At 41.1% G+C, this 57,671-nt stretch carries 53 protein-coding genes (2 of these 53 cut by a window edge); 27 read left to right on the forward strand and 26 right to left on the reverse strand.

Going from position 1 to position 57,671, the window contains the following annotated elements; translation table 11 throughout:
- A protein-coding gene (locus AC1DO4_RS17065) for an amino acid permease (RefSeq protein WP_477417937.1) crosses the window boundary here: on the reverse strand, window positions 1-560 show its 5' end (the start). 1,372 nt of this gene lie to the left of the window's left edge; 560 of the gene's 1,932 nt are visible here — the first part of the coding sequence; its start codon is at window positions 558-560; its stop codon lies beyond the left edge, outside the window.
- Window positions 561-640: 80 nt separating this feature from the next.
- Between AC1DO4_RS17065 and AC1DO4_RS17070 the strand changes: the two genes are divergently transcribed.
- Window positions 641-1,306 carry a phosphatase PAP2 family protein gene (locus AC1DO4_RS17070; protein WP_477417940.1) on the forward strand — a complete coding sequence of 222 codons (666 nt, stop codon included), beginning with the start codon at window positions 641-643 and terminating at the stop codon, window positions 1,304-1,306.
- Here AC1DO4_RS17070 and AC1DO4_RS17075 read toward each other — a convergent pair whose 3' ends face one another.
- Complete coding sequence (locus tag AC1DO4_RS17075; protein ID WP_477417942.1) at window positions 1,307-1,972, reverse strand: hypothetical protein; 666 nt, start codon at window positions 1,970-1,972, stop codon at window positions 1,307-1,309.
- Between the two features lie 198 nt (window positions 1,973-2,170).
- On the opposite strand from AC1DO4_RS17075, the gene AC1DO4_RS17080 reads away from it, so the two are divergent.
- Both AC1DO4_RS17080 and AC1DO4_RS17085 read left to right on the forward strand, forming a co-directional pair.
- Window positions 2,171-2,527 (forward strand): hypothetical protein, encoded by a 357-nt coding sequence (locus AC1DO4_RS17080; RefSeq protein WP_477417944.1) that lies wholly within the window; start codon window positions 2,171-2,173, stop codon window positions 2,525-2,527.
- A gap of 45 nt (window positions 2,528-2,572) precedes the next feature.
- Window positions 2,573-2,857 (forward strand): DUF6958 family protein, encoded by a 285-nt coding sequence (locus tag AC1DO4_RS17085; protein ID WP_477417946.1) that lies wholly within the window; start codon window positions 2,573-2,575, stop codon window positions 2,855-2,857.
- Between the two features lie 46 nt (window positions 2,858-2,903).
- On the opposite strand, the gene AC1DO4_RS17090 is transcribed toward AC1DO4_RS17085, so the two are convergent.
- The 3 genes from AC1DO4_RS17090 to AC1DO4_RS17100 form a co-directional block, all read right to left on the reverse strand.
- The gene (locus AC1DO4_RS17090; RefSeq protein WP_477417948.1) at window positions 2,904-3,911 is read right to left on the reverse strand and encodes a c-type cytochrome; all 1,008 of its coding nucleotides are present in this window, start codon (window positions 3,909-3,911) and stop codon (window positions 2,904-2,906) included.
- 109 nt (window positions 3,912-4,020) lie between these two features.
- The gene (locus AC1DO4_RS17095) at window positions 4,021-4,719 is read right to left on the reverse strand and encodes a hypothetical protein (RefSeq protein ID WP_477417950.1); all 699 of its coding nucleotides are present in this window, start codon (window positions 4,717-4,719) and stop codon (window positions 4,021-4,023) included.
- A gap of 384 nt (window positions 4,720-5,103) precedes the next feature.
- A complete protein-coding gene (locus AC1DO4_RS17100) occupies window positions 5,104-5,916 on the reverse strand; it encodes a 3-keto-disaccharide hydrolase (protein ID WP_477417952.1) in 813 nt (270 codons plus the stop codon).
- Window positions 5,917-6,306: 390 nt separating this feature from the next.
- On the opposite strand from AC1DO4_RS17100, the gene AC1DO4_RS17105 reads away from it, so the two are divergent.
- On the forward strand, window positions 6,307-7,161 hold the full coding sequence (locus AC1DO4_RS17105) for a helix-turn-helix transcriptional regulator (protein WP_477417955.1): 855 nt from the start codon (window positions 6,307-6,309) through the stop codon (window positions 7,159-7,161).
- A gap of 61 nt (window positions 7,162-7,222) precedes the next feature.
- On the forward strand, window positions 7,223-7,804 hold the full coding sequence (locus AC1DO4_RS17110; RefSeq protein ID WP_477417957.1) for a cysteine hydrolase family protein: 582 nt from the start codon (window positions 7,223-7,225) through the stop codon (window positions 7,802-7,804).
- A gap of 450 nt (window positions 7,805-8,254) precedes the next feature.
- Here the strand turns inward: AC1DO4_RS17110 and AC1DO4_RS17115 are convergent, their stop codons facing one another.
- Window positions 8,255-8,542: a hypothetical protein gene (locus AC1DO4_RS17115; protein ID WP_477417959.1), complete on the reverse strand. Its 288-nt coding sequence runs from the start codon at window positions 8,540-8,542 to the stop codon at window positions 8,255-8,257.
- 491 nt (window positions 8,543-9,033) lie between these two features.
- Here AC1DO4_RS17115 and AC1DO4_RS17120 point away from each other — a divergent pair, with 491 nt between their 5' ends.
- From AC1DO4_RS17120 to AC1DO4_RS17140, 5 genes are all read left to right on the forward strand, one after another.
- Window positions 9,034-9,612, forward strand: coding sequence for a plasmid pRiA4b ORF-3 family protein (locus tag AC1DO4_RS17120; protein WP_477417961.1), 579 nt, complete (start codon window positions 9,034-9,036; stop codon window positions 9,610-9,612).
- Window positions 9,613-9,939: 327 nt separating this feature from the next.
- The gene (locus AC1DO4_RS17125; RefSeq protein ID WP_477417963.1) at window positions 9,940-10,311 is read left to right on the forward strand and encodes a hypothetical protein; all 372 of its coding nucleotides are present in this window, start codon (window positions 9,940-9,942) and stop codon (window positions 10,309-10,311) included.
- A gap of 166 nt (window positions 10,312-10,477) precedes the next feature.
- The gene (locus tag AC1DO4_RS17130; RefSeq protein ID WP_477417964.1) at window positions 10,478-12,817 is read left to right on the forward strand and encodes a TonB-dependent receptor; all 2,340 of its coding nucleotides are present in this window, start codon (window positions 10,478-10,480) and stop codon (window positions 12,815-12,817) included.
- Window positions 12,818-12,820: 3 nt separating this feature from the next.
- On the forward strand, window positions 12,821-14,263 hold the full coding sequence (locus AC1DO4_RS17135) for a PepSY domain-containing protein (RefSeq protein WP_477417966.1): 1,443 nt from the start codon (window positions 12,821-12,823) through the stop codon (window positions 14,261-14,263).
- 2 nt (window positions 14,264-14,265) lie between these two features.
- Window positions 14,266-14,475 carry a heavy metal-binding domain-containing protein gene (locus tag AC1DO4_RS17140; RefSeq protein WP_477417968.1) on the forward strand — a complete coding sequence of 70 codons (210 nt, stop codon included), beginning with the start codon at window positions 14,266-14,268 and terminating at the stop codon, window positions 14,473-14,475.
- A 464-nt stretch (window positions 14,476-14,939) separates the two neighbouring features.
- On the opposite strand, the gene AC1DO4_RS17145 is transcribed toward AC1DO4_RS17140, so the two are convergent.
- From AC1DO4_RS17145 to AC1DO4_RS17155, 3 genes are all read right to left on the reverse strand, one after another.
- On the reverse strand, window positions 14,940-15,482 hold the full coding sequence (locus AC1DO4_RS17145) for a YceI family protein (RefSeq protein ID WP_477417970.1): 543 nt from the start codon (window positions 15,480-15,482) through the stop codon (window positions 14,940-14,942).
- 855 nt (window positions 15,483-16,337) lie between these two features.
- On the reverse strand, window positions 16,338-17,357 hold the full coding sequence (locus AC1DO4_RS17150) for a histidine kinase (RefSeq protein ID WP_477417972.1): 1,020 nt from the start codon (window positions 17,355-17,357) through the stop codon (window positions 16,338-16,340).
- Window positions 17,357-17,962: a response regulator gene (locus AC1DO4_RS17155; protein ID WP_477417974.1), complete on the reverse strand. Its 606-nt coding sequence runs from the start codon at window positions 17,960-17,962 to the stop codon at window positions 17,357-17,359. Before AC1DO4_RS17155 ends, AC1DO4_RS17150 begins: the two co-directional genes overlap by 1 nt.
- A 453-nt stretch (window positions 17,963-18,415) precedes the next feature.
- On the opposite strand from AC1DO4_RS17155, the gene AC1DO4_RS17160 reads away from it, so the two are divergent.
- From AC1DO4_RS17160 to AC1DO4_RS17175, 4 genes are all read left to right on the forward strand, one after another.
- Window positions 18,416-18,934 (forward strand): DUF1036 domain-containing protein, encoded by a 519-nt coding sequence (locus AC1DO4_RS17160; protein WP_477417976.1) that lies wholly within the window; start codon window positions 18,416-18,418, stop codon window positions 18,932-18,934.
- A gap of 3 nt (window positions 18,935-18,937) precedes the next feature.
- On the forward strand, window positions 18,938-19,528 hold the full coding sequence (locus tag AC1DO4_RS17165) for a hypothetical protein (RefSeq protein ID WP_477417978.1): 591 nt from the start codon (window positions 18,938-18,940) through the stop codon (window positions 19,526-19,528).
- Window positions 19,529-19,828: 300 nt separating this feature from the next.
- Window positions 19,829-20,638 carry a PD-(D/E)XK nuclease domain-containing protein gene (locus AC1DO4_RS17170; protein ID WP_477417980.1) on the forward strand — a complete coding sequence of 270 codons (810 nt, stop codon included), beginning with the start codon at window positions 19,829-19,831 and terminating at the stop codon, window positions 20,636-20,638.
- Window positions 20,639-20,688: 50 nt separating this feature from the next.
- Window positions 20,689-22,575 carry an NACHT domain-containing protein gene (locus tag AC1DO4_RS17175; protein ID WP_477417982.1) on the forward strand — a complete coding sequence of 629 codons (1,887 nt, stop codon included), beginning with the start codon at window positions 20,689-20,691 and terminating at the stop codon, window positions 22,573-22,575.
- 539 nt (window positions 22,576-23,114) lie between these two features.
- Here AC1DO4_RS17175 and AC1DO4_RS17180 read toward each other — a convergent pair.
- Window positions 23,115-23,420, reverse strand: a complete 306-nt coding sequence (locus tag AC1DO4_RS17180) for a hypothetical protein (RefSeq protein WP_477417984.1) — start codon at window positions 23,418-23,420, stop codon at window positions 23,115-23,117.
- A 404-nt stretch (window positions 23,421-23,824) separates the two neighbouring features.
- Window positions 23,825-24,178 (reverse strand): hypothetical protein, encoded by a 354-nt coding sequence (locus tag AC1DO4_RS17185; RefSeq protein WP_477417986.1) that lies wholly within the window; start codon window positions 24,176-24,178, stop codon window positions 23,825-23,827.
- Between the two features lie 429 nt (window positions 24,179-24,607).
- On the opposite strand from AC1DO4_RS17185, the gene argH reads away from it, so the two are divergent.
- From argH to AC1DO4_RS17200, 3 genes are all read left to right on the forward strand, one after another.
- On the forward strand, window positions 24,608-26,014 hold the full coding sequence (gene argH / locus AC1DO4_RS17190) for an argininosuccinate lyase (protein ID WP_477417988.1): 1,407 nt from the start codon (window positions 24,608-24,610) through the stop codon (window positions 26,012-26,014).
- A 9-nt stretch (window positions 26,015-26,023) separates the two neighbouring features.
- Window positions 26,024-26,224, forward strand: a complete 201-nt coding sequence (locus AC1DO4_RS17195; protein ID WP_477403852.1) for a YwbE family protein — start codon at window positions 26,024-26,026, stop codon at window positions 26,222-26,224.
- 62 nt (window positions 26,225-26,286) lie between these two features.
- A complete protein-coding gene (locus tag AC1DO4_RS17200; protein WP_477417990.1) occupies window positions 26,287-26,991 on the forward strand; it encodes a DUF1345 domain-containing protein in 705 nt (234 codons plus the stop codon).
- Here the strand turns inward: AC1DO4_RS17200 and AC1DO4_RS17205 are convergent.
- Window positions 26,988-27,917 (reverse strand): DUF72 domain-containing protein, encoded by a 930-nt coding sequence (locus tag AC1DO4_RS17205; RefSeq protein ID WP_477417992.1) that lies wholly within the window; start codon window positions 27,915-27,917, stop codon window positions 26,988-26,990. The two genes, AC1DO4_RS17200 and AC1DO4_RS17205, sit on opposite strands and share 4 nt — an antisense overlap.
- 118 nt (window positions 27,918-28,035) lie before the next feature.
- Window positions 28,036-29,667: an amidase gene (locus AC1DO4_RS17210; RefSeq protein WP_477417994.1), complete on the reverse strand. Its 1,632-nt coding sequence runs from the start codon at window positions 29,665-29,667 to the stop codon at window positions 28,036-28,038.
- Window positions 29,668-29,885: 218 nt separating this feature from the next.
- Between AC1DO4_RS17210 and AC1DO4_RS17215 the strand changes: the two genes are divergently transcribed.
- Both AC1DO4_RS17215 and AC1DO4_RS17220 read left to right on the forward strand, forming a co-directional pair.
- Window positions 29,886-30,863: a glycoside hydrolase family 5 protein gene (locus AC1DO4_RS17215; protein WP_477417996.1), complete on the forward strand. Its 978-nt coding sequence runs from the start codon at window positions 29,886-29,888 to the stop codon at window positions 30,861-30,863.
- Window positions 30,864-31,044: 181 nt separating this feature from the next.
- On the forward strand, window positions 31,045-31,467 hold the full coding sequence (locus AC1DO4_RS17220) for a hypothetical protein (protein WP_477417999.1): 423 nt from the start codon (window positions 31,045-31,047) through the stop codon (window positions 31,465-31,467).
- 9 nt (window positions 31,468-31,476) lie between these two features.
- Here AC1DO4_RS17220 and AC1DO4_RS17225 read toward each other — a convergent pair whose 3' ends face one another.
- A complete protein-coding gene (locus tag AC1DO4_RS17225; protein ID WP_477418001.1) occupies window positions 31,477-32,238 on the reverse strand; it encodes an MBL fold metallo-hydrolase in 762 nt (253 codons plus the stop codon).
- The gene (locus tag AC1DO4_RS17230) at window positions 32,235-32,507 is read right to left on the reverse strand and encodes a hypothetical protein (protein ID WP_477403866.1); all 273 of its coding nucleotides are present in this window, start codon (window positions 32,505-32,507) and stop codon (window positions 32,235-32,237) included. Before AC1DO4_RS17230 ends, AC1DO4_RS17225 begins: the two co-directional genes overlap by 4 nt.
- Window positions 32,508-32,623: 116 nt before the next feature.
- Between AC1DO4_RS17230 and AC1DO4_RS17235 the strand changes: the two genes are divergently transcribed.
- Entirely contained in the window at window positions 32,624-33,688 is a 1,065-nt protein-coding gene (locus tag AC1DO4_RS17235) for a polysaccharide deacetylase family protein (RefSeq protein ID WP_477418003.1), read from the forward strand.
- Between the two features lie 206 nt (window positions 33,689-33,894).
- Here AC1DO4_RS17235 and AC1DO4_RS17240 read toward each other — a convergent pair whose 3' ends face one another.
- From AC1DO4_RS17240 to spt, 10 genes are all read right to left on the reverse strand, one after another.
- Window positions 33,895-34,443 carry a CAP domain-containing protein gene (locus AC1DO4_RS17240; RefSeq protein ID WP_477418005.1) on the reverse strand — a complete coding sequence of 183 codons (549 nt, stop codon included), beginning with the start codon at window positions 34,441-34,443 and terminating at the stop codon, window positions 33,895-33,897.
- 167 nt (window positions 34,444-34,610) lie between these two features.
- Window positions 34,611-35,381 (reverse strand): hypothetical protein, encoded by a 771-nt coding sequence (locus AC1DO4_RS17245; RefSeq protein ID WP_477418007.1) that lies wholly within the window; start codon window positions 35,379-35,381, stop codon window positions 34,611-34,613.
- Between the two features lie 243 nt (window positions 35,382-35,624).
- The gene (locus AC1DO4_RS17250; protein ID WP_477418009.1) at window positions 35,625-36,554 is read right to left on the reverse strand and encodes a phosphatase PAP2 family protein; all 930 of its coding nucleotides are present in this window, start codon (window positions 36,552-36,554) and stop codon (window positions 35,625-35,627) included.
- 10 nt (window positions 36,555-36,564) lie between these two features.
- The gene (locus AC1DO4_RS17255) at window positions 36,565-37,188 is read right to left on the reverse strand and encodes a sterol desaturase family protein (RefSeq protein WP_477418011.1); all 624 of its coding nucleotides are present in this window, start codon (window positions 37,186-37,188) and stop codon (window positions 36,565-36,567) included.
- Window positions 37,189-37,443: 255 nt separating this feature from the next.
- Window positions 37,444-38,169 carry a CDP-alcohol phosphatidyltransferase family protein gene (locus tag AC1DO4_RS17260; RefSeq protein WP_477403878.1) on the reverse strand — a complete coding sequence of 242 codons (726 nt, stop codon included), beginning with the start codon at window positions 38,167-38,169 and terminating at the stop codon, window positions 37,444-37,446.
- 26 nt (window positions 38,170-38,195) lie between these two features.
- Window positions 38,196-40,757: a DUF5686 family protein gene (locus AC1DO4_RS17265; protein ID WP_477418013.1), complete on the reverse strand. Its 2,562-nt coding sequence runs from the start codon at window positions 40,755-40,757 to the stop codon at window positions 38,196-38,198.
- Between the two features lie 614 nt (window positions 40,758-41,371).
- Window positions 41,372-42,697, reverse strand: coding sequence for an inositol-3-phosphate synthase (locus AC1DO4_RS17270; RefSeq protein WP_477418015.1), 1,326 nt, complete (start codon window positions 42,695-42,697; stop codon window positions 41,372-41,374).
- Window positions 42,698-42,906: 209 nt separating this feature from the next.
- A complete protein-coding gene (locus tag AC1DO4_RS17275; RefSeq protein ID WP_477418017.1) occupies window positions 42,907-43,893 on the reverse strand; it encodes an NAD-dependent epimerase/dehydratase family protein in 987 nt (328 codons plus the stop codon).
- A complete protein-coding gene (locus AC1DO4_RS17280) occupies window positions 43,890-45,008 on the reverse strand; it encodes an N-acetyltransferase family protein (RefSeq protein ID WP_477418019.1) in 1,119 nt (372 codons plus the stop codon). Before AC1DO4_RS17280 ends, AC1DO4_RS17275 begins: the two co-directional genes overlap by 4 nt.
- 104 nt (window positions 45,009-45,112) lie before the next feature.
- Window positions 45,113-46,318 carry a serine palmitoyltransferase gene (spt, locus tag AC1DO4_RS17285; protein WP_477418021.1) on the reverse strand — a complete coding sequence of 402 codons (1,206 nt, stop codon included), beginning with the start codon at window positions 46,316-46,318 and terminating at the stop codon, window positions 45,113-45,115.
- 367 nt (window positions 46,319-46,685) lie between these two features.
- Between spt and AC1DO4_RS17290 the strand changes: the two genes are divergently transcribed.
- The 4 genes from AC1DO4_RS17290 to AC1DO4_RS17305 all read left to right on the forward strand — a co-directional run bounded on the left by AC1DO4_RS17290 (window position 46,686) and on the right by AC1DO4_RS17305 (window position 53,566).
- Window positions 46,686-48,035 (forward strand): TolC family protein, encoded by a 1,350-nt coding sequence (locus AC1DO4_RS17290; RefSeq protein WP_477418023.1) that lies wholly within the window; start codon window positions 46,686-46,688, stop codon window positions 48,033-48,035.
- 119 nt (window positions 48,036-48,154) lie between these two features.
- A complete protein-coding gene (locus tag AC1DO4_RS17295; protein ID WP_477418025.1) occupies window positions 48,155-49,333 on the forward strand; it encodes an efflux RND transporter periplasmic adaptor subunit in 1,179 nt (392 codons plus the stop codon).
- 70 nt (window positions 49,334-49,403) lie between these two features.
- Window positions 49,404-52,583 (forward strand): efflux RND transporter permease subunit, encoded by a 3,180-nt coding sequence (locus AC1DO4_RS17300; RefSeq protein ID WP_477418027.1) that lies wholly within the window; start codon window positions 49,404-49,406, stop codon window positions 52,581-52,583.
- 419 nt (window positions 52,584-53,002) lie between these two features.
- On the forward strand, window positions 53,003-53,566 hold the full coding sequence (locus AC1DO4_RS17305; protein WP_477418029.1) for a hypothetical protein: 564 nt from the start codon (window positions 53,003-53,005) through the stop codon (window positions 53,564-53,566).
- Between the two features lie 176 nt (window positions 53,567-53,742).
- Here AC1DO4_RS17305 and AC1DO4_RS17310 read toward each other — a convergent pair whose 3' ends face one another.
- Complete coding sequence (locus AC1DO4_RS17310; protein WP_477402323.1) at window positions 53,743-54,936, reverse strand: pyridoxal phosphate-dependent aminotransferase; 1,194 nt, start codon at window positions 54,934-54,936, stop codon at window positions 53,743-53,745.
- Window positions 54,937-55,026: 90 nt separating this feature from the next.
- Between AC1DO4_RS17310 and AC1DO4_RS17315 the strand changes: the two genes are divergently transcribed.
- The 3 genes in view from AC1DO4_RS17315 to bioA are tightly spaced (each overlapping or abutting the next) and all read left to right on the forward strand, a layout consistent with a single transcriptional unit that may run on beyond the window.
- Entirely contained in the window at window positions 55,027-56,001 is a 975-nt protein-coding gene (locus tag AC1DO4_RS17315) for a cation diffusion facilitator family transporter (RefSeq protein WP_477418031.1), read from the forward strand.
- Window positions 56,001-56,444, forward strand: a complete 444-nt coding sequence (locus tag AC1DO4_RS17320; protein WP_477418034.1) for an NUDIX domain-containing protein — start codon at window positions 56,001-56,003, stop codon at window positions 56,442-56,444. The genes AC1DO4_RS17315 and AC1DO4_RS17320 overlap by 1 nt, the downstream gene beginning before the upstream one ends.
- Window positions 56,441-57,671, forward strand: the 5' portion of a protein-coding gene (gene bioA / locus AC1DO4_RS17325; protein WP_477418036.1) for an adenosylmethionine--8-amino-7-oxononanoate transaminase. The gene runs 35 nt beyond the window's last position; only the first 1,231 of its 1,266 coding nucleotides appear in the window; the start codon lies at window positions 56,441-56,443; its stop codon lies off the right edge, out of view. Before AC1DO4_RS17320 ends, bioA begins: the two co-directional genes overlap by 4 nt.

Here is a 57,671-nt window from a genome sequence, read left to right on the forward strand (position 1 = left end):
CTTTTTACCCTGTCGCCAATAATGGCTAAATTAGCTCCTGCAGCCGATACCGCTTCGTGCCCTCTTAAGGCCGAAACATAGTCCATAGCAAGGTATTTGGGCAGATGAATGTTAAAGCCCTCCAGCAGGTTTACAAAATACTCGCTCCAGGATATGGCAACAGCAATGTTACCAATAGCATATTCCATGAGCAGATCCCAGCCGATTATCCAGGCTATGAGTTCGCCAAATGAAGCGTAGGCATAGGTATAGGCGCTGCCCGCAACAGGGATCCGGGATGCAAATTCGGCATAGCATAGTGCCGAAAAACCACAGGTAATAGCAGTTACGATAAATAAAAGGGAAACAGCCGGACCTCCATGAAAAGATGCCTCGCCGATAGTACTGAAAATGCCTGCGCCAACTACGGCGGCTATGCCCATAAGGGTCAGGTCTTTAACGTTAAGTTCTTTTTTTAGCTGGGAAGCGGCGGTACCGGGGTGTTCGCTGTCGCTGAAACCGCATTCAACATCATGTAATATTTTGGCAACTGACTTTTTACGAAATATGCTTTTCGACATTTAATTAAATTAATAATAGTGAACCCTTCCCAAACATAATCATTTTTTTGCATTGAATAAGTATATGCTTATTTTGCGCCATGAAGATAGGGATAAATGATGTTTTACACAGGATTAAGCCATTTTTTATACTCTACCTGCTGCTTTTGTGCACCTGTTTGGTAATCAAATTGTTTTATACGCGCCCCGAAATATATTTTGCGGTTAACGGATGGAACAGCCCCTGGGCCGACTATATTGAACCCTATATGACCGATATTGGCGACGGCCTTACGGCTATTTCGCTATCGTTAATTTTGCTTTTATTCAGCTATCGCAAATTCCTTTTATTGGCATCAAGCTACCTTGTAACATCCCTGGTGGCCCAGGTATTAAAGTACATTGTTGATGCCCCCAGGCCCAAAATTTACTTTAGTGACCAGTGGAGCCACGTGCATACCGTTAAAGATATTTATATCCTCAGTTACAACAGTTTCCCTTCGGGGCATACAACCAGCGCTTTTTCGGCTGCGGTGGTAATAACTTATTTATGCAAAAATAAAGGCTGGGGTGTCCCAGCCTTATTAATTGCCATATTGGTTGGCTACTCAAGAATGTACCTTACCCAGCATTTTTTTGAAGATGTAATTGCCGGTTCGGTTATTGGCGTAATGGTTACCGTATTTTGGCTAAGCTGGCTGGATAGCAGGCAATTTATCCATACCGATAAATGGAAAACAGGCCTATACCAAACGCTTTTCAAATAATCAGGCTTCGGCCGCCAGTCGTTTTTTCCTGCGCATAGCTATCACTATAATAATGATGATAAGCGGAGCGCCGCCATATAACGCTATTTTTAAAGGAGTTGACAAACCTTTTGCATTTGAAATATACTGATCGTTACGTTTCAAATCGGGAGCAAGCTTTATGGAGCCAGTAAACTCTTTTAGCTCGGCCTTGGCAAGGTCTGCCCTGGCTTCTGGATAAAAATACTCTATGGTATAAGTGGCTTCCTGCGTATATAAAAGGATAAACTGCCTTAGTTGCGGTGCTTCGCCTGTTGAGGCACTGTTATCAACCCTCAGTGTAAATACCCTGGCTTCAAGTGTACCGATAGTTGTATCGCGCGGGTTCATGATGCTGCCATTGCGCGATTGCTTGCGGATGCCATCGGCAAAAGTTTCAAATACCTTTTTCAGGTCTTTCTCTTTATTTAAGGGCTTATTGTTTGCTGCATTTTCGGCACGTATAACAACTACATACCCCAAAGAGGCTGTACCCTGGTAAATCTGCTGCCCTAATGTATCTTTTTTTGTAAAGTTTGCAGGTAAAGAAATAGTAACAAGGCTATCTATCTTTACAGGTTTAAGTACCTGGCTAAAACCTAACGTTGCAAACAGGATGAAACTCCAGCTTAAAATTGTCTTTTTCATAGATAGTTTAACTGTTAAAACAGCAATTGGTTTTAAAAATATATTGATTATTCGTTATTTTACTTTATTATGAGACTGGTAATCAGGTATGTTACGATGTTTAAAAAGAAAGCGCGGAGGTAAGTTTTTGTAGCCTGGTTGCGAATAATTAAAACTTTATCCTGTCGAAATTGTATTCAGTTAACACATTTGCTCAGGATGAGAAAAACGATAACCACCACCGCTATATTTGTTCTGTTATTTACGGTTTGCCTGGCCGCAGTGAGTAATCTGAACGGCAAATGGAGTGGTGCGGTAAAATTGCCCGATGATAGCATTTTTCAATTGGTTTATAACTTTAAGGTAGATAGCGGCAAGCTTACAGGCACAGCGTTAACACCGGCAGGCGAGGTAACCATTACCGATGGCATGATCAATGGCGACGACTTCTCTTTTAATGTACCCGTGCCCAACGGCAATGCCCCCCATACCGGCAAGCTATATGGCGATTCAATAAAAATGCACCTCGTTTACCAGGGCAAGCATTTGGCAGCAACGCTTAAAAGGAGCAATTAAGGTTTTACTGGAAACCAGGTTGGCTACTCTTAGAACCGGATTAAAATGAAAGAAACCACAATCCAAACATTGCATCCTGATAGCAATAAAAAGAATAAAATTATTTCGGCCGAAAAGTATGAAATAATAAAGGCGGCTATATTGCAAATTTTGCAAACCCAAAGCCTTACCCATACCCAGCTGATGCAGGCGCTCCACGATAAAGTTAACACCACGTTTTCGGGCAATGCGCATTGGTACGGCGAAACCGTAAAATTAGACCTTGAAGCCCGTAAAATAATTAAACGGGATACCGCCAAACCGCCGGTTTACAGCATTGATACCGCTTAAACCTCCTGCTTAAATTTACCACCAAACATTATCCTCCAGCCAGGTTTTATTTCCTGTTGATTTGCGACTTATAATGTTTTTCTATCGGTGCAAACGGACCATATTTGCGTTGTTCTTTTGTAAACAAATGATCGGCATACGGGCCAAATGGATAGTCATAAGGTTTGGCAGACAAATTCGGCCAGTCTGCGCTGATATTTTTAAAAGGGTGGTATTGCGTATTAACAAAAGCTGCTACATCCCAGGCTTCCTGGTTGGTAAGTTGGTTGTTTTGATAACTGGCCCCAAAAGGCATGTTGTTTTTTACATAGCCCGCAAATTTCGAAATGCTATAAATACTGGCTCCTATATTATAGCTATGCCTGCCCCAAAGCGGTGGATAAGTATATGCTGTGCCTGCCGCATTTAAAACCCCCATTCCATTTTTGCCATGGCAGGTTTCACATTTAGATGCATACACCATCCTTCCCCTTACAGTATCTGCCGCCCTGTTTAAAAAAGGCAGCTCTTCAACTCCCCATCCCAGGGGTTTTGTGCCTTTTTTTACATTTTTGCCAATCCATTCAAAATAGGCCATAAATGCCTTCATCTCCCTGCCATTACTATCTATTTTTTTACCGTTTAAGCTCCGTTCAAAACAATCCTCTACTTTTTTTACAATCGTTTCAACGGCGCCACTCCGGGCTTTAAATCTTGGATAGCTTGTTGATACTACCGAAAAATTATACCCAAAAAGTTTTGTCCCTGCATTAAGATGGCAGTTTTGGCAATTCAATCCATTACTTTTATGGGCAATTACACCTTTCGGACCAAAATAATAAGCTGTGTTAACAATAAGCGAACGGCCATATTTTATCAGTTGGGCTTCCCGGGTGTTTGTTAGCTCGCCGGTATCAGGGATAATCCATTGCGGGCTGGGCGGTACCGTAGTAACCGCAGAAGACATATCATTTTTTACCACATCATTTTTATTGTTTGATGTACATGTAGCAATGAACATTATAATTACCGTTACGGCTATTGCACCGGCTACAATATTTAGATTACGAAGCATGGTGCATCTCATTTAAAACTACAGGAAGGCTCGGCAAGCCGGAGGTTGGAAAAGAATAAGCTATTATTTTCTTTACAGCTTCCGGCTTTATTAATTTTTCGGCAGCAGCTTAACTGGCGAAGCAATAAGAGCACCCATGTTCCTGGGCACGGCCAACCGCCCAAACGCCGGATGGTACAGGTTGTATTCCAGGTAATAAACCTGCCAGCCATTCCTTCTTAACAGCGGCGGCGTCCTGCTTGGTATTATCTGCAGCAACGGCGCTAAATACCGTCAGGGCCGCATCACAGGCACAAAACATTACGCCGCTGGCCTGCAATTCGTTTATCCCAATTTTTATTTCGCCAAATCCTGGTGCTTTAAAAGTTCCGGGTTTTGGTTGCCAGAATGGGTTTTGAGTAGCGGCGGCCTTGGTTGCCTCGTCATTAATCTTAAACATCTCGCCAAATTTATATTTTTCCCAAAGCTCGTTCCCCAGGGCGTAGGGGATTGCATTGTGACGTAAGATGACTACTACACTGCAATCTTGTTCGGGTGTACCCGTTGCCCCGTTTGTAAGCAGGAACACCTTTGGCCATGCAAAAGGAAACATTTCATGTGGTTGAGTTACATCAAATGCGATTCTATGTTTCCCTTTTATCTTGTTAAACCATGCATCGGCATCCGAAACATCCGGTGAAGAAATATCTGTGGCCGATAATTGCAAGGGTGAAGCGAGCATACCTGCTCCTAACACTGCGGCGCCGGTTGCAAATTGTTTTAAAAAAGTGCGGCGTTCACTTAACTGTGATTGATTGTTTTTTTTCATGACCGTAAAAATTTAATGTGATAATATATCCGGGTATAAACCCCTTTCTTAATCAAAAATTTACTTTAGGCTTAATCCTGATAAAAAAAACTCTTCAGCTTTAGCGAGTTAAAATAATTGGTTGAAAAGTGTATATAAAGTTATGCATAACAAACTGATTTTAAAAGATTTAAAATTGCTGAAAATTTTATTTTATAAATAAAAAAAGCAAACCCGGAGCATGTTTTCCTGGTTCGCTTTTGCTGCTGATTGGCGGCTTTTATTTTTCGCTGTAATCTTTAACCTGGGCTGCCAGGGTCTTGAGCCGCTCGAGAATGGAGCCATCGGCTTTAAGCTTTATGCCTTCTGCTTTTAGCCTCTTTCCCGCTGATAGACGCAGTCTTTTTAACGATCCGAACCTGGCATCTGTTTAATCTCTATATTCCTGAAATCAACAGGCTGTCCCTCACTTTGCAAGGCAATAAAGCCGCTGCTTAATAATTTTCCGTCCTGTTTGTACTTTGGATCGTAGCCATTGGCCACGCCGCCGCCAATGGAGGGCCTGGAATATTGCAGCACGGTATCGCCGTTGATGATATGTGTTACTAATTTGTTGCCCTGAACAATCAGTTCGCCTTTTACCCACTGATCACCGTCATAGGTTTTTGAAGTCGAACTGATACAATGGTCGGGCCAAACCCTCCCTTTATAAACCACATCGGTGCCGGGTGAGCACATATTGCCTGTCGGCCTCGGTTTTCCGTCGCCAAGGCCGCCTAATAACTGCATTTCTATTGATATTGGCCAATCCTGGTCTTTCAGCATAGTCCTGGGGTCTTGCGAATGAAACATAACGCCGCTGTTAAGCAGGGTATAGTCCGGCGCGCCTTTTTGCTGTTTACCAACAAAGCGGTATTCAAACCGGAGGTGAAAGTGAGAAAACGGCGTTTTGTAATACAGGTGGCCAAATTGATTGTCAAATTCGCCGTACTGATCATACCTGATCTTGATTATGCCGTCTTCTACCCTAAACGTATTGCCATAGTTTTCGCCAACCAGGTGATGGTTAATCTTCACAAACCAATCCTTTATGTCGGTTCCGTTAAACAGCTTCTTCCAGCCTTTATCGTCATTGCCGGTGCCGGCCAGCTTTTTTGCGCCCGTACAGCCAAGTACCAGGAAACAGGAAAGTATTAAAAAGTAGTGTGTTTTTTTCATAGCAGGTATGTGTTGTGGTTTATTAACAGGTTGTTTAATGGTACCAAAATAACATTAAAATCATTAACCATATGCAACACCAGGTTATTTCTTTGTTCTGTGGTGGCGGTTGTGTTTTAGGTCGCCTAAAGATAGTACAAAGGGTTAGGGTATTCACCGCAGTGGGGTGTTATCAGGGCATATCGCGATTTTTCGCGCAAAGACGCCAGGACGCTAAGAAAAAAAATAAGCAAATCACTTTGCGCTTCTGCGTCTTCCTTAACTTAATAACATTGGGATGCGTGCACCTGCAGGTGCCTGTTAGTTTTTATCATTCATTTGTTACAATTAATCAAAAAAGTAAAAAAGATAGCTCCCAAAATGTAGCTTAGTGAAAATTAATGTGTACCGATGATACAAATCCCTAAAGACCTGCTTGATCATCATGCGCATATCAGGTTACGATTGTCTGATATGTATGGAATTATCATTGATAAAAAGCGGCCTTTCAGGTGCGACGACACCCTGCAAACCGCGCATTGCCTGGAGGTAATTTTAACAGGCGCCATTGATGTTAGGTATGGCAGCTACGTACAGCACCTGGCGGCAGGCGATATCCAGTTTAGGCGGAGGGGTAATTACCAGTTGTTTCCATCTGATGATTATACCAGCCTGCTTATTTTTATGGAAAATGAGTTTGTTGATTACTTTTTAGAAAGCCACGTACCGGAGTTTAAGCAGGAAAAGTTGAGTGCCGATTTGCCGCCTTTCACTTTTAAAACATCCGAATTTATAAAAGCCAACGTAACCCAGGTTATGCAGCATATTTTACAGCCGCAAAATTACTCCAGGTGCATCGTTAAGTTTGCGGCCCACCAGGTGTTGTTGCAGATCTTGTCAGGCGATCAGTCTAAAACCTTTGCTTCGTTTTTGAAAGACCTGGTTAGCCATAAAAAAGTAGACCTTGCTTATTTTATGGAAACTAACTTTAACAGGCAACTGTCCATAGCCGATATGGCCAAACTCACCGGCAGAAGTGTAAGTGCATTTAAAAAAGAGTTTACCGATCGTTTTAATACCACGCCCGTAAAATGGCAATTCAATCGCAGGTTGGAGTATGCCGAGTACCAGTTAAAGCACTCGAATGACCCGGTATCGCTGGTAGCTTATAGCAGCGGGTTCGAAAATATTTCGCATTTTTCAAAAGTTTACAAGCAAAAATTTGGCGCTTCGCCTAAAAGCGCGCGGAACGAACTGGTGTTATAAAAACAAACAAATAAAGCCTCACAGCAAAATTCCGGCCCTTGCAAAGCTGCAGTTTTGGGGTATGGAAACATTACAAAACACCAACCCGGCTTTGATATTGATTGATATACAGCAGGGTTTTGATAACATCGCTTACTGGGGCGGGCAACGCAATAACCCCGATGCCGAAGTTAACGCCCGTAAACTGCTCGATTATTGGCGGGCAAATAGCCTGCCCTTGTTTCATATACAGCATTGCTCAGCTAACCCCAACTCCCTGCTGGCCGAGGGTAACCCCGGCAACGCACACAAAGAGATTGTAAGGCCTTTACCGGGCGAGACGGTGATCAAAAAATCCGTAAACAGCTCCTTTATCGGCACCAATTTGCAACAACAGCTGGATGCTGCAGGTATTGATACCGTAGTTATAGCAGGCCTTACCACCGAACATTGCGTATCTACCACTGCACGGATGGCCGGTAATTTTGGCTACAATACCTTTGTAGTGGCCGATGCCACTGCCGCCTTTTCAAAAACAGGAATAAAAGGCGAGCATTATGATGCCGAAACCATCCATTTAACCGCCCTGGCACAAATAAACAACGAGTTTGCTACCGTTTTAAATACCGATGAGGTTATAAACGCTTTAAAAAAAAAACGATGATTTTCTTTAGCAACCTGATGAAGAAACTAATTGCGCCTTATTTGAACGTTTCGCAGGTACTGTCGGTGATGAAATGATCGCGGGGGCCGAAAACTCCAAAGCCTTTGGTCAGACTTTTTTTCGGAAAACGAAATCTTTCAGCCGCGTGGTGCTATTAAAAACACCCGCCGTGAGCTAAGCCGATCATTTTGGTCGGCTTAGCTTACAGCAGTTATAAAATTCCTCTTGGCGCCTCACTTCCGCCACCGAAATCAGATTTACCAGGTGATTTGCAGTATCTTAACACATATTCGGAACATGCTTTATGATTTTCAGGTCCAAATATCATTGCATAAGCGCTTGGCATCTTGAATGAAGCTGGCACTATTGAACATGCTCCATCACTGGGCACAGTGCCACGTGTGAGCTCATAAACTTTATAAGTCTCATCCTCTTTGGTAACTTCTATTGTTAGCTTTTTTTCTTCGTTTTATATATACCAACTGTTGAGTGTTGCGTGTCGGCAATGTCTAAAGTTACAGCCCATGGTATTAATATCATGGCACACACCGAACCTGTAGTTGCAATCCACTCTCTTATGAACACTTGTGCCTCTCCCGGATCGCGGACATATTGTCTATTCCCTCCGGGATAGATGTCTTCAACAATAGCCCGATGGCAGGAATCGGCTAAATTACCCGAAATGGTAACTTCAATTTTGTTTCCTTTGCGTACTGCAAATGCATTTAAATCATACATGACTTTTAGGTTTAAAATGGATTATATGGTTAATTAACAATTATTTCGTTGTCAGAGATGTTGATGTTGACCCGCTGGCGGTAATTGTGGTTGCCTGTGTTCCCTGCTAATGCTTTTCGTCGCTGTTTTCTGTTCTTGGTCGATAACAAATTCATCATAACTAACTGTATATTAATATGTTAAATTTCAATATAAGCCAGGAAAGAAAAAAGGGTTTAAATACGGTATTTTCATACCGTGTTTTTACGGTTTCTGCCTTTTGTTGATGTTTTCAGCGCATCGGTCCGGTGCCTGTGTTTTGCAGCGGCCTGCTCATTGCAAAGTAAGGTATGGGTATATTTGAATAGCTTTGGTAAGGTTTCGGAAAACGAAACCTTTTGACAGCATGGTGCAGTGAAAAACACCGGCCATAACCAAAAGGATTTTACCGGATTTGCTGTGTTTGCAAAATTTATTGTAAATTTTAGACTTTGTAAATAAGCATATACTTAATGAAAATCTTTCAGTTTAAAATCCAGCTCAGCTATACCAATAATCCTGTGGTTTGGCGGAGGGTATTGGTTCCCTTTGATATAACGTTTAATGACCTTCACCTGGTGATACAGGCGGCCTTTGGCTGGGAAAACAGCCATATGTACCAGTTTTCATTGAAGGGATGGGGATCCAAGCCTTGTTACCAGCCACTTGGCGGGTATGATGAAGCTAATGAAGATATTATTGACAGCGAGGATGCCATGATTAGTGCTGTTTTTAAAAAAGCAAAACAGAAGTATACCTACATTTACGATTTCGGCGATAACTGGACGCATGAGATCCTGCTCGAAAAGATCCCGGAGGAAGGATTAATTAATCCGCTTTGTATTGATGGGCAGGGCGCCTGCCCGCCAGAGGATTGCGGTGGGGTGCCCGGCTATTATAACATGGTAGATACTGTAAACAACCCTGAGCATCCCGATCATGAGGAAATGACAAAATGGATGGGAATCCCGGAAGGTAAAAAATGGGATGTTAATGCTTTCGATCAGCACGTGGCAAATAACCGTTGTGTTGCACTGGCATCGGCTGATTAATGATTAATATTTGGTGTTTGATATTTAAATTTATTCCACCTGAAAGCCTTTTACTTGTATTGTGCATTTTTATTGATAAATAGTGTTTTTTCTTAAAAAAAGAGCAGGAATTAATGATAATTTGTAGATAAATCCTGATTATTCTACACCTGATATTGTTACTGTAGATAGCGATAAAACATACACCCGCCCGACCCATTAGTTTTACTTTTTGGATGTCCGAACCAACCAGGACAAATGCCGGTGTTTGCCTCTTTGGGGAGGTCCCCACAAAAAAACGAGCCCCTGGTTGTTTCTTAAGTGCATACGGTTTACCTTTGCGCCATTATGTTGCAACGTGTAACAGCCTATTTATTGATCTTTTCGCTGGTAGCGGTTAACTTCTCGCGTTTTTTTGTCTACGCGGGTTTTGAGCTGAACAGGAACTACATTGCCACCAAACTTTGCGAAAACCGGGCTCGGCCCTGGATGCATTGCGATGGTAAATGCTACTTCATGAAAAAGATAAAACAGGCTGAGGATAAGCAGGCCAGCGATGAAAGGCAATCGCAAAAGAGCCTGTTCCAGGAGGTTTATATTATCAGCTCAACTGATATTAAATTTCACTGCAGCCTGTTGCAAGTAATTGAAACTCTTTATGATGACAGCCTGCCACCAACCCCGGCTATGGTCATCTTCCAGCCTCCGCAGTTAGGATAACTTCATTTTATTTCCCGGATCTTTTTGATTGATGTATTGAATCGCGCTTTGTCGCTTTGCATGCTTGCAGTTGCCTCGTTCGCAATGGTATGGTGTAGAAGCCCTCACTCCAATCATCCTGTCCAATTCCTATTATCCACCGGAGTCAGCTCCACATACGTTTTACATGAAGAAATATTTCATTCTATCTATACTATTTATACTCCTATCTAACCTGGCGTACAGCCAAACCAGCATCCAGGTTATGGTAACCGATGCCATTACCCACGAGGCCCTGCCGGGCGCCTGTATAGCCAAAGCCAATGGCGAAAAATTAGGCACAACAAACGCTAAAGGCCGGTTTGCGATTCTCGCCCAGGGCATTACTCAAATTAAAGTGACCATGGTTGGTTACAGTACACAGGTAGTTAGCATCACCGGCGATAAGGTTGCTGTAGCTTTGGTACCCTCAACGCTCGATCTGCAACCAGTGGTAGTAACCGCCAGCAGGGAGGGGCAAGCCCGTCAGGACGCGCCTATTGCCATCAGCAAAATAAACGCTACCCAGATAAAGGATACCAAAGCCACAGCGCTGTACCAGCTTTTAAACAAGGTGGCAGGCGTTTACATGGTTGACCTGGGGAACGAGCAGCATACCATGGCCATCCGTCAGCCCATCACTTATAATGCGCTTTATTTGTATATGGAGGATGGTTTGCCGATCCGCCCTACGGGAATCTTTAATCATAACTCGCTGTATGAGATCAATATGTCGGGCGTTAAGGATATCGAGGTGATTAAGGGGCCTGCATCATCGCTTTATGGCAGTAACTCCATTGGCGGTGCGGTTAACTTCATTACCCAGGGACCGCCATCTGGCTATGCAGGTAACGTTTCTATACAGGGGGATAACTACAATTACCGCCGGATTGATGCAGATGGCGGCTTTAGCCAGGGCAAATTCGGGATGTATGTTGGCGGCTACATCGCCCATCAGAAAGACAGCTGGCAGGATTATTCCGATTTTGACAAATATTCGGCTAACCTTAAAACCACTTATGATTTTGATGCCAATACCCGGTTAACTACATCAGCGGCGTATAATTACCTCAACACCCAAACGCCGGGCAGTTTGGATAGCGCCCGTTTTTACAACCGCAGCTATGGCGCCAATCAGCGGTTTACCTATCGTAAGGTAGAGTCATTCAGGGCCAGTACCCGGTTGGATCATCATTGGGATGACAGGAACAGTACTTTTGTAACCCTGTTCTTCAGGCATAATTCAACAGCACAGTTGCCAAGCTATTTCATATCAGATGTTAGGGACAATGCGGGCAACTACCTGAGCAGTAACGGACAGGTGAACGATCAGCGTTTCCGGAGCTATGGCTTGCTGGCCCAGCACCGGGTTAATTTTGATTTCCTGCACTCGCGGCTGATAGGTGGGGTTTATGTAGATGATAGCCCGAGTTCATACTATGCCCAATACCTGGATATTGATAAGGATGTACAGAATAACTACTACACCGGCTTTGCCAATACCGGTAAGTATATTGATGATTACCGAATCAAATTATTCAATACCGCGGCCTACCTTCAGTATGAAATGAAACCTGCCGAAGCCCTGCATATAGTGGCCGGCTTGCGGTACGACAGAGTGCATTATGATTTTACCAATGGCCTGCCTGCCGCAAGCACCAAGTATAAGCAACAGGAAACCAATAACTTTAATATTGTTGCGCCAAAGCTGGGTTTAACGTATGACATGGGAAGCAACAAGGGTTTCTATGCCAATTACAGTGTAGGTTTCCAGCCGCCAGAAACCGGCGACCTGTATAGCTCAAGGCAATTAACTCCCTTAAAACAAGCCACGTTTAACAATTATGAGGTGGGCGGATGGTTCTCGGCATTTGATAAGAAGCTATATTTTGAGGCAAGCCTGTTCGACCTGGAGGGGCGTAACGAGATCATTAGCCAGTTACTGCCCGATAATACCACCCAAAACCAAAACGCGGGTGCAACCCGTCACCGGGGTGTTGAGTATTCGTTAACGCTGGCGCCGGTAAAGGAGCTTATCTTCAGGTTTAGCGGTACCAATGCCAGGCACACCTATGTAAATTACAGCGAAGTGAGTACCAACTACAGCACAGGCACCAGTACAGTTATCAAATACGATGGTAACCGCATGAGCAATGCCCCGGCCTGGATAGCTAACTCAGAACTTACCTACAAGCCGTTGTGCCTGCCAGGCTTCAGGATAGCAGGGGAGTGGCAGCACATTAACCAGTATTATACCAACCCAGCTAACACCAAAACCTACAGCGGCTATAATATTTACAACCTGCGTTTGGGTTACGATGTTAAAAGCAGTGCGCTTAAGGGGGCGGGTATCTGGTTTAATGTGTTAAATTTAACCAATAAGCTGTATGCCACTACAGTAACCAGTAACCAGTATGGCGATACCTACAATGCTGCCGCGCCGCGTATCTACACTTTGGGCATCAGTTATTCATTTTCAAAATATTGATCAATGGCATCAGCAGTAGTAAAAAGCAATTTCTATAAATGGCACCGGGTGCTGGGCTTAACCGCCCTCATCCCGGTGATCTTCTGGACGCTGAGCGGCCTCTCGCACCCGTTTATGTCCAACTGGTTCAGGCCGTCTATTGCGCAGGAGGTATTTAAGCCGCTGGCGCAAAGCGAAATGAAGCCGGTGCTGAGCATACAGCAGGTGATGGATCGCAACCATCTGGCGGCTCTTCGGAATTTTGGCCTGGTTAGTTTTGAGAAGGGCACCTTTTACCAGGTGCTTGGGGTAGATAGCGTTTACAATTACTATTCGGTAACGGATGGCGTGTTATTACCACATGGCGATACCGCCTATGCCGAATATTTGGCCCGCTATTTTACGCAGGATAGTACATCGGCCGTACAGATCAGCGCTCAAAAGAGTTTCGACGGATTGTATCAGCCTATCAACCACCTGCTCCCGGTTTGGAAGGTATCGTTCGACAGGGCCGATGGCATGGATGTTTATATCGAAACGGGCCAAAGCCGCATGGGTACCTTCAACAACAATACCCGGAAGGCGTTTTTGGCGTTGTTTGAAGAGTTTCATACCTGGCAGTTCCTGGCAGATATGGGTGGCGATACCTTTCGCAATGTAGTGTTGCTTATCATTATGGGTATCATGCTGTTAGCTCTTATCAGCGGCTTAACGGTTTATGGGTTGATGTGGAGGAAGTTTAAAACCATCAAGCAAAACCGCATAGCGAACGGCACAGAGGATAAACGTTTCGTTCACCGTTTTCACCGGCAGATAGGGCTCATCGTATCTTTTGTGATGTTCACCTTTGTAATCAGCGGGGCATTCCACCTGGCGGTAAAGCTGCATAATAACGGGCCTGCAAAGGCCGATTACGGGCAGGTAATTCAACGCGCTCAATTAGGCGTATCAAACTTAGCCTTGCCAATTGCAGACAGCCTGATTAAGCGGGTAGCTTTGGTGAGCTTTAATGGCAATACTTATTACCAGGTTACGGATGGCCAAAAGCAGGTATCGTATTTTAATGCCATCACCGGGAAGGAGCAAACCAACGCCGATGAGGACTACGCCCGCTTCCTGAGTACTTATTACCATACAGGCAGCGTGAAAACATTTAGCGGCAGGGTTAAGGTAGATCAGATCAGGCAGTTTGACAACGAATATGGGTTTATCAACAAACGCCTGCCTGTAGAGCGGGTAGGGTACCCTAACGGCGATAACTGGTACATCGAAACCGCCACATCCAAACTGGCAACCAGGGTAACGGGGATCGACAGGGCCGAAGGGCTTTCGTTCATCTTCCTGCACAAATACTTTGGCATGACCTGGGCCGGTAAAAATATCCGCGACATTGTAAGTATGCTGGCCGCTTTGGGCGTGCTGGTTGTATCTTTGTTCGGTTTGGCATCCTTTATTAAAAACAAATAACCATGAAAAAATCCCTTATTATATTTGCTTTGGCTGTATTTACGTTGGGCAGCATTGTTTCATGCAACAGCATGGCTACTAAAGCGGTTGATGTTAAAAAGAAAAGCAAGTACACCTGCACCATGCACCCCGACCTGAGTTTTGATAAACCGGGCACCTGCTCAAAATGCGGGATGGACCTGGTTGAGCGCGATACCACGGCAGATAAATAATGCCGTAAAGCGTTCCATCGGAACGCCTGGTACGCCCCGAACGGTCTGGAACGTCTTGGTGTTGATTGTCAGCACTTTAGGTTTTATCAAAACAACGCATGGAACACCGTTTGTGCTGATGGTCAGTAAGTTAAATTTAAAAAAAAAACGACAGTTATGCTGAATAATGGGTGTATTTAAGGGATTAAAGCCATAGATGTTCGGAAGATTATAAAAAGCGTGGTGTGTGCGATTCCCTCCCAACGGGCTACTTTGTGTACACATGTTTTTAATAAAAGGAAATGACAATCGGTTTTAAGTATCGATAGAAAGCCTTTAAACGCACAAAAGCCATCCCGGTTTGGATGGCTTTTGTGGTATTAGCGTTTCAAATGCGTTTGTGCTTTTAATAATGCCGTGCTGTTACGTATACTTAACAACAGCGGCATTTTAATTATTAAAATACAGCAACAGCATTAAAACAATTAAGCTTGTTTAGCAAACTGTACGTTGATTAACAGTTTTATATCTTCGCCTACAACTATAGAGCCGGCTTCGGTAACGCCGTCCCAGGTAAGGCCAAAATCTTTACGGTTAATTTTTCCGCTGATCTCGAAACCAGCTTTGGTATTGCCATAAAAGTCGGCTGCCGAACCACCAAACTCAACATCAAGTTTTACTGGTTTGGTTACGTCTTTTATCGTTAAATCGCCTTTTAAAGCATATTCATCATCATCTGTTTTGGTAAATGATGTTGATTTAAAACTAATCTGGGGATATTTTTCAGCGTCAAAAAACTCTGCTGATTTTAGGTGCTCGTCACGTTGACTTTGGTTGGTGTCGATGCTGTTGATATCCAATGTGAAGTCAATCTCCGCATTTTCAAAATCATCGCCATCGGTAACTAACTCACCGGCAAAGCTTTTGAAAAAGCCGCTCACGGTAGATATAACCAAATGTTTAACTTTAAATTGTACTTCTGAATGCATTGGGTCGATAACCCATTTTGTTGCTGTTTGTGTTGACATGATATTTGTTTTTTTTGTTGATACAAAGATAATACAAAATTAGATGTTTAAACATCTAATTAACTTTATTTACAATTTACAGACATTGAGTTACAGTTTAACTATGTACCTGGCTAAATGTTTACCTGATAATTTAATTTCATAGAAACTTAACATAAAATGTTTTATATAGTAGCAAGTAGGTATCAGGATGTGTAGGTAAGTAACAAGTCAATAGAGAAAAATCGAGAAAAATTCATTAATCCGGTAATTTCGGGAGGCTCTGAAGGGGAATGACGTAAAACAGGCCTGTTTTTTAAAAACGTTATGGGGAGTAGGAACAACGCGGCTAACTAACCCATGTCATTGCAGCGTGGCAACCATGAACTACGCATAACGAGTGTTTGGGTTTTAACGTTACGTAGTTATAACCGACAACATCGTTCCGCTCATGGCCGTGCTCGGTCCTGGTTACTTTTGTGGCCACAAAAGTAACCAAGACCGAGCATCGCGAGATAATGAGCACAAATAAAAAACAAATAATAAGCGAATAAAGACAGGATAAAGAATTGTGATTTTTTTAAAACGTTACAAGTCAGCCGCCCACCAGCAACCGCCCGAGACTTGCGCCAAAAGGATCTTTTTTTTGGTGGGAGACCGGCGGCAGATAAAGACTTTAATTAATGGGAAGGCCGCCCAACCAACCTCCCCAAAGCCTAATCAATTTGTTAATCTAAATATCAGGATAACAATTTAATAATTAATAAACTATTGTGAAACTGTAACATAGGTGGGAAATTTTGTACAGCTAATGTGAATTGGTATCATTTAGCCCGCCAATGCGGCAGCGAAAAAGTGTTTGTAGTAGTGGTGGGGCTATTTATAAAATCTAATTTCAAATTGATTTTGATCATACCATATTCCTAAGTGCTTTGAACTTAGTGAAGGTGTAACTCGTGGTCTTATCAATAATTCAGCATTGTTCAATTCCAATATTTGAGAAACACGAGCTAAGCCAATACCATCGCCGGCTTTATTTAGTTTCCGGGCCATTTCACCTGAAAATCCTTCTTCTAATAACTTAAATTTTTCATTGTCTTCAATTCTAATTGATATCATATCAAGAATTACGGAGAAAGCAATAGGATTCTGCTTGAAATTTACATTTATGGTAGAATTTGGAATTACATATTTTGTAGCATTATCTATTAAATGATATAGTGCTACATGTATGGATTCATAATCAAATATGAAGTAATCATTATTTTCCTCAAAGTTTACATAAACGTTTAGATCATTAAAGTCTTGAAAAAATATATGAAATAAATTTAGAACAACTTTTCTTATTGGATGATTCTTTTTCTGTAGAACAATTGATCCTTCAAAAAGCTTTTTGAAAACTGAAAATTCTGTTTTCATGGCTGCATTGTTTTTTGCAATCCTTAAAAAGGTCTTTGCTGATTCTTCAGGATTCTCTAAAATAAAATGTTTGATAGTAGTTAGCTGATCTTGTAAATTCTGAGTCAACAAATCTTGGGGTACTATTGCATACAGTTCTTGGATATTATGTCCATTAGTTTTAGTAAGATTATGAATTAATCTTTTGGTTTCTTGATTTATTTCGTTTTTCGTTTTTTCTAAATCTTGTAGTCCGACGATTTTTACAGATTGAATTGTTTTGAAATATTTTGAACTTTTTACAAAATCTGAATTATTTGTACATGAAAAAACTTCTCCAAATTGACTCTTAATTTTTCCAATTCTCCGCTCATCATTATTGATTGGGCAGATTAATTTGAAAGACTCATAAGAACACTTGTTTATGCAGCTTGTGCATTCTGATGTAAAATCACTATGGATTAATTGATCTGCTTTATTGATGAATCTTGAATTCATTAGTAAAGAATTTCAGCACTATATTGCTCAATCAATTGTTGAAATTCAAAAGGATCCGCATTTTTTGAAAGAAACGTATCTACTCGTCTTAATGCTTCGTGAAACCTATCTCCTTTGGATTCAGTGGAATAAATAATGATTTTTTTATTAGGGTATTTCTTTTTTAAACTTAACGCTAATCCCAATCCTTCATCTTTAAAATCTAATTTATTTCCAACCCCATGGATATCCACAAATAAAATTTGAGATTTTGCGACAATAATTGAATCTAAATTGTCGACATCTTTAATTATTTTGGTATTTACCCAACCAGCTGTATTTAAAATCTTAACGATTTTAAATTTTATGTCATCATCAATAAACAGTATATGGGTTAAGGATTTTCTTTTGCTTAACTCCATTTCCGAAGTTTGAGATGATCTATTTATTTCTTCAGCAATATGATTGTTTACAGTTATCACAGGGTTCGCTTCGAAATTGTTTAGTACAACAGATTCAGAAGATTTAGAGTTAAACTTATATGTAATGAATAAACCAATAGCGAATACCCCGACGCCACTAAATATCCATTCTTTGTTAGTAACGAAATAATCTACGATAAGCATTTGAATCAAATTAGGTTTAAGGTTATAAAGGGGTGCAATTATAATTATTTAATGTTAGTAATTATAATATTAATATTTTGACCCAATGTGGTCCCTTCGCTGGCGCGTGCACCAGCGGAAGGAAATTTTGTACAGCTAATGTGAATTGGTATTATTTCGTCCAGTCATGTGGCAACGAAAAAAAGTACATGCGGTGGTGGAGACTATGTAAACATTAAAGCCTTTTACATGCCGATATTTGTTGGTGACAACACCCAACAAAGCGCAGTGGGGAACACCAGTAAGGGTAAGCCGGAAGTGCTTGCGGGAAGTACTTGTGAAGGCCGAGGCGAAATGCATTTTTGCATATCGAGTTCTTGATACTTACCAGACCGATTTAAAAATATTTAGAAATTGTCTCTTTTTAAATATGTTTAAAGTAAATTTAACCAACTTAAACTTATCCATGCAGGCATGAAAAAGCAATTGTATCTGACGGTTTTTTTATCCATCTTATTGGGGCAAAGGTGTCTTGCCGATCTTAAAGTAGCTAACTATTCTGGCAGTATCGTTTTTTTTGCTTTTGGATTTATAGAAAATGGCAAGCATGTTTCAAAAGGATGGACCACTTTAAATAATGGCGAAACCAAAACGTTGATAGCCGGCGACAACCTGAAACAAACCTATTTTTATTATGCAATGGGTGATAATATGGTTTGGAAGGGTACCGAGCTATTTTATATCAATAAAAAGGTTCAAATCTCTTTTTCATATAACGGCCAAAATCAAGCTTCAACTGATGTCCAAATGGGCTTTGAAAGGGTAACCCTGGGTACAGGTAATGTAACTAAATATACCATTGACCTTCTTGGTCCCGAAAATTCAAGAACCCGTACAAACTTCCAGGCTGCAGGCAGGGCAACTTATGTTATAGATCCACTTACATCGGCACCATCAGGACCGCATCAATCAATTGAAAGAAACAAACGATAAGCCATGTTCAAATATCAATTTTCAGATTATCTTTGGTTATACCTCGTAGCCGTTATTGCCTGGGTTGCCATATTTGGTATATACAGGCTATTAAAAAGGGGTACTGCCAAAAACACAATAGCATATTTTTTGCTGGTTGCCATTGCTTTTTCATTCCTTGGGTTAACAATTGGGATACATATTGGCTTAAGCGAAAGCCCCGTAATCGGCGTTATCATCCCGGCCTTACTTACATTTATTGCTGGTTTTATGCTTTATGTGTTTGTTTTTACCGATAAAAGCAAAGTGCAGGATGGATTTGTGCTTTTAATAATAATGATATCGCTGTGTTTTTTTTTAATGCTGGGCTCAGATTATGCCTGTACCGTGAGAGTTAATTATGACGCCAAACTGCAAGACTACCTTTATAATCAAAAAAAAGATTTTGAGTATTTTAAAAGCGAGCTGGCAAAGGGGCGTGTGCAAATGAAGGATGCCCGGGTACCAACCTCAATTGATAGTGTAACTAAGGGGCCGGCGCCCCAGCCGTCCAATTCAACCGATCAGGATTTGTTTAATCAATTCAAAAAACAGAATGAGGCAGCGGGTAAGTAAATAGGTGACGGCATTCGGTTAATACCAACAGGGGCGAAGGTGATTTAGGTCATCGAGCGTTTTGCGTTTTACAACCGCATCGTGATTTGTATGTGGGCGCACAGGCCTGGACGCCTGCGGCATCGAAAAGTGCTTGCGGGCTGGGGAAACTTTGAACAACAGCCAGTCCCAAAGGCATATACTAGCATTGGGGGTGCATGAGGCGGAGTCTGCGGCAGCGGATGATGTGTCATTTGTATTAGAGGACAATAAATCTTTTCAAATATTATATTTAATTAATCATCTAAAATAGTGGTAGGTATGTCAAAAGACGAAAATATTAGTTATACCGAACAAAGAATCAAGAAAATTATTTCATCTATCGAGAGTACTCATTTTAATCTTATGATTGGCGAAGACGATTTTGAGGATTACCCAGGGTTCACAAAAGAATGGATAAAAAATAAAGTGATCGATTTATATTACTTAATACAAGCCTATCTTGAAATGGTTGGAATGAGCTCCTATCTTAACTCGTTTAAAAGTAAGCTAGATACTATGATTAATGACGAATCTGAAATTCTTCAAACAACACAATTGCATCCAGAAGGTGAATCTGAATTGAAAATTATTATTTATTATAAAATTTTTTTGGACGCATTTAGACAGTTTGATTATCAGATAACCAAAGTCGAAGAAGCAATTAAATTAACATCAATCCTTGGAAATACTGCGTTTATTATTAAGCAGTTAAATTTACCTACTAATTCCGAAAGCGACATTTACAATGCAGTTAAGTGGATTCTTGGTTTATATTATCCATCGACTCGATTATTGAATAAAGCGTCGTTTATTCAGCAATTCAAGACATATACTCCAGATATTTTAATTCCAGAACTTAAAATAGCCATTGAGTATAAATTTATAAAAAATAATAAAAAAACAGTTGATGACTTCATTGATGAAGTTAGAATAGATGCGTCAAACTATGATGGAGATTCGCGATACGAAAATTTCATTGCTGTGATTTGTTTAGAAAATGCATCTATTGCGACTCCAGAATCAATTGAAGTAGCTTGGAAAAGTAAACACTTCCCTGCCAATTGGAGTTTGGTTATAGTTACCATTTAATATTGTATTGAATAATAATAGCTAATCTTGATAATTAAATATAGACAGTAATGGACTCCTACGTAAAAGAATTATTAAAGGAAATTAATTTTAAAGGCATTGATATAGATTCTTTTAGTGAAAAAATTCTGAACAATGGAGTAAGCAAAATTGGGAACATTTTCGACTTTGAGGCCAAAAATTTAGAAAATCAGCTTAAAAAAAAGCTTTCAAAAAAAGACTTCGACTATTTTGTTGAGAGTTACCGAATGGAAATATCTAAGTCTGTCTTATTAAAGCATTTATTACTCAATTTAAAAAAAGCGGACATATGGAGTCAAGAAATTAGCTTTAATTTCTCTAAGAAATCAAAAGAATTGGAGAATATATTTGTCGATATCGATTTATTTCTGTCGCCATTGAAAAATCGTTTGGATGTAAATGAAAAGGTTGATACGATTAAAAGTTCAACGATTTCAGATCATCTTACTAAAAATATAATTGTTTATGGAGGACCGGGGGCGGGGAAAACGACCCTTATGAAAAATATTTGTAGACGATTTTTAATAAAAGAGAATAAAACCCTATTCGCTTTCATAGTAGTAATTAGATTTAGAGAAATAGATTACCCTAATTCTTTTGACACTCAAGGTCGTCAATATAACTTGTTTAGTATCCTTTTAGGCGTCTTTGGGATAACGATTAACTTTCCGGAAGTTAATATGGGTATTTTAATGAATGAATATTTTAACTTGACTAAGATTACGATTATCGACTTCCTCGAAGAAAGTAATATTCTTTTGCTTTTTGACGGTTTCGATGAAATTCCTAGTAACGATTTTAAAAAAATTATTGAACGAGATTTCGATACTTTGTCATTGACCTTAAAAAAATCGAGGTTTATTATTACATCAAGAAACGGAGAGTTTAAAACCAAATTAACTAACACCAATACATTTGAAATTCGCCCGTTGAATGATTTTCAAATTCGTGAACTGGCAGAAAAATGGCTAAATAATAAAAGAGACGCTGACGAACTGTTTTCGAAGATTAAGGATTCGCCATACTACGATACTACAATTAGGCCTTTGACTCTTTCTCATTTATGTGCTATTTACGAAAGGAGGAAGACAATCCCATCTAAGCCGCGATATATTTATGACTTAGTAATTCAATTGCTGCTAGAATTATGGGACGAAGAAAGAGGTATAACAAGAACTTCTGCTTATGCGGAATTCTATATAGAAAAAAAGAAAGAGTTCTTGGCACATCTTTCATTTTGTTTTAGTTATGAACTTAAGAGCACTATATTCTCAAATGATGACATAAGAAAATGTTATAATAAGATATACAAAATGCACAATTTACCTGCAACGCAAGCAAAAAAAATAGTAAATGAAATTGAGAGTCATAGCGGAATTCTAATACAAAATGGCTATAATAGCTATCAATTTTCGCATAAGTCATTGCAAGAATACCTTACAGCAAAATTTATATTCTCACAATCGGCAATACCAGAAGTAGATATTCTTAAAGCACTTCCAAATGAAATCGCAATTGCGGCAAGCTTATCTTCTTCACCGAATACATATTTTCATACGTTCATTAATTTAAGGAAAAAATTTACTCAGGATTTTTGGAATATTTTTTTAGATCGATTTATTGAAGAGCGACCTGATTTTAATGATGACCCTGCCGTTATTGTGTTTCTTTCACTTATGTCAGAGGAACTTCAAGAAATAATTTTTTTACAATGTTTGATCAAATTATTAAGCCAAACTAATTTAGCGATTTCGATACCAAATTTTCTTAAAACTTATGAGAAACACGAGGCTCATTATCTTGTAACAATCTACATTCATAAAGAACACTCGAGCAAATCGTTAGAAAAAAGAAACTATCTTCCTGGTAAAATAGCCATTGATAACTATATTCATGATATACTTAAAAAGTATTAGGTATTATAGAACTACTCCGGCTACCGCAAGGGCTTTTCGCCGTACTGGCATATTTGATTTGGGAAATCGGTAACAGAGTTCTTGCTTACATAAAAAGAAATAGGTTGTACAGCGTGGGATTATTCTATGGAACAGACCCCCAAGCTGCCGCAAGGGTTTTTCTTTCATCGCTGCCGCAAGCCTCCGGGCTTGTGTGCCCGCATACAGATCACGGTGTTTTTGTAAAGCACTCAGCTTAAACTACCCCACAGCCCGCGTTAAGGATGGCAGCGAATACCGTCAGCCGGCTGGCTGATAATGCCTGTAGCCGTATAAGCGTACAGCCTGACCCGACGCAGGAGGGGAACGCCCGGAGAAGTATCAAGTAGGTAGTATCAAGTATCAAGACAATGGGCTAATTTGTTAAGATATAAACCCATCGCTGGTGTACGCGGGCACCAGCGATGTGAATAATTTATAATAAAAAACACCTAAAGCGTACTAAACTCTTTAGGTGCTGAGAAGAAGCAGTTTCCGCACATACCGGATTGCGCAACCATTTAGTGAGTTACACTTGCTTCCATGTTTTCGTATTCATAGTGCACAGGCGTTATCACCGGCTTAACCTGGTCAACAGCAATACCAATTTTTTTCAAAATTGGCATTAGGGTTTCCCCAAATTTATTGAATGCATCTGCCGATTCCCAAACATCAATCACTATCCAGTTATTGCCTTGCTGTGCTCCTACATGGTGGTGAAGTCCCAATGGTGCTGATTGACCCACTTTGCGCAGTTCTACCCACGCTTGATCATACTCTTTGGCGGTCATGCCAGGAATGTTGAATTGAACGATTACTTTTTCCATGATTAATTTCATTTAATTGCGACTGAATTGTAACAATACAAAGTACCATGATGGTAGTAAAAAGAAGAGTTTTTTAGATAATTAGGGGGGAAGCTAACAAGAAGACTGTTTAATGCTAACGCTTTAAACATTGATTTATTTTAATTGATTAATTTGCAAATAGTGTTTTTGCAGATCAATACGGTAATTCTGTTTTTTGTTGCGGTTTATAAAATATGACAATTCTTAAAGTATTGATTTTTAAATAGATATCATTTTTCACTGTTTCACCTGTTGCGAACGCAACAGTCTGATTTCCCAGCTATCGCAAGGGCTTTGAAGTATCAGGTAGTTAGTATCAGGTATCAACACAGGAGCGCTTGAAGGAGTATCAAGTAGTTAGTATCAGGTATCAAGACAGGGGGCTAATTTGATATGATATAAACCGATTTTGTTTTTCCGTTTTTGATTAACACTGAATCTGAAAACGCTTTCTTGAAGATTGAGTCGCCTATGTGCACCGTCTTATAAAAATCCATCTTTTGGTGCGACCGGGTTTCCTGGTGTAAATAGTATCGCACGTCAACTCCTTTCAACTGGATTGCTACCCTGCTCCTTGCCATCTCAATTTGCGCGATTTGGCCGCGGATGTTGTTTGAATCGAATGCATAAAAGCCTTTGTTAACAGCCCGGTGATCGAAATACATAAGGGTTAAAAATGAGCCTGCCAGGAAAATCAAGAAAATGATCCCCCGGATTTTTTTCTGCCGCTTATCCATAGTCGTTAAAATTAATCAAATTTTTGGAGTAAGGACTCCCGGACTTCGGACTCCCCGACTTTCAGATTTTCGGACAAAGGATTTCCTTTCCCCCGTCGGCCGAACAACTTCGGGCGAAAGCGGGCGGAAGGGTGGTGAGCGGTGCGGCTACAGGGCATAGCAAGTTTGTCTGATCCGGGATTTTTCCGGGTTAAAAAATCAACCCTCCACTACTAAAAAAACCTATATCGTTTTTTATGGTACAAAACAGGATATTTCTCGATTTTATTACATAATAATGCCTTTTGTTACACATTATTATTCCAAAAATTACGACGCAGTTTCCAACGCCTTAGGTTAAAACAACACAAAAAAACGTAAGGTAATAACCCTTCTAAAATCTTGCTACTTGATACTATCTACTTGCTACTAAATTTACATCTTTGCACTATGAGCAAGTTATGGCAAAAAACCACTAATGTTAATCAGCTGGTCGAGAGTTTCACCGTCGGCCGCGACCGTGAGTTTGATCAGGAAATGGCCGCTTTTGATGTGCTGGGTTCGTTGGCCCATACCCGCATGCTACAAAGCATTGGCCTGATGGATGTTGCTGATCTTGAGCTTGTTCAGCGTGAATTGAAAGCTATTTATGCTGATATTGAGCAGGGAAATTTCACCATCGAGGATGGGGTAGAAGACGTACACTCGCAGGTAGAAATGCTTCTTACCCAGCGCATTGGCGATGCCGGCAAAAAGATCCACTCCGGCCGCTCCCGCAACGACCAGGTGCTGGTTGACCTGAAACTGTTTTTTCGCCACCAGCTGCAACAGGTAGTTGAAGAAACCGAAACCCTGTTTCGCCAGCTTATTGAGCTGAGTAACAGGTATAAAGATGTGCTGCTGCCCGGTTATACCCACCTGCAGGTGGCCATGCCCTCGTCATTCGGCCTCTGGTTTGGGGCCTATGCCGAAAGCCTCGCCGACGACCTGGAACTGGTATTAGCCGCTTATAGGATCACCAATAAGAACCCCCTGGGTTCGGCAGCCGGCTATGGCTCGTCGTTCCCCCTTAACCGCACCTTAACCACCGAACTATTGGGCTTCGACAGCCTCAACTATAACGTAGTATACGCCCAGATGGGCCGTGGTAAAACCGAACGTATTATTGCGCAGGCGCTATCATCCATAGCGGCCACTCTTGCCAAAATGGCTATGGATCAGGCACTTTACCTGAGCCAGAACTTCGCATTTGTGAGCTACCCGGATACCCTTACCACCGGCAGCAGCATTATGCCCCACAAAAAAAACCCCGATGTTTGGGAAATTATGCGCGGCAAGTGCAACCGCCTGCAGGCCCTGCCAACCGATGTAGCCATGATGACCACCAACCTGCCATCGGGCTATCACCGCGAGCTGCAGCTGCTTAAGGAGCTCCTGTTCCCCGCCTTTGCCGACCTGAAGAGCTGCCTGCATATGGCCACTTTCATGCTCCAGAATATAACGGTGAACACCGATATACTGAAAGATCCTAAATATGCGTACCTGTTTAGTGTAGAGGAAGTTAACCGTATGGTATTAGGCGGAACGCCATTCCGCGATGCCTACAAACAGGTTGGCCTGGCCATTGAGCAAGGCGACTTTAACCCCGACAAAACCGTTAACCATACCCACGAAGGCAGCATAGGCAACCTAGGTAACGAACATATCACTGCAGCCTTTGATAAGCTACTGACTAACTTTGATTTTGCCAAGGTTGAAGGAGCGATAAGGGACTTGGTGGAGCCCCACCCAACCCTCCCCGGTAGGGAGGGCTTTAAAAATTCAATTAACAAGTCTCCCCTACCGGGGGAGATTTAGAGGGGGCTTATGAACGGACAAAACAGAAGCGATATATACCCTGGTCTTGAGGTTGATATCATCCTGAAAAAAGACCAGCGTACAGGCACCCTAACCCGCGGTATTGTAAAAAGGCTGCTCACCAGCTCGGCCTATCATTCCCGTGGTATCAAGGTACAGTTAGATGACGGGCAGGTAGGGCGTGTGGCCTGGATAGTGGAGGAAGATTAATTCATAAATTCTACACAATTGTTTGCCATATTTACATGTACTTACCATAGTACAAATACAATATGCCTGCAAGCCCTAAAAGTAAAGTAAAATCATGGCTCAGATTAGATGCGCACCACAAACTGCTCATCGCATTCATAGTAGGTATTGCCACTGCGATTTTTATTTGGGGAAAGTGTAGTTTACCCGCCGCGGTATTAGTTACCTGGCTGGCTTTTGGGTTAAGTATTATTGTGATGGATTGGATCATCATTCTGTCTTCGCACCCTCTGGAAGTAAGGCGGATAGCAAAAATTGAAGATTCCAGCCGGGTACTGATATTTGCATTTGTGATAGTAGCCTCGGTAGTCAGTATGCTGGCTATTTTCTTCCTGCTCAAATCATCCAGGCAACTTCCGCCAGAAATAGCGACCGGTCATGTTTTGTTAGGGATGGCATCGGTAATTGTATCATGGGTGCTGGTACACACCATATTTACCCTGCGCTATGCACACATGTATTACGCCACAGACCCTGATGATAATAACCAAACTAAACTAATTGGAGGCCTGGAATTTCCGGGTGATGAAAAGAATTTTGAACCTGATTATTTGGATTTTGTGTATTTCTCCTTTGTTGTAGGTATGACATTCCAGGTATCAGATGTAGAGATCTCCTCCCGCCAGATCCGCCGCCTGGCATGGATCCATGGGATGATCTCGTTCGCTTTTAATACCGCTATAGTGGCATTAAGTATCAACGTAATATCGGGCCTGGTAGCTAATTAAAATAAGCTGCTTTGTTGTTCAATAAACTGGGGACGTAATAGGCTGGTACCTAAAGCCTTGTTCAATTCGTTGGTTACATAATCAGATAATATGGGCGAAAAACGCTCGTCATGCTGGTGCATAAAAAACCATACGGATTTTAATCCCTGCTGCTTCCAGTCTTTGATGCGTAAAACCCATTCATCCAGGCGCGCTTTATCCAGATCGTATTCTCCTTCTTTATCTGTACAGCCAACAAAACGGACGAAGGCATGAGGTGTAGGCAGGGTCATATGCAATATGTCGCGTCTTCCGGATGCATCGGTAATTATCGATCCTATATCAAGATCACGCAGAAGCTGAAAAACCTTATCCCGGTTTTCCTGGTTAGCAAACCATTCTTTATGCCTTAGTTCAACAAATACGGGTACATCTTTTGGCAAATGCTCCAGGTAGGCTTTCAGTTCCGGAAAGCTCTTTGGTGTAAAGTTATCGCTCAATTGCAAAAACAGCGGACCAAGCTTTTCGCCAAATGCCAGCATACTTTGGTAAAAGCTGGTGGTAATATCTTCAGCGTTTTTTAAGCGCCGGATGTGGCTGATGCTTTGTGTAAACTTTGGGCAAAATTTAAACTGCGGGTTTATAGCAGCTTTGTCTTTCCATTTGGCAATAGTTTCGGGAGGGTACGCATTGTAAAAGGTAGCATTCAGTTCAATGCAATCAAAATGCTTTACGTATTCATCTAAAAAATTAGCATCCTTGGTTTTGGGCGGATAGATCTGTCCAACCCATTCCTTGCGTCCCCACTTGGCACAGCCAACGCGTACCTGTACTGGCTCATTATCTGTTTTAGCTGCTTTTAACACACTTTTTGTGAGTTCTGCGTCAGGTGGCAGTGTGAAATCTATTGAGGCTAATTCTTCGGGTGCTACTTTGCCAAATTCCATGAGTTAGTTGATTGGTGAGTGGTTGATTAAGCAAGGGGTTGGGCTAAGTTATAAAAAAAGTTCCATGGCTCAGGATATCATGACGAGTTAAACTTAAATCCAAATGAACGATGCTTTACTACGCCAGCAAATCAACCTTAAACAAAGGTTTAACCCTTTTTTTACTGGCCTGTTCGTAGGCATAGCCCAGCTTAATAATATCACCCTCCTTGTAAGCTGTACTAAAAAACGACAGCCCGATAGGCAAGCCATGTAATAAACCCATGGGCACCGTAATATGCGGATAACCGGCCATTGCAGCCGGGCTGGAAAAGGAGAAGCCATTATCATAATCGCCGTTCACCAGGTCGATACAAACTGCGGGACCGTTGGTAGGGCCTATAATGGCATCCAATTTATTATCGGTGAGGATCTTATCTATCGCTTTTTTAGCTCCGGTACTGGTTTTCTTTAGCGCATCAAGGTATTCTTTGCTGTTAAGGTTGCCTTTGGCTTGGGCAAGCTCCAACGTTTCCTGCTTAAAAAAAGGCATTGCTTTGGCCTCGTTCTGCTTGTTAAAAGCTATCACATCTGCAAGGCTTTTAACTTTACCATTAGCTGCGCTTAAATACTGGTTTAGGCCATCTTTAAATTCGTACAGTAAAACGGTAAATTCACTTTTGCCAATGTCTTTCAGTTGTTTGTTTAGTTCTATCTCAACTATAGTGGCGCCTTTGCTTTTAAGTACCTTTATTGCATCCTGCAGTAAAGCCACCATCCCCGCATTACCTTCCATGGCCGATTTCTCAACCCCGAGGCGTTTACCCTGCAGGCCGTTTTCATCTAAAAATTTGGAATAATCTGCTTCGGCTTTTCCTTTGCTGGCAAGGGTGAAACTATCCTGCACATCGATACCTGCTAATGCACCCAGGAATATGGCTGCATCCTTAACAGTACGGGCCATTGGACCGGCGGTATCCTGTGTTTTGGAGATAGGAATAATGCCCCACCGGCTCCACAGTCCCACGGTTGGTTTAATGCCCACCAGGCCATTTACTGATGCTGGCGATACTATTGATCCATCGGTTTCGGTGCCGATTGCTATGGTGCATAAATTGGCCGCTACAGCGGTGCCCGATCCGGCGCTTGATCCGCTGGGATTGCGATCAAGGATATATGGGCATTTGGTTTGTCCGCCCCGGCTGCTCCATGCGCTGGTAGAGTGGGTGGAACGGAAATTGGCCCACTCGCTCAAATTGGTTTTGCCTAATAATACCGCACCGGCTTCGCGCAGTTTATGTACAATAAAAGCATCTTGTTTTGCAAAATTATCGCCCAGTGCCAATGAACCTGCGGTGGTGTGCATGTTATCGCCGGTATTTATATTGTCTTTTATCAGCACGGGGATGCCATGCATCGGGCCGCGTACTTTGCCCTGCGCGCGTTCCTTATCCATCGCGTCGGCCATGTTAAGGGCATCTTTGTTCAGTTCGATTACAGAGTTCAGTTTTGGGCCGTTTTTATCTATCTCCTCAATACGTTTCAGATAAAGCTCGGTCAGCAGGCGCGAGGTATATTGCTTAGCCTTCATTTTTTCCTGCAGATCGGTTATAGTGGTTTCCGAGAGTTCAAACAGGTCATCCTTGCTGTCGGTTGCCGTGGTATCGTTTTTTTTATCGTCTGCGGCTGGCTGACTGCATGAAGCAGCTACCAATGTTGATATTGTTAAGCCTGCTAATGAGCCTGTTTTGAGGAAATTTCTTCTGTGCATAACCGGGTTTTAAAAAGCATCTACAAATAACAAAATATTTAGCTAATTAAAAACTGTCAGTCTAAAATGTTACAACATATAATGACTATAAGTAATTTATTCTTGTTGGTAATGATACTGCATGTTGACAGAGACCAATTTTAACATAATATAACGTGATTTTTGCAAATAGGCATTTATAACTTCTCATTATTTACATTGCCTTATCCAAATATAAAATGATGAGGCAAGTACTAATTATGCTGCTGGTTTTAACTACAAATACGGCAATATTGGCTCAAAACTTAACGCCCGTTGCCCGTAATGGCGCATTAAAGGTACAGGATGGTAAATTGGTGAACCATCAGGGGATTGCACCGCAATTGCGGGGTATTAGCCTTTCATGGAGTTTATGGCAGGGGCGTAAATATTATAATCCGGGGGTAGTTAGCTGGCTTGCTGATGATTTTAAGATCTCCATTATCAGGGCGGCGATGGGTGTGGAGCCTGGTGGTGGGTACTTACGACAACCGGATGAGCAGCAAAAGATGATCACAGATGTGGTTGACCAGGCTGTAAAGAATGGTATTTATGTACTGATAGACTGGCACGACCATAATGCCAACCTGCATATACAGGATTCAAAAGAGTTTTTTAAGCAAATGGCAAAAAAATATGCCGGCGTGCCTAACGTAATTTACGAAATCTGGAACGAGCCTGCAAAAACGCATTGGAAAACGGTGAAAGATTATGCCATGCAGGTAATTCCTGTGATCCGAAAATACGATAAGGAAAATGTAATTGTGATAGGTAGTCCCAATTGGGATCAGGATGTGGATATAGCTGCTGCTGACCCGATTGTTGGTTTTAATAATATTGCATATTCTTTTCATTTTTATGCCAGCGACCCTTATCACCAGGAAGCACTTCGTGCAAGGGCTGATAAGGCTATAAAACTTGGTTTGCCGCTTATAGTTACGGAGTGGGGTGTGGGCGAGGCCAATGGCGACGGCGAGTTTAATATGCACAAAACCCAAACCTGGTTAAAATGGGCAGAAGATAACAAGCTTAGCTGGGCCAACTGGAATATAACCGATAAGCACGAAACAACCGCTATTCTGCAAAAAGGTGCCCCCCTATATGGCGGGTGGACGAAGGCTAATTTAACACCTGCAGGTTTGTATATAAGGAACGTGCTAAGAGAGTTAAATAAATAGGCCCCTCCCAAACCCTCCGCGGAGGCTTAATGAAGGAAGGGAGGCGGTAACGTATAATTTGCATTACAAATACATATGCAGCATATGTATTTGGTATCTTTATGATCTCTGAATGTACTTTGCTTTTTTAGTAGTGATGATGCCAAAATGCCCGATCAAAATATTGTTCCCCGCTATTTTAATGGCATTGCTGTTTGGATGTGATCATGGTAAAAAAGTTTTTAGAAGTGATTGCAATGATGACTATTCTCCTGTTTACAAACGTGTTCCTTTTACGGAGCTGGTAAATCACCTTAAAAAATACGATAAGCAATATGTAGAGGTTACCGGTAAGTACGTTGAGGCTCCGGAGCAATCTGCTTTATTTAACGACAGCCTTTTTGCCGATCATTCTATTAAGCAGGCTATCTGGATAGATTTTAATCCCGATTGCCCGTTATATCTGGAGGGTACAAGAATAGGCTTGTTTGCCTATAATAACGGGCAGTTCACCCAGATCAACAATAAACATGTTACCATTAAAGGTAGGGTTGACGCGCATGATACCGGGCATTTAAACCAGTATAAAGGAGCAATAGAAAGGATCAGTTATATTGATTTATAACTAAATATTTTAAATGGTCAGCTTTAAGCCATCGTAGGCCAGGTGGATGTTTGGAGGCAGCTCACTGGTGATATCCTGGTGTTTACCTAAACGGTGACTGATGTGAGTGAGATAGGTTTCGCCAGCATCCATTTCCTGCGCAAAGGCAATAGCCTCATCGAGCGTAAAATGCGATATATGGGTTTGTTTTTGCAGTGCGTTTATTACCAGGATCCTGGTTCCCTTTATTTTTTGTTTTTCTGTATCGGATATGGTTTTTGCATCCGTAATGTAGGTAAAATCATTTATCCTGAAGCCCATAACCGGGAGCAGGTAATGTAAAACCTCAACCGGCGTAAATGTTACACTGCCAATGGTAAATGGATCCAAACCTATTGGGTGTATTTTTACCTGTGGAACGCCGGGATAACCGTTACCATCAAAAATATATGGGAATTCGCGAACCAATGCCCTTTGTACGCGAAAATCTGCATATACATCAACCGGACCATTTTGACGGTAATTAAACGCGCGGATATCATCCATGCCGGCAATATGGTCTTTATGCTCATGGGTAAATACAATAGCATCAAGATGCTTTACGCCCGCACGCAGCATCTGGTACCTGAAATCCGGTCCGGAATCAATAACTATCGTTTTATCTTCGGCTTCAATTAAAACAGAGGTGCGCAGCCGGTTATCCTGTGGATTTAGCGAGGTGCATACCTCGCAGCCGCAGGCAATAACAGGTACACCCTGCGAAGTTCCGGTTCCTAAAAATGTTATGGTCACAGCTGGAGTTTTGTTTGTTTAATTTCCTGCAAAAACGCTACTTGTTTTTCGTCGAGCAGTTTAAAATCTATTTCCAGTTCACGCAAAAGCTCAACAAGGGCTAAAATTTTACTTTCCAGGTTCGAGAAACGGTTGACGATCACCATTCGGCTGTTCAGCAACAGGCATGCACCTGTTTTAAAGTTGCCTTTTTCATACCGCACCTTGTAACCTGCTGTTTTAAGCAGCATTTCCAGTTTTTCGAGGGTATGGTTAGTTGCAGGAAGCATTATTTCAAAAATAGTAAATTAAGTGTAATTGCAGGTTCATTTTTGGTTATCGCCATCTTTGTTTTAAATAGCCTATATCCCTATATTTATTAACCAATTATACGCTCAATATCACAATGAAAAAAATCATCCTGTTTGCAATATGTGTAACCGCCTGTTTAACAGCTTTAGCCCAGCAAACTAAAACCTATGCCGAGAAACTGGGCTGGCCCAAGGGCGCCCGTGTAATTATTTTGCATGTTGACGATGCTGGTATGTCGCACGAATCAAATGATGGGGCAGAGAAAGCTATTGGTGAGGGTGTAGCTACTTCAACCAGTGTGATGATGCCCTGTGCATGGGTATCTGAGTTTAAAACGTACCTGGATAAGCATCCTGATGTAGATGCCGGCCTGCATTTAACTTTAACATCAGAGTGGGATAACTACCGTTGGGGGCCGTTGGCCGGCAAAACCGCAGTACCGGGACTTACCGATAAGCAAGGTTGTTTATGGCCGTCTGTTGCGGCTGTTTACTTCAGGGCGTCGGCAGATGAGGTAGATAGAGAAATAAGAGCACAACTGGACAGGGCCTTGAGTATGGGCTTTGTACCTACCCACCTCGACTCGCACATGGGGACGCTTTTTGCCAAGCCATCTTATATGGAAAAGTATATTAAGCTGGGTATCGAAAAACAGATCCCGGTTATGTTTCCGGGTGGAGACAACCTGTTTTACAGGGCCGAAGCCAAAGCCGCTACTATTGCCGAATTGAAAAAACAGGGTAAATACACCGAAGGTATGGTAATACAAGAGCCGGCAGTTTTGGCTAATGTAAAAGAAACGGGCCTTATGATCTGGAAAGCCGGTTTGCCTGTTTTGGACGATCTGCATAACTCAAGTTATGACTGGCAGATGCCCGATATTGATAATATGACGGATAAGCAGATCCAAAAATGGTATACTGATCATTATATTGAAAGCATTGGCCGTTTATCGCCGGGCTTAACTATGGTGATTATGCATTGCACCAACCCAACACCAAATTTCGACCACATATCTGACACCGGTAAAAAACGCAAAGGCGATCTGCTTGCCATGACCGACCCACGATTAAAAGCTTTTTTAAAGCAACAAGGGTTTATTTTAACCACCTGGCGCGAAGTTATGGAACGAAGAGCAAAGGTGGGGAATGTTGAATAGACTTGATGTGTAGATATGTAAATTTCAGATGTGCAGATGAATGAATTGATGTATGGGTATCGAGATGATTTTTAATGTTTGATTTTTGGACCTGGATTAAATGAATCTATTGAATTCATCGGATTTAAAATTCTGTAATTTCATTAATTCGAGTTATTCCGGTTCAGACAAATAATCTGCACATTTGAAATTTGCAGATCTGCACATCAATTCTGTATCAGCCTGTATTTTCCCGATTTAATGAGCCTTTGCTGTTCGGCAGTGAACGAGGTGCGGCCGCCAAAATCCTGCACCCAGTAAGTGTTATATTCGGCTACACCAACTTCCTTAAAGTCGGGGTTCATGAGGTTTTTGCAATGACCTTCACTTTTAAACCAGCCATCCATTACTTCGGCTATGTTTAGCTGTCCCTGGGCAATGTTTTCGCCTATGGCAAAACTCTTAAAGCCTTTAAATTTGTATCCGGCAAAAACTATCCTGTCCTCCATGCTGCGGCCATCTTTGCTGGTATGACTAAAGTAGGTCCGTTTAGCCATATCTTTTGCGTGGCCTGTTGCAGCATCAAATAATTTATCGTTCCAGGTTAGGGGCGTGGCCGGCGGAAAGTAAGTGTCGCCGCAATTACATCCCTTGGTGCGTGTTGAATTTATACGTGATAAAAATTCGTTTTTAAACCGGGTACTTTGACCATACGTGGCGCCAAACATGAATAATATGGTAAGTGTGCAAATTGCTTTTGCAATTAAATTTCTCATATAGTATATGACAAATTAAATGAAACGGGGTTTAATTTTCAATAGTATAGTGAAGCCAGGTTATTGTTTGGGTTTCCGGGGCCGGATGCGCCACCGGCTTGGTTTTTTACGTCGCCAGTAATAGATCATTACAGCAATTGCCATTACGGCAAGGGCAATAATGAGTATTATAACGAGACCGTATGCCTTGCCGAGCTGAGTTTGGGACCTCTTTTGTAACTCGAGGTATATACTTTTTTTTTGACGATGACTGCAACCTGTTTTTTGATTATAACCGAATCTTTTTTGGTTATAAGCGCAAGGCGGTCCTCTTCGGCTTTATGTAAGATGCTATCATCAAGAAACTCATGCCTTTTTATGGCGATAGTGGCCTTCTCGTAATCTTTCATGTGCCGGTACAAACCTGCAAAACCTACCTGTACGGCCGATTCATTTTTAGGGTCAGCATTTTTGATTGCAAGGTTAAGGGCTTCCTTAAGGTCGCGCATGGCCAGCTTATAGTCTTTAATGTCGCTTTTTATAGCCGAGAGTTCAATTAATGAGGCGATGATATTGGGTACATCATTCTTTTGACGCGATATGCTATTTGATTGTAAAATAAACCACTTGGCCTGGACGTATTTACGTTGCGACCGGTAAATTTTTGACAGATTATTATAACAGGTGCGTAAACCTAAAGAATCATTAATGCTTGAATAGGTATGCAAGGCCAGCATGGTATAATTTAAAGCTTCGCCTTGGTAATAATATCTTACGTGCCTGTTTGCAATAGTATCGTAATTTAAATATTGCGCGGCAATTTGGGTGTATATAGGGCCCTTTAATGAATCGGTGGTGAGCTGTAATTTTTGCTTAAGACTATCAAGGTCACCCGCATATGCTGATAATTTGAATCCGGCTAATACAATAAAGAAGAGGCAAGTAAGTAGTTTTTTCATATAGGGGCTATCGAATATAGCAGTATATTTTCATATTCAACAGTCAAATAATGTGCCTGTATTATCAACACTTTATCCCTATTATATAAAATGATTAATAATAGCCGTTTTTAGGCTGAAATGGCCATTATTTAATCAAATACAGACGGCCGGATTTTAATTCACAATTTTTCCGATTTTTTGCACATTATTAATTGGTATAGTAAATAGTACACCATATTAACCTAATATTGATTAATTGTACTAAACAATAACCTGTTCATACCGGTTAATAAACTGCTGTACTGGTTTAAACCGCGAAAGTATGAAGTTGAAAAGTGTAATGCCAATGGCAGCGCAGGTAATACCTGCCAATACATCAAGTATATAATGATGACTTGCATATACCGCGGTAAACCAAATACCCAGCATTACCACAGCAAAAAATATGTTCACCCTGCCCAATCGGTTTTTAATGCCATAATATAAAACAATAACAGGGTATGATGAGTGTAGTGATGGCATAGCCGCAAAGACATTTGAGCCTTTTGCATAGATAGATTTAAATACGCCCGCGTTAAAATAGGCATCAAACTTTGCCAGGCCGGCGGTATTACCTTGTGTTAGGGGTTGAAAAGCAAAACCGTGATATTGTACATACCATGGTGGTGCGGCGGGGAATGCGTAGTATACTACAAAGCCCAGTAAGTTTACCAGTACAAACGTAAGCGAGAATTTAAGAAATTGCTTTTTGTTCCTGAAAAATAAAGATGCCGCAAAAGCAAGTGGTACCGGAATCCAGCATAAATAAAATATACCTGCAGCCACATCAATAAATGTATTGCCATTTACCCGCCAGTATTCGTTAGGCGTTAGCAGGCTGCCTTTATAATGAATACCAAACAACTGCTTTTCGAAATTGTAAATATCGGCTATATGTACCGAATTGAATTTGTAGTTTGGGAAGGCCTTCATATAATCAAATATGATCCAGTACACAACGAATATACTAAAGCCAAGAATAAATTTACGGGTAACCGGAGCTGCGTAAAAAAGGGAATTGAATATCAATACCAATACAAGCTCATCGGGTTTGTAACCTATTAAAAAGTAGGAGAGTACTAAATAACCTAATGAAATTAGTGTAACAACAAGTATAGTTTTAATATTGATTGTTACACTATTGTGTGCCACACTATCCACTTTATTTTTTTAAGAAGCCTGAACGGAATATTTTATCCCACAATGGTGAACTTACGCCATAACCTCGGTCGGGGTCCTGGTAATGATGCAGCATGTGGTGTTGTTTGATTTTTTTAAACAAGCCGCTTTTAAAGTTGAAATGATGCATAGCATAGTGCGATATATCATAAAACAGGTAGCCTAATATAAAACCCGGGAAAAAGCCAAAAACATAGTTTACAGGCAATATGGCTTTAAATAAAAAGTAAAAACCAGTAGCTAAAGGTATACTAAGTGAGGGTGGCAATACCAGGCGTTTGGTATCGCTGGGGTAATCATGGTGTACGCCATGCATTATAAAATGTAGCCTTTTTGCCCATTCCCAGTTCTCGTTTGGTTTAAGATGGAATACAAAACGATGCATAATGTATTCTGTAATTGTCCACACAAACAAACCTAAAATAAACAGCTCTGCGTATTTTAACACATCAATACCCGCAGCAAAAGCCAGGTAGGTTGAGTATACAATAACGGGTACAAAAATATACAGGGGTACGGTATAATGTACCTTTGATAAACTCTCTAAAAAGTTGCTTTTAAACATCCTCACAGACTCATGTGAGTTGGATACATAATTCTTTTTCATGGCATATCAGGTTTAAAATGCTTGATGATTTGTCTGCCTGTTATTTTATCTTTTATGTTGATCTGAATTTAATTTCCGGATACAATTGTTAATCCGGCTCAATTTTAACAAACATTTACCAATATGTAAATGCCATTATTTAATTGTTACGAAGATATGATATTTTGATGAGGTCTTAAGTCAAAAGTTCCAGGTTTTGGATTTGGTACAATCAGGGACTTTAATCCGGGTGGTTAACAGCTAAAGACTTTGACTTTACAACTTATCCTCTTCTTCTTGTTTTATTAAAGCTCTTTTAGCCTCTCTTAGCCTGTTAAACGCGGTAATGTTGGTTAACACAGCCAGTATAACAAGCGGAAATGTAAATATTGAAATAGGTTCAAATATGTGAAACTTTATGCCCGGTACAAACAATTTGTAATTGCCGCCAATATACTGAGCCACAATGCCGCTTAATAACGCGCATAAACCAATAGTAACCACACGCTCGGGCCTTTGCATTAAACCGCCTTTTATTTCAACACCCAAACCTTCGGCGCGTGCCCTCACATAGCTTACCATCATGGAACCAATAAGGGCTATAAAAGCCGCTATAGAGCTTATAAAGTAGTGATGACCTACCAGGTAATAACAAATACCCAGGAACATAATCAGTTCGCTGTAACGGTCAAGCACCGAATCATACAGAGCGCCAAAAGTTGATTTCATATTACCCAAACGGGCCACCTGGCCATCAAGCATATCAAACAAACCGGCAAACAATATCAGGCCGCCAGCCCAGCCAACATAGCGTAAATCGCCCCGGTTACCTTCTTCGGCACCTAAAATAAATATGGCGGCTACACCTACGTTCAGCACAAAACCAATTGATGTAACTGCGTTTGGAGTTAAGCCAACTTTGATCAGGATTTTTACAACGGGATCAATTACCCGGTAAATACCCAACTGCAGGTTTGTTCTTAACGATATTTTCTGTTCCATTTTTGTAATAGTTTGATGTTACAAAATTAAAAATCAAATTTAACTCTTACACGGAAGCCCCATTGTGATATATCCGGGTGGTCTAAATAATTAAATCTCTTCACAAAATCAATCCGTATAAATTTAAATATATTTTCGACACCAACACTACCCTCAACGTAAGGTGTTTTACCAAGTGTATAGGTAATTGGCACCCCATTGCCATCAACAGGGAATTGATATAAAGACGGATGTAGGTTTGGATTGTTTTGGTCACTTAAACTACCATACAAAACTTTTGCCGAAAATACTTCGCGCCATTTTAATTTTTTTAACAAAGGTACCTTGTTAAAAAAGAAACCCATAAAGTGCTGATCGATTCTGAAGCTTGCGTATTTATCACTGGCAAACTCTAAAAAGTTCATTAAGTTATATGAATCAATATCATAAGCATAGGTTTGGTTGGCATGATGAATGGTTAACAATGGATATGGTACCGAGCCAAATAGTTTACCTCCGCTTAAGTTAACATCTGCATAACCCAATTGCGATTCATAAACACGCTTGTCAATACGGGCGTCAATTTTTTGATAATTATACTCGCCGCCAAACAGGTTTTTTACACCGGCAGTATACTGCAGTTGGTAGGTGGGGTATTTATTAGGAATAGGTATGCGATAAATTTTACCCTGGTAAAATTCTTCGTGAGGGGCATAACGGATTCCGGCAGTAAGCTGGGTTGTGGTAAGGTCATGGATAGAATTTGGCTGACCGTTTACAACATTGTTAAAATAAAGTGACCCCGCTGGTTCCTGTGTCCATTTATTAAAACCTGCATTGTATGAAAAGTGGCTTTCAAATTCATGTGCATAATCTAACCTGTAGTTATCGTTATAAAGGTATTTGTCATTTACCCCGCGTTTAAATGACAGCAATAAGTTATCTTCCTGAACAAACTGCAGGTTTAAACCCGGGATTTTGGTATCACGCTGGAAGCTTGCCCTTATATAATTTTGGGGGAATTTATAAATAGATTTATTGTTTAACGAGTAGGTACCACTCACGAAATATTTCCAGCGCTGATCCCTAAAACCATAGGCGGCATAAGTTTCAAAATAATAACGCCTGCTTAATTCGGGGGTGGTACGACCACCAAACCTCAATTTAAAACCTTCAACCGGGTTAAAGCTGTAAAATGTATTTGCAGGGCCAATTTCAAACTTCCCAAAACCTTTGTAACCTGCAAGCAGCAGCGTGGCAATATCAACTGTACGCTTAAAGGATGGCATGTTTTTTAAGCTGTCGATGTTTTTATAAACCTTTGATTCGGCAGTTGTTAAGGTATCCAGGCGATTTTCTGTCCAGAAAGCCTCAGTTCGGTTCCGGGCTTCGTCGGATGCTTCTTCTGATTGCTTGGTATAGGCAGTATCCGGCCTGGGTTTGTTTACAATGTAATTACCATAAGTTATGGTACGCATACCAAATAAACTGCTTTTGGCGTCCTTTTTTGAAGCGCCAAAATCGGCAATGGTGTTGCTCTTACTTAAATGGTAACGGCCGTCGGGATTTTGTTCAAAATCCAGGTCAACCTGTATCGACCGGATAAAATTAATATTGATATGCTTATTTACCAATAAAGTAGCCTTTTGAACCGCATAATTACCATCGAGCGTTATGTAGATACTTCCCTCAAATAATACATCATTTGTATTGCGCGGTGTAAAACTTAGTTGAACCAGTTTTTGGTTTTTACTATCGGTAATGGTATCGGTTATAAAAAACTTATAGTAATTAGGAGAGTTATTTGATATTGGGCTTAAAAACTGGCTCGTTATCAGAAATACGTTATTATCGTAAATATCAACCTTTGTATAAAGGTGTTTAAAGTACTGTGTTAAACCCGAATTATCTACAGCAGGGCCAAAGTTTACACTTTTTTCGCCCAAAATTACCTCCCTGGTTTTTTCGGGGTTTTTACGATAATAATTCTGTAGCAGTTTTTCGTTCAGGAAAATAGGTAATATTGATTTACCGGGTATAGATGTGCTATCGCGGTTATCTAATACAAACTTATATTTCCTGAAAAACTTACGGTCAGAGAATTGTGCCGAAACGTTGGCAGCACCAAACATCATCTTATCGTATTCCCGGTATTCTACATAGCTGTAAGCTTCAGGGCGATTTTTTTCTTTATTCTCGATAACTTTACGAATCAATTCAACCGCCGGGTTATCCTTGTTACGGTACTTTGGTTTTTTACCTGCTTTAATATTAACCTCGTTAAGTTGCTGCGCCGATGGGAAAAGCCTTACATTTATAACCTGCTCCTTACCCGGAACAACAGTTAAAAATGCGTCCTTGTAACCTAAAAAGGATATTTTAATTTGTTTGTATGAAAGCTGGTTTGTTGAAAGGCGATATTTGCCATTATTATCAGTAGTAACACCCGTAGTAGTGCCGGTAAAACTAACTACAACATAAGGAAGTGTTTGTTTATTACCTGCATCAGTAACCGTACCTGTTATAATGGTAGTTTGGGCAAATAATGATGTGACAGAAAAAAAGAATATCGAAAAGAATAAACTTTTGTAAAATTTTTTAAACTCCATGTACTTTATGCAATTATGCAAATACAAACTTTTTTTGATTGATAAAATAGTAGCCAGCAACCTGGCCACCAAAACCCATTTTGAATGCTGATATTGTAAATTACCAGTTCAAAACTACAGATCGATCAATCGTTTACACTTTTCATCCAGCTGATCTGCCCGGCGCTTCACCTGCTTTATTTAAGCATGTTTCCTGCACCTTTTACAACCCTTATACATAGCCTGCAACTGCGCTTCAAAGGTAAAAAAAATCCCTACAGACTAATGTGGTCAAAAAGTCAAATATTGTCCGCATTAATAGCAAAGGTGCACATCGTTATTAATATCTTTAAATTATACTATTGAGCAAACGGCACTATTAGATATATATTATCACCTTTTTGTTTCGTGATAATATGTATCAATTACGTAAGGTGTTGATTTTTAGATGTGATTATTAAATTTTGCTGCAATTGTAATTAAAATGATATGTTTTAGGGGTTATAAATTCCCCAAATTTAACAATTATTAACAGGTTAACTAATAGATAATTATGGATCTTAAATTAAGTTTAAATAAACAGCCGCATAAAGAATTGAATCAATATACGGCTGTTATTATTTTATATTGTTTTATTATGCTTCTTCGGCAAACATATCATCGTAGTAATCTAAGCCAAGATGAGTTATCAAATCTTCGCCCATTAAGTAGCGCAGCGTGTTTTCCAATTTTATCAACTGTTTAAATATATCATTCTCGGGATGTAAACCTGCCGCGGTTTGCGGCGATTTAAGGTAGAAGGATAACCATTCCTGGATCCCGCTCATGCCGGCTCTTTTTGCCATATCACTAAATAAGGCAAGGTCAAGCGCGATAGGGGCGGCCAGGATAGAGTCGCGGCAGAGGAAGTTGATCTTGATCTGCATTTTATAGCCTAACCAGCCAAAAATGTCTATGTTATCCCAGCTTTCTTTGTTATCGCCATGCGGTGGATAGTAGTTGATCCTGATTTTATGGTAAATGTTGCCATAAAGTTCCGGGTTATCTTCAGGTTTAAAAATATCCTCCAGTACGCCCAGTTTTGATACTTCTTTGGTTTTAAAGTTATCCGGATCATCAAGCACAAGGCCGTCGCGGTTACCAAGAATGTTGGTTGAAAACCACCCGTGTACACCTAATGAACGTGCAGCTAAGCCTGGCGCTAAAATTGTTTTCATTAAAGTTTGGCCGGTTTTAAAATCCTTACCCGCAATAGGGGTTTTGGTTAATTTGGCAAGTTCAATTAAAGCCGGAATATCAACTGTTAAGTTAGGGGCGCCGTTTGAGAAAGGTACACCTAATTTTAAAGCAGCATAAGCATATATCATACTTGGTGCAATCAGTTTATCATCATCCTTTAAAGCCTGTTCAAAGGCTGCAAGTGACTGGTGAATTGCCGATGCCTCGTAATAAATTTCTGTTGAACCGCACCATACAAGTACTACCCTGTCAAGACCGTTTTTTTCTTTGAAGTTTTTAATATCCTCCATTACCTGTTGCGCCAGTTCATAACGTGTACCGGTTTTAACGTGGGTGCCGGTAAGGTTTTTGGCGTAATTATGGTCAAAAGCAGCCTTCATGGGTACAATAGCTTCCAACTTGGCTTTTACGGCGTTTAATAGCGCGGGCTCAAGTACTTTAGCGTTTGAAGCAGCTTCAAAAACGTTATCATCATAAACATCCCATCCGCCAAAAACAATGTCGTTTAAATTAGCAAGCGGAACAAATTCATTAATTTTAGGGTTACGGTTTTCAGTTCGTTTACCTAAACGAATGTGACCCATTTGTGTAAGAGAGCCAATTGGTTGCGAGATGCCTTTTTTTACAGCTTCAACGCCGGCAATCAGTGTGGTGGCTACAGCGCCTAAGCCTGGGATAAGGATTCCCAGTTTGCCTTCGGCAGGAGAGATTTTAATTTTCATTGTAATTGTTTATTGTTTAATTATTATGGCCCGGACCATCTGTTTGGTTTTACCGGTTTTACCTTAATGTTTTAACAGGAAATGGTTTGTGTTAATTGTGCTAAGTGTTTGATTATCAATTTACTTAAACGTTTAAGTAAATTAACATAATTTTATTGTTTTTTAATTTTAAAGTGCATGTTTTGTAATGATTATTTTAGTTTGCCCGGTTATAGCCAATCATTGGCCCTATACCATTTCAGCGTTTCTATTAAACCGGTCTTTAAGTTATAGGTTGGATAAAACCCAAGTTCTGATTTTGCTTTTTCAATGTCAACAGACCAGTTTACGGCCATAAGCTCATTAAGTTTTTCGGTATTTAATATGGCAGCCCTATTGCTCAAAGAACTTACTTTTTCTGATACCAATGCTATTATTTTTACAAATATTACAGGCAAATGAAATTTGAAGGTTTTTAAGCTTAGCGCTTCCTTTGCTAAATTAGCTAACTCATATTTACTATAAAAATTGCCGTCGCTAAGGTTGTAGTCTGAAATATTCCAGTCGTACAGCGATTTAATAGCAGCTTTTGCAACATCTTTTACATAAATAAAGGTAAGTTTTTGCTCGGCTTTACCCATATAAGGTTCAAGTCCCCGGGTGAGCTGCTTAAAAAATATAAATATGCCGGTATCCCTTGGTCCATATATAGCGGTAGGGCGTAAAATGGTATAATTTAAATTTTCTATAGTTTTAAGTTGATTCTCGGCCAATAACTTACTGCGGCCGTAGGCCGTAACCGGGTTGGGCTTTATATTTTCGCTGATGGAACCCACCAATGTTTTAAGCGGGCCAAGCGCAGCAAGGCTGCTGATGAGCACGAATTTTTTTAGGTTTATATCTGCCTGTACTGCAGCCGATGCCAGGTTAAACGTGTGTGTGGCATTAATGTAGTTGTATGCCGCCTGTGATTTGGCTGCGGTAACACCTGCCGCATGGATAATATAATGAGGTTTTATATAACTCAGTTGTTGTTTTAAGGCCGAAAGATCCCGGTAATCGAGGTTTACAAAGTTGATGTCAAGATGTTTTAAGTGATCTATCTTACTGCTTTTGCGCACTGCGGCATACACTTCAAGATTGTTATGTAATGCCTCCTCTATAATGTGAAATCCTGCAAACCCACTTGCCCCGGTTATTAAAACCCGTTCCCTCATATCGCTTTCTGGTATAACCTGTATTTTTTGTATGGATCGCCTTTAATAGCTTCAATGGCGCGGTTCACCATATCATTATGTTCCAAAGTCCATCCGGCTTCGGCATGTTTAAATCCTTTTCTTTTATATTCTCTTATAATGGTACCGTATAAACAAGCCTCTATACCCATTTTACGGTAGCCATCAATAACCCCCAACGCGTAAATACGGATACTCTGGATATTTTTTTTGCCAAATAATAGCTTAAAGATGCCTGTAGGTAATAACCGCCCGCGTTTTATCTTTTGAAAAATCTCATTATAATTGGGCAGGGCTAAACCAAACGCAACTATTTTGCCTTCCTGCTCGGCAACCAATGCAAAATCAGGATCGAGGATCAGTTTAAGATCTTTGGCCAGGTAGTCAAATTCTTCATCGGTTAAAGGTACAAAGCCGGTATTGCTATCCCAGGCGGAGTTATAAACCTCGCGCAGTTTAGCAGCATCTTCCTTGAATTTTTTCATGTTTACCTTGCGGATAATGATATTATTCCGCTTTAAGCGCTCCTCTAAAGAGTTTAATAACCTAACTGATTTATCATCATAAGCCTGGCCGTCCCAATGCCACGCAATAAGATCAACATCTTTGCTAAGGCCGTAGGCTTCAATGAGGTTGGCATAGTAAGGTTTGTTATAGGTATTCATTAAAAAGGCAGGACTATCAAATCCTTCAATCAATAAACCGCAAGGCTCATTGGTGCTAAAGTTTACCGGGCCTAAAAGTTTACCGCTCACTCCTTTCTCTTTAAGCCATTGGGTTACGGTTTCAAAAAGTAAGGTGGATACATTTATATCATTTACACAATCAAAAAAACCAAAAAAACCATCGTTAACATGGTTATACTCATTGTGCGCATTATTGAGTATGGCGGCAATCCGGCCTACAATTTTATCGCCGTCATAAGCTAAAAAAGGCTGTACTGTGTTGTGCTTATGAAAAGGGTGAATGGTTAGCAAATCCCGTTGGGCTATAAACAGTTCGGGAACATAGTTTGGGTCGCCCTCATACAAATCATGCGGAAAATCAATAAATGAAGCTAATTCCTTTTTAGAATTAACCGTTACAATTTTTATCATGAGTGGTATTCAATAATTGCCCTAAGGCCATAGAAACTGAAAAGTCCGTATGCACATGAGCTTGTTTTAAACTAAAACAGCAACAAATACATACGGACATTTTATTATATTTTTTCTTTAACAGAAGTAACGCCTACTTCTTTAAACGCTTTTGCAAGTTTTTCAACGGCTTCATCAATTTGCGCAAAGGTATGAGTTGCCATTAACGAGAAACGCAGCAACGATGAATCTGAAGGTACAGCCGGCGAAACTACCGGGTTAACAAACACACCATCGGCTTGTAATTGTTTGGTTACAAGGAAAGTTTTTTCGTTATCACGTACGTAAATAGGTAATATCGGGCTTTCGGTAGGACCAAGGTCAAAGCCTTCTTCCAGTAACAGCTTCATGGCATAGTTGGTATTATCCCAAAGTTTCTGGATCCTTTCCGGCTCCGATTCGATGATATCAAGTGCGGCAATAACGCTGGCAACAGAACCCGGAGGCATACTGGCGCTAAACATCAATGAACGCGCGCGGTGTTTTATGTAATCAATGGTATCCTTATCGCTGGCAATAAAACCACCTAACGATGCCAATGACTTACTAAAAGTACCCATGATAAGGTCAACATCATCAGTAAGGTTAAAATGCGATGCGGTACCGGCACCTTTATGGCCAATTACCCCAAGGCTGTGCGCATCATCTATCATGATGTTTGCACCATACTGATCGGCAAGATCAACTATCTGTGGTAGCTTAACAATATCACCTTCCATGCTGAATATACCATCAACAGCAATAATTTTTACAGCATCCTCTGGCAATAAGGCCAGTTTACGCTGCAGGTCGTTCATATCATTGTGGGCATATTTAATCACTTTCGAAAACGAAAGCCTGCTGCCATCAATGATACAGGCATGATCATACTCATCCAATATGATATAATCATTACGACCGGTTATGCATGATAGTACCCCAAGGTTTACCTGGTAACCAGTGCTGAATAGTACAGTAGCTTCTTTGCCAACATAGCTGGCAAGCCTGTTCTCTAACTCGATGTGAATATCGAGTGTGCCATTTAAAAAGCGAGATCCGGCACAACCTGTGCCGTATTTATCGATCGCTTTTTTTGAAGCTTCCTTAATTTTAGGGTGATTGGTAAGGCCTAAGTAGGAATTAGAACCAAACATTAACACTCTTTTATTATCTATTAAAACTTCAGTGTCCTGAGCAGACTCAATAGGCCTGAAATAAGGATACAATCCCTTTTCCCGGAGCATATTTGCAACCTGGAACTCGGCGATTTTCCCATGTAGTTTTTTAACCATGTATTAACTCTGCTTAAATTTTGCGTAAAAATACCATGAATAAGCAAATAACTTATACGGTAAGTGTAATTTTTTTAAAAATAGCTTATCATTAGGTTAACCTAATTGATAAAGGTGTATTCATATTACATGGCAAATTAATTAATTTTTTTGTTTATTTCGCACCTTATATTTTCATTTTTTTGTAAAAACCGAAAATTGGTAGGTTTTTGCCATGCATTTATAAAATTTCGGTAATATTCTTGTGGTTCATAATATTTTGTTGATATTAATCACATATTCGCACTCCCCTGTGTAATTCGATTAAAACTATAGCAACTTTGTTTTGTAGTTTATGTCAGTTTGCATTGACATCTATTTCCTTCGTATGAAAAAACTAAAAAACCTATCCATCTTAACGATAATTAATTTAACATTAATTTTACATTCGCCGGTTTTTGCTCAAGGCGGGGTTGATACCATTGGTGGGGGATCGGTTTCGCTTAAGCAAGCTGTTGATTATGCGCTGCGCAATCAACCAGCAGTAAGGCAGGCTTCTATTGATGAACAGATCAATGAGCGCGATATCAGGATAGGTTTATCAGGATGGCTGCCGCAGGTAAATTCATCGGGACTATATAACTACTATTTTAAAGGCAGCCCGCAGGCGGGTGCAGGAGGTGCCAATATCCCTTCAAATTCAGGCAGTATCCGTAACCTGTCGACACTGGGTGTTACAGCATCGCAGGTATTATATAATAATGATGTATTCCTGGCTTCAAAAGCATCCAGGTACTCGCGCGAGTATTACAGGGAAAATACTTTAAGCACCCAGATAGGTGTTGTATCGGATGTAAGCAAGGCTTTTTTTGATGTATTGTTATCGCAAAAACAGCTTAATATTACCAACGAGGATATTACACGGCTGCAGCGTAGCTTAAAAGATGCCACCAACAGGTACCAGGCAGGCGTATCTGATAAAACAGATTATAAGCAGGCAACCATTGCCCTCAATAATTCGATAGCTACACGTAAGGCGACAGAAGAATCAATAAAAAGCAAAACGGCCTATTTAAAACAGATCATGGGTATTGGTGGCGAAAAGCCCTTAACGCTATCATACGATTCATCACGATACGAACAGGAGGCCTACATTGATACCAATCAAACACTGGATGTAAACAACCGCATCGAATTTAGGCTGCTGCAAAGCTCAAAAGCGCTTAAGAGTTTAAACATTAACTATTACCGTTACGGCTTTTTACCTTCTATATCGGCGGTAGGCAGTTATAATTATGCATACTTTAATCATGATTTTAATAATCTTTATAGCAATGCCTATCCAACGGGTTATGCCGGTATTACTTTAGGCCTGCCAATTTTCCAGGGAGGCAAACGCCTGCAAAATTTAGCAAAAGCGCGCTTACAGGTTGAGCGTACCGACCTGGATATAGAAAATACCCGCAACAGCATCAATACCGAGTATGTGCAGGCATTGGCCGGCTATAAAAGCAACTACACCAGTTACCGGCTGGTGCGTGAAAACGTAGACCTGGCAAGGGATGTATATAAAATAGTAAGCCTGCAATACCGTGAGGGGGTTAAAACTTACCTTGATGTTATTGTAGCACAATCAGACCTGCGTACTGCCGAGCTGAACTATTATAATGCCTTGTTCCAGCTGCTGGCCAGTAAGATCGATCTGCAAAGATCATTGGGGACATTAACGGTACAATAACAATATTAAATAGAATTTAAACGAACAACCCTATAATGAAACCATCATGAGTTGCCACTTAAAAACAAAAAATAAACGCTCATGATAGCTTCATTACCTTTAAAAAACAAATCACTATAATGAAAAACAGATATATATATTGGTTAGCCCCGGCAGCATTAATAACATGGGTATCATGTGGTAAAGCCGGTAAGGGTGGCGCAGCCGCGCAGCCACCAACACCGGTTTCAATTGCCGAAGCCAAAACTGCAGAGGCTACCTATTATGATAGGTACCAGGGAGTAGTAATATCTATTAACACTGTTGAGCTGCGTAGCCAGGTGCCGGGTTTTGTAACGGGTATATTTTTTAAGGAAGGTGATGTTGTACAAAAGGGCAAAGTGCTTTATGAAATTGATAAACGTAAATATGAAGCAGCATATCAGCAAGCCCAGGCTAATGTGTTAAGCGCCCAGGCCAACCTGGTAAAAGCCCAAAAAGATGTTGACAGGTATAATATGCTGTTGAAAAACGATGCTATTGCCCGCCAAACTGTTGACCAGGCTACCGCTGCATATGAAACAAATAAAAGCCAGGTGGCTGTAGCTAAAGCGGGACTTGCATCGGCTGCTACAGATCTTTCTTACGCTACCATCCGGGCGCCTTTCACAGGGCGCATAGGTATTTCGCAGGTGAGGCTGGGTGCTCAGATTGCTGTGGGTACTACGCTTATGAACACCATATCGGCCGAGCATCCTATTGGTGTCGACGTTGTAATTAACGAGCAGGATATTAACCGCTTTTATAATCTGCAAAAAGCAAGCAGCGATACCACTTTTAAACTACAGCTGCCCGATGGTAACACTTATAATAAAACCGGTAAGGTTTTAGCTATTGACAGGGGAGTAAACAGCGGAACCGGAAGTATTAAAGTACGCATCCAGTTCCCTAATGAGGATGATGTACTGAAGGATGGCATGAGCTGTGTTTTACAGGTATTGAATGGGCAATCGGGCAACAGGGTGCAGATACCTAATAAAGCGGTAACCGAGCAAATGGGCGAATTTTTTGTTTTTGTAACCAGAGATACTACAGTTAAAGATACCGCCCAGGATAAAACCATAAAAGACAGGCGCGATACTATTGCCAACCAGGTAAAGGTAAAGCTTGGTCCCCGTGTTAATACAGATATAGTGGTTATGGCTGGTATCAAAGCTGGCGACAAGGTGGTGACCGATGGCTTTCAGCGTTTGCGCGATGGCGGCAGAATAACGCTTGGCGCCGGTGGCCCGCCTGCAGGTGCGGCTCCAAAAAAATAGTGTTTATATACGAAGAGAGATTTAAGCTTGTGGCAGGGAACAACCCCTGCAAAACTTAATAATAAAAAGAATGATCGCAGATACTTTTATACGACGACCGGTAACCGCAATAGTGATCTCAATAGTGATTGTAATTGTGGGCGTATTGTCAATGACCAGCTTACCTATCGGGCAATATCCTGATATTACCCCGCCAACTGTTTCTGTTACCGGTACGTATACCGGGGCTGATGCGTTAACGGTGGAGCAAACCGTGGCCACCCCGGTAGAGGTACAAGTGAATGGCGTGCCCGGCATGACCTATTTACAAAGTAACAGCAGCAGTAACGGCCAAATGAGCATGACTGTTAACTTTGATGTAGGTACCGATATTAATATAGCAGCGCTTGATGTGCAAAACCGTGTGGGTATTGCCCTGCCAACCTTGCCGCAGGAGGTGCAGCGTTTAGGGATGATTGTGCGCAAGCGTAATCCCAGTATATTAATGCTGGTTGCCATGTTTTCACCTAAAGGTAGCCATGACGTTACTTTTACCGATAATTATACCAATGTTTTTATAAAGGATGCTATTTTACGTACCAAAGGCGTGGGCGATGTTGTTAGCCGTGCCGATGATTTCAGTATGCGTATCTGGCTTAACCCCGATAAGCTCGCAGCTTTGGGCATGTCTGCAGGCGATGTAACCGCTGCATTGGCCGAGCAAAACGCCCAGGTGGCCCCGGGTACTGTTGGTGCCACGCCCCAGCAAAAGGCGCAAACCTTTGAATATTCTGTACTGGTAAAAGGCCGTTTAAGCAAACCCGAAGAATTTGGTAATGTAGTTGTGAAAACCGTGCCGGCTACAGGTGCTATTGTACATTTAAAGGACGTAGCACGTATTGAGCTGGGTAAATTCAATTACTCCGGTAATTCGTTTGTTGATGGTAAAAGAGCATCGTACCTGTTGGTGTACCAGGCCCCAAACAGCAACTCGCTTGAAACAGCCGAGAACGTATACGCCACCATGGAGCAGCTTAAAAAAAGTTTCCCGGCTGATATTGACTATGTGGTTCCTTTTGAAGCGGTAACTGTAGTTAAAGTATCAGTTAGCGAAGTGGTAGAAACCTTGCTTATAGCATTGGGACTGGTTATTGTGGTAGTATTTTTATTCCTGCAAAACTGGCGCTCCACCCTTATCCCCGTATTGGCTATTCCCGTATCTATCATAGGTACGTTCATATTCTTTATTCCACTCCATTTTACCATAAATACGCTTACGTTGTTTGGTTTTGTATTAGCCATAGGTATTGTGGTTGATGATGCTATTGTGGTAGTTGAAGCTGTACAGCATTATATGGATGAAGAGGGTATGTCTCCACGTGAAGCAACCGAGCATGCCATGCGCGATATATCGGCGCCGGTAATTGCCATTGCCTTGATATTAGCTGCGGTGTTTGTGCCGGTAGGGTTTGTGCCCGGTATAGTTGGACGGCTTTACCAGCAATTTGCTATCACTATAGCTATATCGGTATTGATATCGGCTTTTGTGGCGCTTTCGTTAACCCCGGCGTTGTGTACGCTGCTGCTCCGCCCGCATAAAATTGATGAAAAATCAAAAGGGCTCAACAAATTCTTCTTTGTATTTAATGATTGGTTCACCCATATAACAGGCAGGTATCGCAACACCGTTGATAAAGGCATAAAAAATTCAAAGTTCATTGTCATTATACTGGTGTGTATTATTATTGGCACCATACTTTTATTCAGGGGTAAACCATCAGGGTTTATTCCGTTAGAGGATGATGGTCGCGTTTATATCACCTATGATCTGCCCGAAGCCTCATCAACAGTAAGAACGGTTGATGTGCTGCACCAAATGATGAAAACCCTTGATAGCGTACCCGAAATTGCGCATTATGCAGCATTAGGCGGATTGAACGCTATCAGCTTTGCAAGTAAGGCCAATAGCGCCACCATGTTTGTTCAGCTTAAGCCATGGGATGAGCGTAAGGAAAAATCGCAGCAGATTACCGCCCTTGTTGCCAAGCTCACTAAAAAGCTGGCCAGGTTTAAAGAGGCGAATGTGGTAGTAATTCAGCCGCCTGCTATTCCGGGTTTAGGAAGCACCGGTGGTTTTTCATTTATATTAGAAGAAAAACAAGCAGGTGGTGATATAAAAGTGTTTGAGAAAACATTGAAAACATTTGTGGGCGAGCTTAATAAACGCCCAGAAATTGCCCGGGCCTTCACCTTTTTTACAGCGAGTACACCTGCTTATCAGTTAACTATTGACAGGGAGAAAGCTAAAAAATTAGGCGTTTCTATAGCCGATGTTAACAGTGCCCTGCAAACCTATATGGGGAGTACCTATATTAATGACTTTACCATATACGGCCGAAACTTTAGGGTGCTTGCACAGGCCGATACTACTTACCGGAGTAATATCAGCAATATCGGGCAATACTTTGTGCGTAATTCATTTGGTACAATGGTGCCGTTAAGTACCCTTACCTCTTACAAGGTTATTGAAAACTCGCCGTTGATTGCACATTATAACCTGTTCAGGTCGGCCGAGATTAACGGGAGTTCCAGGCCCGGTTATAGCAGCGGTGATGCTATAACGGCTTTGAAAGAAGTTGCTGCCAAGTCACTGCCACAAGGCTTTGGTTACGAGTTTTCGGGTCTTAGCCGCGAAGAGTTATTGTCTGGTTCAACAACAGTTTACATTTTTGCACTTTCTATAGGCTTTGTATTCCTTTTCCTCGCCGCGTTATATGAAAGCTGGTCAGTTCCGTTTTCGGTGCTGCTGGCTGTGCCTTTAGGCGCATTTGGAGCCATCCTTTTCCTTACGTTCTGGCCCGACCTAACCAATAACGTATATGCGCAGATTGGTTTAATTACCTTGATAGGTTTGGCGGCCAAGAATGCGATTTTGATAGTTGAGTTTGCCAAAGAACGTGTAGACAGGGGGATGAACCTTGAAAAGGCTACCCTTGAAGCGGTACGGCTGCGTTTACGTCCAATCATCATGACCTCGATGGCATTTATGTTGGGGGTTGTGCCCTTAATGATTTCATCCGGTGCTGGTGCCGAGGCCCGGAAAACCATAGGATGGACGGTGTTTGGGGGGATGCTTGCGGCCACATCGCTTGCTATATTTATAGTGCCCGTTTTATACTATACTATTACCCGGTTTGCGTATGGCAAAGAAAAACTGGCCGAAATGGAAAAAAACTACAAGCCCGATCCAAACCATGACCCGCATATTTAATACTTGTTCATAAAAACAAAAAAAGAGGAGCGAAAACTTCTCTTTTTTTGTTTTTGGCAAGCCATAGTATCTCATCGTTATGCCAATAGTTATTGAATTTTTAGCCTATACACTACAAAAATCATTAATTGCAGACACTTTTTGTATAAGCAACATTCTGTTTTTCTGTACATTAATTTGATGTTAAATAAATTTCTAAAAACGAATGGTAAATATCATTTTTTAATAAAAAAGTATATTGATAATCAATATTTAAGCCAAATACTTAGTTAAAATAACTACAATAAAACTCCGTATTTAAACCGTCATGCCAATCTCACAAGGGTTAAAAGTTATCAAAATGGCAAAGTATTTGTAAAGGAGGTATCAATGCAATGAAAAAATTGCAGAGTTATATAAAAATTACAACTATGAAAACAATGACAAAAATTATAGCCGGAGCTTGTACAGCTGTAGCTATATTCATCGGAACAAATGTAAGCGCACAAACTACTCCCGCCAACAAACTACGTTTTGGTATTGGTTTAGAAGCAGGTGTACCTACAGGTAACGCACATGATATTTCGAAATTTGAGCTTGGTGGTACCGGACGTTTACAATATGGGGTTAATAACAATGTAGCTTTAACGCTAACATCTGGTTACTATAACTTTTTTGGTAAAACTTATACCTCAACAGTAACCACCCCAACCGGCACGGCCACTTCAACTTTTAAAGCCAGATCACTTGGTATGATCCCGGTTAAAGCTGGTCTTAAAGCGTTTGTTAGCGATGGCTTTTATCTGTCGGGCGAAGCAGGTGCTGGGTTTGAAGTTCATCCGATAGTAGCCGGCGGTGAAAAAAACACCAAACTTATTCTTTCTCCCGGCATTGGTTACGCAACCAAATCATGGGATGTTGGTGCACGTTATGAAAATTTTTCTGGCCAGGGTAATAACTATGGCCTCGTAGGTTTACGTATAGCTTACGGTTTTGGTTTATAGAAAAACCTGGTCACTAAATAATAAAAGCCCCTCGTCGTGATGATGAGGGGCTTTTTGTTATTCTGAACCGGAATTTTTCGAATTTAAGAATTAACAGAATTTCAGCTGCATTTAAATTCGAATTTTTTTTAATTCGCTTAATTCATCTGCACATTTGAAATCTGAAATCTGCACATCTACACCAGTTTCCCCAGCGCTTCTTTAATCCTTCTTACAGCCTCTATCAGCTTATCCTCTGCAGCGGCGTAGGAGATGCGGATAGAAGTAGTATCACCAAATGAATCACCGCCTACGGTAGCTACATGAGCTTCCTCCAGCAGGTATATGCTTAGCTCATCGGCATCTTTAATTGTTTTGCCATTATAGCTTTTGCCAAAGAACGAGGTAACGTTAGGGAAAAAGTAAAACGCGCCATCGGGCAGGTTTAATTTTATGCCATCAATTTCGCTCAATAGTTTATAAACAATGTCGCGGCGTCTTTTAAAGGCTGCACGCATTTCAAGTACTGTTTCCAGGCCGCCTTCATAAGCAGCAATACCGGCACGTTGGGTAATTGAACAGGTTCCTGAAGTTATTTGTCCCTGCATTTTATCGCAGGCCGTAGCAATCTCTTTGTTGCTTGCAGTGTAGCCAATCCTCCAACCGGTCATGGCAAATGCTTTCGACCAGCCGTTGATAATCACTACGCGGTCTTTTATATAATCAAACTGGGCTATCGATTCGTGTTTATCAATATAGTTGATATGCTCATAAATCTCGTCGCTCATGATATAAACATGAGGGTGTTTTTCAAATACTTTGGCCAGGCCTTCCAGCTCATCCTTGCTGTAAACACTACCGGTAGGGTTACATGGCGATGAGAACATAAACAATTTAGTTTTTGGCGTAATGGCTGCTTCTAATTGCTCAGGCGTAATTTTAAAATTTTGTTCAACAGTTGTGTTGATGAAAACACTTACACCCTCGGCAAGCTTAACAACTTCGCTGTATGATACCCAGTAGGGGGTAGGGATAATTACTTCGTCGCCCGGGTTCACCAAACATAATACCGCGTTGGCAATAGCCTGTTTGGCACCTGTTGAAACTACTATCTGGCTAACATCATAATCAAGGTTATTTTCGTTCTTTAACTTGGCAACAACAGCCTTACGCAGTTCGGGATAACCAGCTACAGGGGTGTAGTAGGTAAAGTTTTTATCCATGGCCTGTTTAGCAGCTTCCTTGATGTGCTCGGGGGTATGAAAATCAGGCTCGCCAAAGCTCAGGCTGATCACATCAACACCTTTTGCGGCAAGTTCACGGCCCATTTTGGCCATTTTAATTGTTTGTGATTCGGACAAGTTATTTATCCGGTTACTTAATGCGCTCATATAAATTATGTTATCGGGGCAAATATAGAAAATAACTTTACTGCTACTTACGCTTGTTATTTATAAATTTGTCGCCTTATTCAGATTGCTTTGAAGGAACAAAAAAGGATCATATTAATTTCGCTCATAACAGGTATTGTGCTCATGATAGCGAAATTTGGTGCCTACTTCTTAACCGCATCTAATTTTATACTAACAGATGCCGCCGAAAGCATAGTTAATGTAATAGCCAGTTCTTTCGCGTTTTTTAGTATTTACCTGTCGTCGCTGCCGCGCGACGAAAACCATCCTTACGGGCATGGTAAGGTTGAATTTTTTTCGGTTTTCATCGAGGGATCACTTATTGGCATTGCCGGGGTTATCATTATTATTAAATCAGTTTACAGCATATTTTACCCAAATAACATCCACGATTTGCTTACCGGAGCCACAATTATCGGTCTTACAGGTGTTGTAAACGGATCATTGGGTTATTATTTGATCTATAAAGGGAAGAGGCTACACTCTATTACCCTGGATGCCGATGGTCGCCACCTGCTTTCAGATATGGTAACCAGCGGTGGCCTGGTGCTTGGTTTGTTGCTGATACATTTTACCAACATTTTATGGCTCGACAGCGCCTTATCAATATTAGTTGGTATTTATATATTATATAGCAGTTATAAACTGGTGCGCAAATCGGTAGGGGGGTTGATGGATGAAGCTGATTTCCAGGTGGTAAGGGATATTGTAAAAGTTTTAAGCGATAAACGCCGCGAGGCCTGGATAGATGTGCATAACCTGCGCGCCCAGAAATACGGTAACGAGCTGCATATCGACTGCCACTTAACGCTGCCCAATTATTTCGACCTGAACACGGTACATACCGAAGTATCGCTGGTTGATAAAATGATCAATAATGAATTTGGAATAAAAACCGAACTTTTTATCCATACAGATCCATGTTTGCCAAATTGCTGCCACTATTGCAGCATGCCCAACTGTCCTATACGGTCGGAAGCACAAACAGAAACTATTGAATGGACAATGGATATTGTAGTACGCAACAAAAAACACTTTGAATAATGGCAGAGTATTTTAATGTAAGGGTTTACGGCCTGCTGCTTAATGATAACGACGAAGTGCTGGTAAGCGATGAGCAGGAATACGGTATGCAATTCACCAAATTCCCTGGTGGCGGCCTGGAATTGGGCGAAGGCCTGGTTGACGGCTTAAAACGTGAATTTATGGAAGAGTGCAACCTGGAAATTGAGGTTGTAAGCCATTTTTATACAACAGATTTTTTTGTAAAATCGGCCTTTAACAATTCGCAGGTCATCAGTGTTTACTATTTGGTGAGGAGTATTACCCCTGTGGATTTAGTCACCAAAACCATAGCCTTTGATTTCGACGGCGAAGGCGAAGTACTGCAGTCATTCAGGTGGGTAAATTTAACTGCATTAAGTATAGCCGATTTTGCATTCCCTACAGATAAACGGGTAGTTGAACTTTTACAGGATGAGCTATGAGCCTTACAGAACGCGACCTTAAAGTTATCTGGCACCCATATACCCAAATGAAAACTGCCGCGCCGCCCATACCTATTGTGCGGGGGCAGGGAGCGCTGTTATTTGATGAAACGGGTAAACAGTATATAGACGCGGTATCATCCTGGTGGGTTAATATCCACGGGCACGCGCACCCTTACATTGCCCAAAAAGTTGCCGAACAACTGCAAAAGCTGGAGCATGTAATTTTCGCGGGGTTTACCCATGAAGGCGCTGTTGAACTGGCCGAACGCTTATTGGCAATTTTGCCCGATAATCAGCAAAAGGCGTTTTACTCCGATAATGGCTCAACAGCTATTGAGGTAGCCATAAAAATGTGCCTCCAATACTGGCTTAATAAAGGCGATCAGCGTACCAGGATCCTGGCCTTTAACAATGCTTACCACGGGGATACCTTTGGCGCCATGGCCGTAAGCGGCCGCAGCGCGTTTACCAAAGCTTTTGATAGCCTGCTGTTTGAGGTAGAATTTATTGATACGCCCAACAAGGAAAACATCCAAAGCCTCAAATCTCAAATCTCACATCTCAAATCTCAATTAGCCTGCTTTATTTTCGAGCCATTGGTGCAAGGATCAGCCGGAATGCTGATGTATGAGGCCGAATACCTTAATGAGTTAATGGCCCATTGCAAGCAAGAGGGTGTGCTGATGATAGATGACGAGGTATTTACCGGCTTTGGCCGTACAGGAAAAGCTTTTGCCTGCAATTATGTGGATGTACAGCCCGATATCATGTGTTTTTCTAAAGGCTTAACCGGCGGAACTATGGCCCTGGGCTTAACTACCTGTACCCAACAGATCTACGATGCTTTTTTATCGGACGACAGGCTAAAAACCCTGTTCCACGGGCATTCATTTACCGCTAATCCAGTTGCCTGCGCCTCGGCTTTGGCAAGTTTGGATCTTTTTCAGCAACCAGCAACGGAAGTTAATATCCGGCGTATAGCGGCTGCCCATGCCCAATTTGGTGCTAAGATCAAACATCACCCTAAAATAAAAACCGTAAGGCAAACCGGCACTATTTTAGCCATGGAATGGGAAACGGGCGATAATACTTCGTACTTTAATTCGCTGCGCGATAAACTATACCATTACTTTTTAGCCGCCGGTATTATACTGCGCCCCCTGGGCAATGTAATTTACATTTTACCCCCTTATTGCATTACTGATGATGAACTGCAGTATGTTT

The sequence above is a fragment of the Mucilaginibacter sp. P5_A6 genome (assembly GCF_056400585.1).

Excerpts from the sequence above, each read along its gene's own strand:
- AC1DO4_RS17070 (WP_477417940.1), top strand. The coding sequence starts at position 641 with ATGAAGATAGGGATAAATGATGTTTTACACAGGATTAAGCCATTTTTT.
- AC1DO4_RS17075 (WP_477417942.1), bottom strand. The coding sequence starts at position 1,972 with ATGAAAAAGACAATTTTAAGCTGGAGTTTCATCCTGTTTGCAACGTTA.
- AC1DO4_RS17080 (WP_477417944.1), top strand. The coding sequence starts at position 2,171 with ATGAGAAAAACGATAACCACCACCGCTATATTTGTTCTGTTATTTACG.
- AC1DO4_RS17085 (WP_477417946.1), top strand. The coding sequence starts at position 2,573 with ATGAAAGAAACCACAATCCAAACATTGCATCCTGATAGCAATAAAAAG.
- AC1DO4_RS17090 (WP_477417948.1), bottom strand. The coding sequence starts at position 3,911 with ATGCTTCGTAATCTAAATATTGTAGCCGGTGCAATAGCCGTAACGGTA.
- AC1DO4_RS17095 (WP_477417950.1), bottom strand. The coding sequence starts at position 4,719 with ATGAAAAAAAACAATCAATCACAGTTAAGTGAACGCCGCACTTTTTTA.
- AC1DO4_RS17100 (WP_477417952.1), bottom strand. The coding sequence starts at position 5,916 with ATGAAAAAAACACACTACTTTTTAATACTTTCCTGTTTCCTGGTACTT.
- AC1DO4_RS17105 (WP_477417955.1), top strand. The coding sequence starts at position 6,307 with ATGATACAAATCCCTAAAGACCTGCTTGATCATCATGCGCATATCAGG.
- AC1DO4_RS17110 (WP_477417957.1), top strand. The coding sequence starts at position 7,223 with ATGGAAACATTACAAAACACCAACCCGGCTTTGATATTGATTGATATA.
- AC1DO4_RS17115 (WP_477417959.1), bottom strand. The coding sequence starts at position 8,542 with ATGTATGATTTAAATGCATTTGCAGTACGCAAAGGAAACAAAATTGAA.
- AC1DO4_RS17120 (WP_477417961.1), top strand. The coding sequence starts at position 9,034 with ATGAAAATCTTTCAGTTTAAAATCCAGCTCAGCTATACCAATAATCCT.
- AC1DO4_RS17125 (WP_477417963.1), top strand. The coding sequence starts at position 9,940 with ATGTTGCAACGTGTAACAGCCTATTTATTGATCTTTTCGCTGGTAGCG.
- AC1DO4_RS17130 (WP_477417964.1), top strand. The coding sequence starts at position 10,478 with ATGAAGAAATATTTCATTCTATCTATACTATTTATACTCCTATCTAAC.
- AC1DO4_RS17135 (WP_477417966.1), top strand. The coding sequence starts at position 12,821 with ATGGCATCAGCAGTAGTAAAAAGCAATTTCTATAAATGGCACCGGGTG.
- AC1DO4_RS17140 (WP_477417968.1), top strand. The coding sequence starts at position 14,266 with ATGAAAAAATCCCTTATTATATTTGCTTTGGCTGTATTTACGTTGGGC.
- AC1DO4_RS17145 (WP_477417970.1), bottom strand. The coding sequence starts at position 15,482 with ATGTCAACACAAACAGCAACAAAATGGGTTATCGACCCAATGCATTCA.
- AC1DO4_RS17150 (WP_477417972.1), bottom strand. The coding sequence starts at position 17,357 with ATGAATTCAAGATTCATCAATAAAGCAGATCAATTAATCCATAGTGAT.
- AC1DO4_RS17155 (WP_477417974.1), bottom strand. The coding sequence starts at position 17,962 with ATGCTTATCGTAGATTATTTCGTTACTAACAAAGAATGGATATTTAGT.
- AC1DO4_RS17160 (WP_477417976.1), top strand. The coding sequence starts at position 18,416 with ATGAAAAAGCAATTGTATCTGACGGTTTTTTTATCCATCTTATTGGGG.
- AC1DO4_RS17165 (WP_477417978.1), top strand. The coding sequence starts at position 18,938 with ATGTTCAAATATCAATTTTCAGATTATCTTTGGTTATACCTCGTAGCC.
- AC1DO4_RS17170 (WP_477417980.1), top strand. The coding sequence starts at position 19,829 with ATGTCAAAAGACGAAAATATTAGTTATACCGAACAAAGAATCAAGAAA.
- AC1DO4_RS17175 (WP_477417982.1), top strand. The coding sequence starts at position 20,689 with ATGGACTCCTACGTAAAAGAATTATTAAAGGAAATTAATTTTAAAGGC.
- AC1DO4_RS17180 (WP_477417984.1), bottom strand. The coding sequence starts at position 23,420 with ATGGAAAAAGTAATCGTTCAATTCAACATTCCTGGCATGACCGCCAAA.
- AC1DO4_RS17185 (WP_477417986.1), bottom strand. The coding sequence starts at position 24,178 with ATGGATAAGCGGCAGAAAAAAATCCGGGGGATCATTTTCTTGATTTTC.
- argH (WP_477417988.1), top strand. The coding sequence starts at position 24,608 with ATGAGCAAGTTATGGCAAAAAACCACTAATGTTAATCAGCTGGTCGAG.
- AC1DO4_RS17195 (WP_477403852.1), top strand. The coding sequence starts at position 26,024 with ATGAACGGACAAAACAGAAGCGATATATACCCTGGTCTTGAGGTTGAT.
- AC1DO4_RS17200 (WP_477417990.1), top strand. The coding sequence starts at position 26,287 with ATGCCTGCAAGCCCTAAAAGTAAAGTAAAATCATGGCTCAGATTAGAT.
- AC1DO4_RS17205 (WP_477417992.1), bottom strand. The coding sequence starts at position 27,917 with ATGGAATTTGGCAAAGTAGCACCCGAAGAATTAGCCTCAATAGATTTC.
- AC1DO4_RS17210 (WP_477417994.1), bottom strand. The coding sequence starts at position 29,667 with ATGCACAGAAGAAATTTCCTCAAAACAGGCTCATTAGCAGGCTTAACA.
- AC1DO4_RS17215 (WP_477417996.1), top strand. The coding sequence starts at position 29,886 with ATGATGAGGCAAGTACTAATTATGCTGCTGGTTTTAACTACAAATACG.
- AC1DO4_RS17220 (WP_477417999.1), top strand. The coding sequence starts at position 31,045 with ATGGCATTGCTGTTTGGATGTGATCATGGTAAAAAAGTTTTTAGAAGT.
- AC1DO4_RS17230 (WP_477403866.1), bottom strand. The coding sequence starts at position 32,507 with ATGCTTCCTGCAACTAACCATACCCTCGAAAAACTGGAAATGCTGCTT.
- AC1DO4_RS17235 (WP_477418003.1), top strand. The coding sequence starts at position 32,624 with ATGAAAAAAATCATCCTGTTTGCAATATGTGTAACCGCCTGTTTAACA.
- AC1DO4_RS17240 (WP_477418005.1), bottom strand. The coding sequence starts at position 34,443 with ATGAGAAATTTAATTGCAAAAGCAATTTGCACACTTACCATATTATTC.
- AC1DO4_RS17245 (WP_477418007.1), bottom strand. The coding sequence starts at position 35,381 with ATGAAAAAACTACTTACTTGCCTCTTCTTTATTGTATTAGCCGGATTC.
- AC1DO4_RS17255 (WP_477418011.1), bottom strand. The coding sequence starts at position 37,188 with ATGAAAAAGAATTATGTATCCAACTCACATGAGTCTGTGAGGATGTTT.
- AC1DO4_RS17260 (WP_477403878.1), bottom strand. The coding sequence starts at position 38,169 with ATGGAACAGAAAATATCGTTAAGAACAAACCTGCAGTTGGGTATTTAC.
- AC1DO4_RS17265 (WP_477418013.1), bottom strand. The coding sequence starts at position 40,757 with ATGGAGTTTAAAAAATTTTACAAAAGTTTATTCTTTTCGATATTCTTT.
- AC1DO4_RS17270 (WP_477418015.1), bottom strand. The coding sequence starts at position 42,697 with ATGAAAATTAAAATCTCTCCTGCCGAAGGCAAACTGGGAATCCTTATC.
- AC1DO4_RS17275 (WP_477418017.1), bottom strand. The coding sequence starts at position 43,893 with ATGAGGGAACGGGTTTTAATAACCGGGGCAAGTGGGTTTGCAGGATTT.
- AC1DO4_RS17280 (WP_477418019.1), bottom strand. The coding sequence starts at position 45,008 with ATGATAAAAATTGTAACGGTTAATTCTAAAAAGGAATTAGCTTCATTT.
- spt (WP_477418021.1), bottom strand. The coding sequence starts at position 46,318 with ATGGTTAAAAAACTACATGGGAAAATCGCCGAGTTCCAGGTTGCAAAT.
- AC1DO4_RS17290 (WP_477418023.1), top strand. The coding sequence starts at position 46,686 with ATGAAAAAACTAAAAAACCTATCCATCTTAACGATAATTAATTTAACA.
- AC1DO4_RS17295 (WP_477418025.1), top strand. The coding sequence starts at position 48,155 with ATGAAAAACAGATATATATATTGGTTAGCCCCGGCAGCATTAATAACA.
- AC1DO4_RS17300 (WP_477418027.1), top strand. The coding sequence starts at position 49,404 with ATGATCGCAGATACTTTTATACGACGACCGGTAACCGCAATAGTGATC.
- AC1DO4_RS17305 (WP_477418029.1), top strand. The coding sequence starts at position 53,003 with ATGACAAAAATTATAGCCGGAGCTTGTACAGCTGTAGCTATATTCATC.
- AC1DO4_RS17310 (WP_477402323.1), bottom strand. The coding sequence starts at position 54,936 with ATGAGCGCATTAAGTAACCGGATAAATAACTTGTCCGAATCACAAACA.
- AC1DO4_RS17320 (WP_477418034.1), top strand. The coding sequence starts at position 56,001 with ATGGCAGAGTATTTTAATGTAAGGGTTTACGGCCTGCTGCTTAATGAT.